Below are 57,671 nucleotides of genomic sequence, written 5' to 3'. Positions count from 1 at the left end.
TAGACCAAGGCCTTGGTCAAAACGACGTACCTGTGATCTTTGATTACTTCGCAGAATTAGAAGGTTAATACCTTAGTCAACCACACTTCCAAAGCCTTGCTAACCCCGTAGCAAGGCTTTTTATACCCTCTCTTAGCAGCCTAAACTCACAGTCTCCCCTCTTTGACATTCACATCACACATTTACACTGTATTTATATACATGGTTTTGTGTTTGTATATTATTCCGCGGTTATTTTCGTTATAGAGTTAAAGAATGACCGATTATCTTGAGGCTGGTATCAAATCATTAGTAGAAGAATTCCAAATTAACGGGAAGCCTTGCCCTTCACTACAAACCATCGCTGAACGACGTGCCGGCTATATTGGCAGTACTGTCTTAGCAGGTGAGAGCCCAACATTAGAGCGCGAGTTCTTAGATGTCATCAATGGCATTCAAATCAAAGTTTATAAGCCAGCGAGCGAGGTGAACTTACCTGTCACCATCTACTTCCACGGCGGTTGTTTCATCAGCGGAGGCTTTGAAACCCACGAAGTCCAGCTAAGACAAATCGCTGTCTTATCTCACACAATTGTGATCTGCATTAAATACAGACTTGCACCAGAACATACCTATCCAGCAGCACATGATGATGTGTATCAAGCTGTATTAGGAATTAAAGAACACGGGCACAAATATGGTGGCGATACCAATCATGTGGTTTTTGTTGGGGATAGTGCCGGGGCGCAATTGGCATTATCGACATCACTCAGGCTAAAAGAATCACAGCCTTGGCTACCAAATCAGCAAATCCTCATCTACCCAATGTTAGACCCTCAAGGCAGTTCACAAAGCTACATAGAAAATGGAACCGACTACATTATTACAGCGCGAATGCTTCTATCGGGTTTTGAACTTTATACTAACCACGACGCAGAAATCGCAGCTGAACCAGAACTTAATCTTTTGACTAATGACCTCAGTGGTCTACCTATGACAACCATTATTACCGCGGAATATGACCCGTTGCGTGATGAGGGAGAAGAACTTTATCGATCACTGTTGTCTCAAGGTGTAGACGCATACTGTGAGCGTTATCTAGGTGTTATTCATGGATTCTTCCAATTATCTGGAGTGAGTGGTTCGGCAATGCGCTGTATCGCCACAGTTTCAAAGCAGATCAAACATCAGTCCTGCCCCTCCTGAATAACTCATTGCAAGCCACTTGGAATGATGAAAAACCACTTATAACTCCTTTGATGGCAGCATAAAAAAATCCCACGGTATTGACCGTGGGATTTTTCATAGAGAGTTTGTTAATTGTGGTTAGCTTTTCGCATTAGCTAACTTTGGGCTTTTAGGCCCTCGTGCTGCGTTCACCAATAGAACACCCACAGAGAGAACCATCGCACCACACAAGATAAACAGTAGTCGACCTGTTGGCTCGTTTGGAATCAGGGCCATCGCTAGGATACCGAAGCCCGCTACGCTGATAAGCTTACCAAGCATGCCACGCTGTTTTGTATCTAGGTTCTGCTGCTCTTCACTGTCAGCCACAAGTGGCGTGTTCCAGTTCTCGAACAGTTGGTCTACTTCTTTCTCACGCTCAGGCGATAGACCTTTGTAGAAGCGCGTTGTCAGTAGGAAGAAACCACCGGTGAAGATAACGTGTGCCGCTAAGCTCAAACCAACTTTCAGGTCCGCCCACTCGCGTGCAGTAAACGCTTGCTCTAGACCGAATAGGCGCTCTACGTCTTCAGCTTGTAGTGAGATACCGAAGATGTAAGAAACAAAGCCACCAACAACCAGTGTTGCCCAACCAGCCCAATCCGGCGTCTTACGAATCCACATACCAAGCAGTACAGGAATCAACATTGGGAAACCTATCAATGCACCCACGTTCAGTACGATATCGAACAGGCTCAAATGACGTAGCGAGTTAATGAATAAACCAATACCAATGATGATGAAGCCCATCATAATAGTCGTTAATTTACTTACAATAACCAGCTCTTTTTGTGACGCTTGTGGACGTACAATCGGGCTGTAGAAGTTCATCACGAAGATACCCGCGTTACGGTTTAGTCCAGAGTCCATTGAAGACATGGTCGCCGCAAACATTGCTGACATCAGAAGACCCACCATACCCGCTGGCATTACGTTTTGTACGAATGCTAGGTAAGCTGCATCACCACCTACTGAGCCGTATTGCTCTGCGAAATCAGGCATAAATGCCGCAACGTACCAAGGTGGTAGGAACCAAATGATAGGACCGACAATCATCAGCACACATGCAAGACCTGCTGCTTTACGTGCATTTTCACTGTCTTTTGCACATAGGTAGCGGTAAGCGTTGATGCTGTTGTTCATTACACCGAACTGTTTAACAAAGATGAACACTACCCAAAGGATAAAGATACTGACGTAGTTCAGGTTGTTACCCAGCATGAAGTCGCCGTGGAAGTTCGACACGATGTTGCCAATACCGCCACCGTGGAAGTATGCCGCCACCGCACAAGTGATCGTCACTGCCATGATAACTAACATCTGCATAAAGTCAGATGCAACAACTGCCCAAGAGCCGCCCGTTACCGCCATTAGCATTAGCACTAAGCCTGTAACGATGATGGTCGCTTCCATAGGAATGTTGAAGACCGCAGCCACGAAAATCGCAAGACCATTCAACCAAATACCGGCCGAGATCAAGCTGTCTGGCATACCAGCCCAAGTGAAGAACTGCTCTGAAGTCTTACCAAAACGTTGACGAATTGCTTCAATCGCCGTCACTACACGTAGTTGGCGGAACTTTGGAGCAAAGTAGAGGTAGTTCATGAAGTAGCCAAATGCGTTGGCTAAGAATAGGATTACAACAACGAAACCGTCATTGAACGCGCGTCCTGCGGCACCTGTAAACGTCCATGCTGAAAATTGCGTCATGAAGGCGGTAGCACCTACCATCCACCATAACATCTTACCGCCCCCTCGGAAGTAGTCACTGGTTGAGGTAGTGAACTTACGGAACATCCAACCAATTGCAACTAAGAAGAAGAAGTAGGCAAGAACAACAAGAGTATCAATAGTCATTTTTTCAGCCTTTCAAGTTTGATCATTTTCTAACGCCTAGACTACTCTGTTCATTATTTTATTTGTACTACAATAAGCTTTAACTGTGATCTGGAACATAAGTTATTTCATTGAGAAACTGGCGAGAAATCCTTTGTTTTATTGGGCCATTGGCATTCTAAGTCAGAATATCCGCCACTCAACAAGCAATTATATTGTAATACAAATAATCTATTGCAAATTCATTAAAGTATGGAATATTTTTCTTCTTCACGCTTTGTCTGAAGATCAAAAATGCGTGGTATTTCTTTGAGGGAAACGTAATGAGATGTTTCGAAGGAATTGGATAGAAAGTGGGATTTAGATGAATGTAACAAGCAAGATCCCCGACTCGCGCCTTCGTCGCTCTCGAAAATGATGCAGGGAAAGTTCAGCGCTTTCCACTTCCAACTCTCAAACCTCATGCTTCACCTCTCAGCTTTTCCCCTACTCCTTCCCGTCATTTCCTAGAAGGAGGAACGACTGAGTAGGAAATCTCTTTTCACCAACAAGTACCGAATACCAAATACCAAGTCGTTACTTTGATGGGTCAAATCACTATTGAAGTTTCTTCTTTGGCTCTCTGAGATCCCCGACTCGCTCCTTCGTCGCTCTCGAGGATGACGCGAGGAAAATTCAGCGCTTTCCATTTCTACCTCTCCAATCTCGCTTCTTTCAAACTTTCAAACACAAAAAAAGCGAACCCAGAGGCTCGCTTTTCATTCTTTTCGCTAGTTTTATCGGGGTGTTACGACACTTATGCTACGTGAGCTACTGCGTCGCGAACCAGTGTACCCAGTTCATCCCACTTACCTTCATCGATAAGTTTTGTTGGAACCATCCAAGTACCGCCACATGCCAATACTGAAGGGATAGACAAGTACTCGTCTACGTTACCTAGGCTCACGCCACCTGTTGGCATGAATTTCACTGGGTAAACCGCCGTTAGTGCTTTAAGCATACCAACGCCGCCAGATGGCTCAGCAGGGAAGAACTTAAGTGTACGCAGACCCATTTCCATCGCTTGCTCAACAAGGCTTGGGTTGTTTACGCCAGGTACGATAGCCACACCTTTGTCTAGGCAGTATTGAACCGTGCGAGGGTTAAAGCCAGGGCTTACGATAAAGTCCACACCAGCTTCGATCGCTTGGTCAACTTGTTCGTTAGTTAGGATCGTACCTGCACCGATCAGCATTTCTGGGAACTCAGCGCGCATAGCACGAATCGCTTCTGCAGCACACTCTGTGCGGAACGTGATTTCTGCGCAAGGCATACCGTTTTCAACCAAAGTGCGGCCTAGAGGGATCGCATCTTCTGCTTTGTTGATGGCAATAACAGGAATTACTTTTAGGTTTGCTAATTGTTCGTTTAATGTCGTCATAAGAGTGTACTCGTCGTCGTTAACTTGAGTTCAATAAATCACTGCGGAGCGCCTATTACTCAACGCTCCGCAAAAGAATTACAAAGGAAGATCTGGCATCACTTCACGTGGAATGATGGCACCTTTATGTTGAATTACCGCGCCAGCCATACAGTGGCCAGAGTAAGCCGATTCCGCTGCATTGCCGCCAGTCAAACGCTTCGCCAAGAAGCCCGCACTGAAAGAATCACCAGCCGCTGTTGTATCAATCACGTTGTCGACTTTGTTTGGCGCCACGTATTGCGCTTCGCCATTCGCCACAACCAAGCAATCTTTGCTACCACGTTTGATGATGATTTCATCCACGCCCAGTGCAGAGGTTCTCTCGATGCACTGTTCTAGATGCTCGTCACCGTAAAGCATTTGCTCATCTTCAAATGTGAGCAGTGCGATATCTGTGTGCTTAAGGATCTTAAGGTACCAAGACATGGCATTCTCGCGGCTTTCCCACAATTTAGGACGGTAGTTGTTATCGAAAATAACCTTACCACCTTGTTCCTTGAAGCGCTCAAGGAAGCCAAACAGTTGCGTCTTACCTTCTTCAGTAAGGATCGCTAATGTAATACCGCTCAAGTAAACCGCATCGTACGAGTAAAGTTTGTCGACTAATTGCGGAGACTCATTTTGCTCGAATAGGAACTTAGCGGCCGCTTCGTTACGCCAGTAGTGGAAGTAACGTTCGCCAGTTTCATCGGTTTCGATGTAGTAGATACCTGGTTGCTTTTCTTTAACGGAAAGAACCAGACTAGTATCGATGCCCTCTTCTTGCCATGCTGATAGCATTTCTTGGCTAAAAGGATCGTTACCCAGAGCCGTTACATAGCTGGTTTTGATATCGTGAGCTTTGGTCAAACGAGATAAATACAGTGCGGTATTCAACGTATCACCACCGAATGACTGCTTTAGCTGACCTTCCTTTTTCTGTAGCTCAACCATACATTCGCCAATGACCGCGATGTTTAATGATTTCATGTTGTCACCTTAGCAACTGAGGTTGCGCTATAGATTATTTTAAGAAGTCTTCACGTGCTGGGTTGAAGATGTCTAGAAGAATGCTGTCTTGCTCTAGTGCAACCGCACCGTGCATCATGTGCTTACGAGCAAAGTATGCGTCGCCTTCTTTTAGTACTTTCTTCTCGCCTTCGATTTCCGCTTCAAAGCTGCCACGTACTACGTAACCAATTTGATCATGGATTTCGTGAGTATGTGGAGCACCAATCGCGCCTTTGTCGAAACATAGGTGAACCGCCATTAGGTCATCTGTGTAAGCAACAATTTTACGTTTGATACCGCCGCCTAGCTCTTCCCACGGGTTCTCATCTAATACAAAGAAAGAATTCATCGTCATACTCCTAAAAAGTCTCTATTAAAGCGAACCCTACGGCACTTCATTCTTAACCATGCTTTTATTAAAAGGTTCTTTAAAAAAGCGTCGTATTGATAAAAGTGAAACGCGAAGCGAAAGGGTCTGCTGTCGAATTGGTAACGAGCATATCCGATCTATTTTAATTGTCATACAATATATCTAAAAATATGTGATATTCATCAAACGGTGCTCGCTAAAGCATTCCACTTAACGATTGATAACGTCGAAACATCAGCCACAACAAGGATTACCACAACAATACAAATCAATAGGTTAGCTAAATTCACGTGATTTCACTCTCCCTTTTTGCCACAAAAACTACACTCAAACTTAATATTGTATTACTTTATAGAAAGTTTAAGAAAACAACACACTTCATCTGAGGGTGGTAAAGAAATGACTACACAACCGATTTTGTTGACTGAAGCAGAAGTCGAACTACTAAGAAAGGAAGTCGGAAAGCTGAGCTTAATGGGCAAATCCATTGAAGCGAATCGCAAGGAACTTGAAGCCTTTATGCGTCTGCCTCTAGACGTACCAGGTCACGGCGAAGCGGGTGGCTACGAGCACAACCGCCACAAACAAAACTATACCTACATGAACTTAGCGGGTCGTTTGTTCTTGATCACTCAAGAAGAAAAGTACGCGCAGTTCGTTAAAGATCTTCTCGCTATTTACGCAGAGAAGTACCTAACTTTTGATTTCCACGTACAGAAAAACACTAACCCTACAGGTCGTCTTTTCCACCAGATCCTTAATGAACACTGTTGGTTAATGTTTACTAGTCTTGCTTACTCTTGCGTGGCATCAGTGATGACAGAAGAAGAGCGCACAGCGGTTGTTGAGCGCATTTTCGAACCAATGCTAGACATGTTCACAGTGAAATACGCGCACGATTTCGACCGTATTCACAACCACGGTATCTGGGCAGTTGCGGCTGTTGGTATTTGTGGCCTAGCCATTGGCAAACCTGAATATCTAGAGATGTCGGTATACGGTCAAGACCGTGATGATACTGGCGGCTTCCTAGCGCAAATCTCGCAACTGTTCGCCCCTTCTGGTTACTACATGGAAGGCCCTTACTACCATCGTTATGCAATTCGTCCAACTTGTGTATTTGCAGAAGTAGTACACCGCCACATGCCTGAAGTAGACATCTACAACTACAAAGACAAAGTGATTGGCAACACAGTACAAGCGATGCTGGCAACGGCTTACCCGAATGGTGAATTCCCTGCCCTAAACGACGCATCTCGTACCATGAGCATTACCGACATGGGTGTTCAAGTTGCAGTAAGCGTTTACAGCAAACACTACGGTATGGATGACAACATCCTAGGCATGGCGAAGATTCAAAACGCCGTTTGGATGCACCCATGTGGTCTTGAGCTTTCTCAAGCTTACGATAAAGCCATCGCTGACCGTGAAATCGGCATGCCTTTCTGGCCAAGTGTGGAACTAAACGAAGGCCCAACTGGTAACAACGGTGCACAAGGCTTTATCCGTATGCAGGATAAAACCGGTGATGTGTCACAGCTTGTGATGAACTACGGTCAACACGGCATGGGACATGGTAACTTCGATACGCTTGGCATTACCTTCTTCAATCGTGGTCAAGAAGTGCTGCGTGAATACGGCTTCTGTCGCTGGGTAAACGTTGAGCCTAAATTCGGCGGTCGTTACCTAGACGAGAACAAATCGTACGCACGTCAAACCATCGCGCATAACGCGGTAACGATTGATGAGCAATGTCAGAATGGTTTCGATGTAGACCGCGCTGATTCAGTACACGGTTTGCCTCACTTCTTCAAAGTAGAAGGCACTGAAATCAACGGTATGAGCGCGTTTGCGAACGACCATTACCCGAACACAGACATGCAGCGCAGTGTGTTCATGCTTAACCTCGATGAGCTTGAAGCACCGCTATTGCTAGACCTTTACCGCATCGAAGGTGAAGGCGAACATCAGTACGACTACTCTCATCAATACGATGGTCAAATCGTACGTACTAACTTCGATTACCAAAGCTTTGGTGAACTGAACACGCTTGGCGATGACTTCGGTTACCAACACCTTTGGAAAGTAGCAAGCGGCAAAGTGCAAGATACGGCGCTGGTTAGCTGGCTACAAAACAACACCTACTACACTTGGTTAGGCACAAGCAGCAGCGCGAAACAGAACGGCGATAATGAAGTGATCTTCACTCGCACTGGCGCCAATGACCCAAGCTTTAACCTACGTAGCGAACCAGCATTCATTCTGCGCAGCAAGGGCGAATCGACACTATTTGCTTCTGTGCTAGAAACACACGGCTACTTCAACGAAGAGTTTGAGCAGTCTGTGAATGCACGTGGTCAGGTGAAAGATATCCGCGTCGTGGGTTACAACGCCGTTGGCAGCATCATAGAAATCACGACTGAAAAATCACTGGTTACTGTGATGATCAGCAATGTGCTAGGCGCTGACGACCAAACCCCACACCAAGTAGAATTAAACGGTAAAACCTACAGCTGGAATGGCTTCTACTCTCTAGAAGTAAACGCATTCGGGCAGGAGAAATAATAATGAGCTACCAAACCCAGTCTTACCAACCGCTATTAATGAACTTTGAAGAAGCGGCAGAACTAAGCAAAGCACTTGGCACGGATAGCCTATTAGGAAATGCACTAGCACGTGACATCAAACAAACTGACGCTTACATGGCTGAGGTCGGCATTGAAGTTCCAGGTCACGGCGAAGGCGGCGGTTACGAGCACAACCGCCACAAGCAAAACTACATCCACATTGATCTAGCGGGTCGCCTATTCCTTATCACTGGCGAACAAAAATACCGCGATTACATCGTGGACATGCTAACAGCTTACGCGAAGGTATACCCGACGCTAGAGAGCAACACCAGCCGTGACTCTAACCCTCCGGGTAAGATCTTCCACCAAACTCTGAATGAGAACATGTGGATGCTATACGCGTCTTGTGCGTACAGCTGCATTTACCACACATTGGAAGAAGAGCAAAAAACACTGATTGAAAACGACCTGTTCAAACAAATGATTGAGCTGTTCGTAGTTACTTACGGTCACGACTTCGACATCGTACACAACCACGGTCTGTGGGCAGTAGCAGCTGTAGGTATCTGTGGTTACGCAATTAACGATCAAGATGCAGTAGACAAAGCGCTTTACGGCTTGAAACTGGACAAAGTGAGCGGCGGCTTCCTAGCTCAGTTAGACCAACTGTTCTCGCCAGACGGCTACTACATGGAAGGTCCTTACTACCACCGTTTCTCGCTGCGTCCAATCTACCTATTTGCAGAAGCGATTGAGCGTCGTCAGCCTGAGCTTGGTATTTACGAGTTCAACGACTCGGTAATCAAGACCACGTCTTACGCAGTATTTAAGACGGCATTCCCAGATGGTACTTTGCCTGCACTGAACGATTCATCGAAGACGATTTCGATCAACGATGAAGGCGTAATCATGGCTACGTCAGTATGTTTCCATCGTTACGAGCAATCTGAAACGCTACTTGGCATGGCAGACCACCAGCAAGACGTTTGGGTTCATATCTCAGGTAAAACATTGTCTGACGCGGTTGCAGCAACAGACAACATCAAGCCATTCAACTGGGGTAGCCTATTCGTAACTGACGGTCCAGAGGGCGAAAAAGGCGGCGTAAGCATTCTTCGTCACCGTGACGAGCAAGACGACGACACAATGGCGCTTATCTGGTTTGGTCAGCACGGCAGCGATCACCAGTATCACTCTGCGCTAGACCACGGTCACTACGATGGTCTGCACCTGAGCGTATTTAACCGCGGTCATGAAGTGCTGCACGATTACGGCTTTGGTCGCTGGGTAAACGTTGAGCCTAAGTTTGGCGGTCGTTACATTCCAGAGAACAAGTCTTACTGTAAGCAGACTGTCGCGCACAACACAGTAACGGTTGACCAAAAGACACAAAACAACTTCGACACAGCGCTAGCAGAAACCAAGTTCGGTTCTAAGCACTTCTTCAAAGCTGATGACGAAAAACTGCAAGGCATGAGCGGTCGTATCTCTGGTTACTACAACGGTGTAGACATGCAGCGCAGCATCATTCTTGCTGAGTTGCCAGAATTCGAAAAACCACTTGTGATTGATGTTTACCGCATCGAAGCAGACCAAGAGCACCAATACGACCTGCCAGTGCACTACTCTGGTCAAATCATTCGTACGGATTTTGAATACGATGTAGAAAGCACGCTGCGCCCAATGGGCGAAGACAACGGCTACCAACACCTATGGAATGTAGGCTCAGGCCAAGTTCAAGGCAGCTCGCTTGTAAGCTGGTTGCACGACAACAGCTACTACTCACTAATCACAAGCGCAACAAACGGCGGCAAAGTGTTCTTCACTCGCACTGGTGCAAATGATCCAGACTTCAACTTGAAGAGCGAACCAGCACTGATCTTACGTCAATCTGGTCAGAACCACGTGTTTGCCTCTGTGCTAGAGACACACGGTTACTTCAACGAGTCTATCGAAGCATCAGTTGGCGCTCGTGGCCTAGTAGAGTCAGTAACCGTCGTTGGCAACAACGAAGTGGGTACCGTGATTCGTCTGCAAACTACCACAGGCAACGCTTACCACTTCGCTATCTGCAACCTAGAAGAAGACAAGCAAAACGCGGCACATCGCGTTGAGTTCGACGGTGTGACTTACACTTGGGAAGGCGCATTCGCACAAATTTAATCTTTAGCTAGTCACTAAAAATTAATGTAAAAATCGGGAACTAATTCAAAGCCGGACATCATGTTCGGCTTTTTTTATAAACGATATGGGAGAATGAAAGGAGTACTCCTTATTCAAGAACGAGCGCTTAACTCCACACGTTCCAAATTCGCATCAATGCTCTGGTCGCCTTTCAACCTTTCCCAAAGTTGGCCTAACAAATCCAAGCTACGCTCACTTGGGTAGCGTTGTGTTGATTCCAACAACTGCCAATCGCCATCTTTGCCCTTCTCCGCAAAGATAAATTCAAAGGAAAGGTTGTTCGACATTCCCAAACGCAAGTCAGACACAATCAGTGCATCATCTTCTACTCGATAGTTCAGATAGTCATGAGAGAAAGCCTTAAGCCCTTTCAAAGTCTCCGGCTTATCTGCCAAAGGCCAACTGCCTAGCGGGTGCGAGACAAAATCAATACGCTCATCGCTATCGAGTACCGATGCCAAGCCTTCGTAATATTGACCATCATCCATCACCACCACTCGCCACAGGAAGGTATTAAACGGTGTTGGCGTGATCAGAACTTGTTGATTCGGTAAGTTCTGCGCCGCTAAGTTTTGCTCCACGCGAGATGCGATCATTTTCTGCGATGCGTAACCCCAACCGAGATAAAGCGTAGAGATGAGCACTACACTCTGACACCAACGTCCGCCGCGGGTTTTAGAAAACAGTGCAACGCCAATAGCGAGCAACAAAGGCAGAGTGTAAAGCGGATCGATAATGAACACGTTCCGCAGCTCAAAATAGCCCTCAAATGGCCAAATCAACTGCGTGCCATACGTTGTCATCGCATCCAGCAAAGTGTGAGTAACGAACACACTCACGGTTAAAAAGAACACACGAGAAAGCGTCCAAAACGTATCTGGTCGCCAACGGCAGTAAAGCCAAGAAATTAGCAAAGCAAAAGGAGGTAACACCAAGAGAGAATGCGTAAAGCCGCGATGCTTGATTGTGTTTTGTACTGCGTCGCCATAATCCAGAATCACATCCAGATCCGGCAAAGTGCCGAGCGCAGCACCCATCAGTAATACCTTCGCATTACAGCGCTTCCCAGCAATCGCACCGGCGACGGTCGCGCCTAATGCAGCTTGTGTGATTGAATCCATATCCTGCTATCTATACCCATTCATGACAAAGATTGATTGAATCGAAAACTAAAACGCATTTCCATAAGTGTCAAACCACTCACTAACTTTGACTCTCTTATTTACTTACTTTTACACATTGAGTGTCGATCAAATGTCTTGGATACTTTGAGGACAAGTTACTTAAAAACGGCAGTCTCTGGGCGGGATATTTTCTTGATCAATGCTTCACGTCTGAGCTCTAAAATCTCATCAATCAGTTTCTCTTTTGCATTGATACCAAAGTGCTGATCGTAGTTTTTCACTTTTTCGATTTCGTGTGGGTGTAAACGATACACTTCTTCTTTCAAGCGGGCTTCAGCTTCGCTTTTAATAAAGCCTTGGTTTTGGAGCAACTTAATGATCACTTCATCGGCTGCGTTTACTACTCTTGCCATGGTTCTCCAATCGACTGGTTACGTTGTTCGCCATTTAAGCCGTTCAACTTATGGTCCAAACATGACAAGAGGATTGCACGCATAGCAAAAAGCCGGACTCTAATGTCCGGCTTTGGTTTCATGAGGGTTTGATTTTGATACGGCGAGTTAGTAGAAGTAAACCAATATCTCTACCTCATCCCCTTGCTGATCAGCATTCAATGAGAAGTGCACATAGCCTTCTTCTCTCACTGGAATTTGCAGGTATTCATTGCTACCCCAATAGTTTGATGCGTATTCGTGCTGCCCTACTGTTGGCCAATAAGCTTTGCTCGCATACAGATCAACGTTGCCATTGTCTGCGTTACCGTTTTTGTCGGTTAGCCATACTCGCACCTCTTGTACGCCTTGCGGAACATAAACCGCTGCGTAACGCTGTTGGTGCACCGTTAAGGTTTGCGCTTGGCCAGATTCCAATACCACTGGGGTTAAGTCATCTTGCTCTTGTGCTGGCGGTGTTGGGGTTTCAGTCACTAATGACGACTGTAGCGTCACATCATTAAAGTCAGAACGGCCCGCAATGCTGATGTAGTAACGACCCGGCTTAATGTAACCCGATTGCTCCGGCTCAAACGTCACTAACTCGTTGCTGCCATCGCTATATTGGCTGAACTCGAAGTCATAGTAATGAGCTTCTTTCTCAAAGCTCATGTACAAATCGGCATCGCCTTGGCTATTGCCATGAATCGCCACGTCAAAGTGAGTAGTGTTCTCTGGCACATCCACATAGAACAGTTGCTCGCTGTATGCTGCGCCACTGAGCACCACACTTTGATTTGCTGCAAGCTGCGTTACTTGATCAGAAGGTTCTGTCGGTTCACCCGGATTTGGATCTGGATTTGGATCGGGCTGCTGAGGTTCACTAGAGACAGAATCTAACCAACGGTCAAACTCGCCATTGTATTGCTCACCCAATAATTGAACCTGTTTTGCCCACTCAGCAAACTGACCAGAACGAGAAAGCGCCAGTAAGCTATCTACCTCTTGCGGATGCTCTTCCAACATAAAGCGAACTGCTAAGTAGCCCCAACGATAAACTCGATTGGTATCGTGAGAGTAAGTGGTCGCCAACACGTCCGATAGGCTCATCTTACCGTCAGCAATCAGCCAAATCGCCGCATCGTAACCTTGCTTGTAATGCATGTACTCAGCAAAGCCCTCTAGCCACCAAACAATGTAACCATGTGCCAAGTTATCGCTGAATGAGCCATATTGGTTGAATCGCGCATCTAGGTAATGGGTGTATTCATGCTCTAGATTGAGAATAGAAAGCGCCTCACCATTGTCGTAACGGTAAGCGACAAAGCGCGCCACGTTGCCTGCTTGTGCTGGATTACCCTCAAGGTACTGACCGCCGTTATCCGTCGTGTTACCAAACAAGAAAGACGAGTAATCCACGTAGCTACCGTTGTTCGCAAACACAGCTACTTCTACTCGTTCGTTGTTGTCGTCCGCAACAGGTTGATGCCCTGTGTTCGCCACTTGGTGGAAATCGGCCTCTTTTGCGGCTAAAACTTCACAAGCTTCAATAGATTGGGCTTGGGTTAAATCTTGAGAACGGATGATGGCCGGACCATCACACTCATGACGATTCGGTAGCACGCGAGCCGCCAAATCACGCTTCGCTTGATCTAAATCCAGACCATTTAAACCCTCTGGCGCGAAGTAGCTCATCATCTCGACTGCGGCTAGCCAAAGTTTATCGTGTTCACTACCAAGCGGTTTTTGCTCCATCACTTGTTGCATCACACGCAGCGCTTTCTCTTTAGTCGCTTGGTTTGGGCTGGCGAGTAAACGTCCAGTTTCGCGAACAGCGTTGTAAACCAAGAAGCTCGCATCCGTATCCAATGCCCAAGCATTATCACGAGCAAACGCCGCCAACGTATCAATGTGTTGCGTATGGCTTGCCATGTATTGGTAAAAATCATCTCGCGAAGCATGGCCAGCCATCGCACGGAAAAGGTTATTCAACCCATCGACCCACTGTGTGTCTTGCGCCGTTTCGCGATTGAAGTGACGCAGTGCCGCAAGTTGTGCTTCCATCGTCAAAGGAAGTTGCTTCACATTGTCGACCATCAACGTCAGGCTTTTCATCGCCCCTACTTGCTCGCGTCCTTGGTCTAGCGCGTGTGGATTCGCTAAGAACGCATTAATCGACTGAGCAAAACGTTGCCCTAGTGCCTGAGAAAAGTCCGGCTGTTGCGCGTTGTAACGAACGTAATAAGCCGCACGGACAAACTCACCAAGGTTCTCGAGTTTGCGCGCTTGTTCTGCCTCACCTCGGTAACTTGCAATGGCCTGGTTTAACGCGATTTGAATACGGCTTAAGCTCGCTTCACTGTAGATATCGTTCAGCGAATCAGCAGGTGCAGAGAACCAAGCACCATAGCAATGATGAGTCGCTTCAGAAACGGCTAAAGCAAGATCTGGCGCCTGTTGAAGATCAGGAATATCACACTGTTCTTGAGCGAATGAGAAACTGGAAACACTGGCAAGCATACAAGCTAGAGCCAAGCGATGACGTGGGAATAGTTGGGTATGAGACATAACAACACTCATTAATTAGTTATATGTTTGGGGCTGCTGTTATATTCCTTACAATAAATAATGAGAATCAGGTTGCATAATATTTATGAAGCTAGTTCAGAAATTATCTATTTACACGCACTTTATAAATCAACACTCAATTTCGCAGGTCACCTCTTTCCTAAAATTACACAACTGATTGAAATATCAAAGATAAAGTCAGTTAAACAAAAAGAGAAAAGCCAGACATGTGTCTGGCTTTTTGGTTAGTAGCGCTTACCATCTATGAGTCTCAGCGGGATATCTTTCAAGACTTCCTCTTCTGCCATCCTCATATTGATGGCGACGATATCAGCGTCGCATTTCTCTGTCGTTACGTAGTGTGTCAAACACCCACACAGATTGCAGCGATGAAACTCGACTTCTTTATCACCCCAGATATAAAAGACAGAAGGCTCTTTAACGTAACGAACTGATACTTGCTCTGGCGAGTAGTAAGCCCAATAAGCTGCATAGCGACGGCAGATAGAGCAATTACATGATGCTATCTCTTTCGGTGCATCAGCTTGAACAACGATGTTCCCGCAATGGCATGTGATTTCCATATTCTAAGATTCCATTCCAAAATTTTGTATTGGTTACTTTAGCAAAAATTCTTCATCCATGGCTGGCATCTAAATCTTAAAGTAATGCTCACGGTGATACTGAAGAAACGCCTGTTCAATCTTGTGCTTTTTGCTCAACGTTAACTGTCCGTCTAGACCAATCAAACTGAAATCATCCGCGATTGAGAACACTCCGTTATCAAACATCACGTGATGGTTTGGACATAAGCACAGGATATTTTCGACCACATCAGGGCCGCGATGCGGTTCGCCCAGCGGTTGAATGTGTGCAGCTTCTGCGTAGTACCCTGCTCCAGTATCAATGGCCAAACCGCATACTTGGCATTGGTATTGATGCCAGTCTTTTACCAGCTTTGCCTTTTTGTAGTCTCGGACGATCTTGTTAACCGTAACGGCTTGGCGGGACGTCACCTCATATCTTACTTTGCTTGTATCTTGCACCTCTGCCGCAGGTTCCGAATCAATTTGGACAAGTTTATAGCGCCATACTTTGAAACCAGACAGTCCTCGCTCGCACCAATAGTCTTCAACGCGGTATAAACCCGCATATTGGTAACCTTTGGTTGGAGAATAATGGCTTTGGTGTTTATGACTTCGAGTAACGCGGACGGGTAAACCCTCCAACTTGTTCCTAGCCAGAGCGAGGTTGGTGCGTTCTAATTTTTGATCGGCAATTTGTTTGTTGGTGTTTTCGTCACGACCACCAGCACCTGTATAGATGATGACGTCGCCAAAATCTTCGTCGTCTTCATAACCACCGGAAAGTACGATTGAGTCAGCGCCTTCTTTCGCGCCGCCACTAATACCAGCCTGCGTTGGAGGATGGATGCCAGATTTGGCTAACGCGGCTCGATTTTCGAACATGTCACCGACTTCGGTATCGGGTATGTGTCCAAAAACTCTCATAGTAAACCCTTATATATGTACTACTCAGTTAGAAAATCAGTTGGCAATACTGACTACTCTCTAACTAAAACATACGCTCACGGTATCACACTCAACCAGACTTATATGCCCTAACTCCTCTCATTTTTCACAAGAAGTTTTTATGGTGACAATCGTTTATTTTCAGATAGATAGTGACCAGCATTGGGTAAACAAAGTCGCTCAAATTGCAATTCAATCCGAACAAAGATCACAACTCGCTAACTATTTCTGCTGAGTGCCTTTCTGTCATCCATATTTAACGTGCTAGTCATATTTATAAATAAGAATTATTGCTCTAACACAACTTATGGATAAACAAGATGAAATTTTCGCAGTGGAGTCTTTTGCTAAGCGGTTTAGTGGCATTACCGAGCTTGGCAGATACGGACGTATACCTCACCAATAACTCAGACCAACCGTTAACCATTCAAGTGAAACACGAAGGCAGTGATTTACTGAAATACGTAGAAGAATGGCAGCAGCATGTGCAAGTGCTTGGCCCTTGGGAAACCAAATCCGTACTGAGCTTTAATCGCTGGGAAGGCGTGAAATCTGGTCAGAACTACCGCTTTGAAACCGTGGTGTCTAACCCACAAGGTGAGAGCATCACGCTTAACCAAGTGATGGAAGGCCATTGGTATAACTCTACGATTGAATATGGCTTGTCTGCGACAGATGTGGGCTTAGCACTCAAAGACGATCGCAATATTCACCGCTCTAGTACCGATGCATTTGGCGACCGCACTTCAGAACTGGCGTTCAAATCTGCCAGCACGGCTCGTTATGATGATTTGTATTACACCATCACGCCAAACAAGGTGGATGAAGTCGTCGATACCGATGAGCAAAACCTGAAGCTGATGACTTATAACATCTGGGCACTGCCTGCGATTGCTTCTCACATTGGCGATCGTTACGAGCTGATTCCTGATTACGTCAGAGGTTACGATGTGCTGGCACTGCAAGAGGTGTTTGCCAGCGGCCGTGATGCTTTCTTGCGTGAGCTTGCAAAAGAATACCCTTACCAGACTAAGATGCTGGATAAAGATGGCTTCAATATTTACGACGGCGGCGTGATCATTGTGAGCCGCTACCCTATCGTCAATCAGGCTCAATACGTTTTCCCAGATTGCTCGGGCACGGATTGTTTTGCCGATAAGGGTGTGAATTATGCGGAGATCATCAAAGGTGGTCAGGCTTACCATGTGTTCGCGACTCATACTGCGTCTTTTGATACGGATACGGCGCGCGAATATCGTCAGCGCCAGTTCAAACAAATGCGCACAATGGCCCAATCTCTAAATATCCCTACCAACGAGACTGTGGTTTACAGCGGTGACTTTAACGTAAACAAGTTGAAGTTCCCTGGTGACTACCAGCAGATGATTGCGAATTTAAGTGCGATAGAACCGCAGTACTCAGGTTATACCGCTTCGACCTTCGATCCTCGCATCAACAACTTTGCCGGAGAGGCTTTATCTGGTGGCGAGAATGTGGAGTACCTCGACTACGTGATGGTGAGCAATGAATATGGCGTGAAGTCGTTTAACGATAACCGTGTCGACGTTCCGCGCTCTACCGCAGAGAGTTTGTGGAAGCATTACAATCTGTCGGATCACTTCCCTGTTAGCGCTGTGATCAAACCATGAAGCGTATTGCGTTAGTTACTGTGTCCGCCGTTGTGGCGGGCACGATTTGGTTCTCAATGGCGGGTGATAAGCGTGAAAGCTTGTTGCCGTTTTATTCTGTGATTGAAGGGCGTGCTGAGCAAGATACTAGTGGCTATTCTTCTTCACCAGCCAATCAAACTGCCAGCAAAAAAGTCGTACCGAAAGCCAAAGATACCCCTTCTCCAATTAAAGTCATTGCTGGACGTTTGAATGACGCCAAAGGTCGTGCATTAAAAGCCGAAATAGAGACGTTCTGGCATACGTGTATGTCTGACCATAACTGCGAATCTAAGCTGGCCGAGCTGGAAAGTTATATGTCGGGTGAGCGCTTTGCTTTACTGGCGAACTACCATCAGCTCAATAGTTTGTGGCAGCAAAGTGTGGGTGATTTGTTGTTTGATGAGCAGCAACCGCTCGCCTCTCGTGTTGCCCTGCTCAAAGCGGAAGCGAGAAAGATATGGGGTGAGCTGGCCGAAGTCATTTTTGCTGATGAGTTTGCCCTTTACGATTTTAGTTTGCAGGCAGAACAGTTGGATTCGACTCCCGCTCAAGACTACGTGCAAGCCTTTGAGGATTTAGTTCAAGAGTGGCAAGGCAATGAAGAAACGTTGGGATTAGCCAGCGAGCAAGCAAAGTATGAGCGTGCGGTGGCGTTAATTCCGGATAACGTAAGCCAAACAGAGCGTGAGGCTTTGATTGAAGAGCTTCAACAAACTTACCTTTCTGAACAAGAGAGTGAAGATATACACGCTCGCGAACAACAAGTCGCCGAGCAAAAGCAGCAAGTGCGCGATTATCAGAGTGAGTTGCAGCAGCTTGAATCCAAACTGGCCACACAAAGAGCGACCAGCCATGCTGGTTTGTCGGACTCGGAGTGGCAACAGTATTACCAACAAGAGGTGGCGGATTTTCGTCGCGAGTTCTTTGCGAGTTAACGGCTCGTTTGTCTGAGCAACTGTAAGTGAGAGATTCCCTACTCGCTCATTCTTCGCTCTAGGGAATGACGATGTTTGGGGTCGTGATCGTAGGCAACAAATACGGCTTCCACTAACTCAAAGCTTAAACGGGGTCATTCCAGCAAGCCTAGGCGCGACTAGGAATCTGGTTTCAACGAACTGTGAATTTGAGATAACACCAAGATTCAACAGCACTTGGTAAGTAGATTCTGAATTACACTCGTCCCTCGTTTTGCAGAATGACGGTATTTAGAGCATGAGTGTGAAATGGGCTTCCCTCTTATTCACCTTCGCTCTGGGAAATGGCGATGTTTGAGTTCATGGTCATCGATAGCAGATAAGTCCTCCGCTAACTCAAAACTTAAACTGGGTCATTCCAGCAAGCCTAGGCGCGACTAGGAATCTGGTTTCAACGAGCTGTGAATTTGAGATAACACCAAGATTCAACAGCACTTGGTAAGTAGATTCTGAATTACACTCGTCCCTCGTTTTTCAGAATGACGGTATTTAGAGCATGAGTATGAAATGAGCTTCCCTACTCGCTCATTCTTCGCTCTAGGGAATGACGATGTTTGAGTTCATGGTCATCGACAGCAAATAAGTCCTCCACTAACTCAAAGCTTAAACCGTGTCATTCCAGCAAGCTAAAGCGTGACTAGTAATCTAGTTCCCGCGAATGCTTGATACAAGAAGGTCGCTTACTTAAAGCGACCTTCTATAATTCGTTCCGTGAAGAACTCAAGAGTTACAACACTCGCAAGCACTCTTCCGGAGGCAAGCTCAAGAGCGTGTTAGCGAAGTTGATCTTCTCATCTCGCCATTTCAATGCCGCTTCTCGGCTGTCTTGTGAATGTCGGTCGGCTTCAAAGTAGCTTTTTCTTGGTAGTCCGTTTGCAGGTGTCATCACCATAGATTGTTCATTCAAACGAATCGTAAATAGAAACTGGCCACGTTGCCCGGTTTGCGCTGCTGGGTGGTGCAATGTGGTATCGCAACAATAACGTTTATCACGTAGTGCGCGGCATGTATATTCAAAAGCATCTTGAGCACCACGACCTGGGAACGCGGTATAAATACTGATGCCATCTCGTTGCAAAGACTGATCACCCGCCGCCAGTTGCACCGCGTATTGGATCATTCTAAAGCCCAGAACTACGCCACCAATGCTGTTCAATCCACTGTATTGAATTGCGCCTTCTAAGCTCAGACGAAGTTTGTCTTCCCCTTCATAAAGAAAAAGATCAGGCGATGCCCAATCACTCTTTGGAATAAGCAGTTGAGTAATATCCGAGTGTTCCATGTTGGTCTCCGCAACAATGAGTGTATTTAAGACCACAAACATAGCGTAATGAGAATTATTATCAATGAATTTAAATCAGAAACGTTACTGTCAGAAAGATTTAAGGTTCAGCTTGAAAAGACTTAAAGCAGCAGACGCCCGTTTGGTCTTGGGTCACTTTGCACTCGCTCACTAAAATGCTTTTGAGCTCTATTCGGGCTCGGCGTAAACGCGCCTTCACAGCTGGCAGGCTGAGCTGGTGTTTTTCTGCGTAAGCTTTTTGTGCCATGCCGTTGAGGTCACACTGCTCTATTACATCACGCTCTTGCTCGGTAAGTTTCACTAATACCTTTGGAAGACAACGTTGAAGTTGAACCATCGCGGGAGAAATTTCTGTTGGCGTGACAAACTCTTCGATTTCTACCGATTGGATTTTCCGTCTTAGTTGGTCGACGAAGTGGTTTCTGGTCATCTTAAACAACCATGATTTGCCGTCTTGCAATGTACAGAAACGCTCGCTGTTCTCCATGGCTTTGAGAAACACTTCTTGCATGATGTCTTCCGCTTCATGCGGATTTTGGGTTTGCTTTAGTAGCCAACCATAAAGGCTCGGTTCTGCATGGTTCCACGCATTCATCAAACATTTCATTCTTGAATCTCGATTGGTCGTCGCGCGTGCTCATTCAAACAATCCGCACGCGCGACGCACTTTCCTTGCCTTTACGCTACAACATCTTCTTTGAGCAAATCGCGAACCAGATCAACAGATGGCACCGAACCTGTGTGTTTCAACTCGCCATTAATCGCGACACCCGGTGTGCTCATAATACCCGCTTTCATGATGGCTTCTAAACTGGTGACTTTTTCAATGCTGACTTGTTGCCCTAGCTCTTGCGCAACCTCGGCAATACGTTCTGCGGTGACGATGCAGTTCTTACAACCTGAACCATAAACTTGAATGCTTTTCATATCTGACTCCTGTGAGCATTTGCTCTGTTGTGATTAATAGAAGAAGTTAAACAACCAACCCGTGATGGAAATCGCCACCAGCAAGTAACCCGCGATGGCGCAAAGTAATCGGTATTGCATTACTTGTTTGAGCATCATGAACTCTGGCAAGCTCACGGCGACCGCTCCCATGCAAAACGCAAGCGTGGTTCCCAGTGGCATGCCTTTGTCTATCAACGACGCCATGATTGGCACGATGCCCGTTGCGTTGGTGTAAATCGGAATGGCACTGAGTGTGGCAAGTGGTACGGTCCACCATTGTCCGTGTGCGAGGTTTTGCTCGAACCAATCAGCCGGAACAAAACCATGAATAAACGCACCGATACCCACCCCAACAAATACCCAAATCCAAATGCGTTTGAAGATGGTACTGGTTTCGTTCACGGCAAATTCATGGCGTTGTTGCAACGTCATTGGCGGAGACTCAATCGCCGTTTGAGGCAGCGCATCTAGCTCATTGGCTTTGTGATAAGCCTCGGCGAGGAAAGGTTGTAACCAACGGTGGGCCTTAAAAGCATCCAAGACAAAGCCTGCAAAAATGCCCAGTAGCATACCGATGACGACGTACAGGATGGTGAATTTCAGACCAAGGACACTGCCAAGCATGATGACCACCACCTCGTTGATCAGAGGCGAGGTAATAAGAAATGCGATGGTCACACCAATAGGAATGCGCGCGGAGACAAACCCCATGAACAGAGGAATAGAACTGCACGAGCAAAATGGGGTAATCGCACCAAATAGAGAACCAAGAAAGTAACCCACACCACGGTGCTTACCTTGTAGATATTGGCGAACTTTGTCCACACTCAGGCTGGCTCTCAGTGCGGAGATAACGTAAATCAACACAACCAGTAAGACTAGGATCTTACTTGTGTCTTCAATAAAGAAATGAACACCTTTTGCCATTGAAGTGCTGGCTTCCAATTTGAAAATGGAATACGTCAGCCAGTCGGCAAAATGGGTAAAAATGTCCAACATAGTGGCACCCTCTAAACGATTTACCTCTAACACGTTTGAGGTCGCAAAAGGATGCACACTTTTTTGAATTATTTTTTAGTCGTGATTTGCAGGCTCGATTTCAGAACAGATTCAAACCAAACACACCTTTCACAGTAACCTACCGCTCCCCACATGATTGGTAGAGATTCCTTTTAGCTTTACCTAAACAGTCAGTCATACATAAGCTTCTCAGCTTTCTTAAGATCAAACTCGTTGAGTGATTTACGCGCCAAGTGCCTAAATGGCAGTGCTTTCACTATTTCTTCAAATGGCATAACGGCGAATGCCCAAAAGAAAGAGAGATCCCAATGCAGAATAATCAACGCACACAATGGGATGGACACAATCCACTGGCCAGTGAAGTTGATCTTGAAGACTTCTGTGGTCTTGCCCAACGCACGTAACACGTGACCGTGTACCGTGTTATAGCCACGGACAATCGGCAGAAAGATGTATAACGGCGCGATAGAAGCAAGGGCAACGTAGGTACTTGGATCTAAATCTGGGTATAAATCCGGTAGAACAAAACTCAAGGCTAAGAAGAACGCCGCCGAGACAAATGAGATCATCACAGCCATGTCGATGCTGATATCAACATTTTTACGTAGTTCATCCATTTGTCGTGAACCAATCGCTTGGCTGATCGTGATCGCCGACGAATGCGCCCAAGCAGTGATGAACTGTGTCCCTGCTTTGATCCAAGGCATCACGATGGTCATCGCTACGTAGGCGTTCAATGTCAGCTGTGAGTACAACAACATGTAGATAGTCGCGCCGGTTTGCAACATGGTTACGTTTGCTGCAACGGGGAATATCTCTTTAAAGTGGTTCAGCGTGTTGGCCTTCAGTGACGCATCTAGGTTCTTAATCGACAAGACGATGGAATCATCCCATCGAATACAAAGCGTTAAGTACAGCAATCGAATGGTGATAGCGATTAAGCTACCTGCAGCCGCACCTTGCACACCAATACCCTCAAAACCAGCAAAGCCATGAATCAACACGTACGACATTGCCATGTTGACGGGTAGCTCAATCAAATACCCTTTGAACGGTACTTTGGTTCGGCCAAGTGCATTAAACAAGGCGATCATAACTTGAGTAATCGCGTTGAAGATGATGATGAACTTGGCGACAGCGAGGTAACGTTCGGTCTCTGCATAAAGAGCAACGTTGTCGGTTAACTTACTGATCAACGCTTTGTCGAAGGCGGTAATCAGAGTCCAAAACACAACCGCGACCAAAACGTTGATAATTAAGCCCGCCCAGAAACCTTTGTTCAGCGCCAGGTGTTGCCCAGATCCAACTCCACGACTGAGTACCAACTGTGAGCCGTTTGCCAGCGCCATTTGGATACCTAAAACAAAGGAGACGATGGTGGTAGCAATACCCATGGCAGCAAGGGAAACTTCACCGAGCGGTGAGACAAGGAAGGTGTCGATCATTAACATCGACTGCATTAGTAATGCGTTCAAGGCCAATGGCCAAGCAAGGGACAGATTTTTTCTTATATAGGGTTGGGAAGACATGGTAGACCTTTCGGAGTTGTCACAAGCGCAACTAGCAAGCAAGCCGTTGCCGCTAAACGTTGGCCTTGCCCTATCCTTTCACCGTTAGAGCAAAGCCAAATACACGTTGATTCATCAACCGTTGACGACCTGAGCCAGTTTTTGGTTTTCGTCGTTAAGCAATGTATGCGACGCGATGCGAGCTTGGTCTCCATTCCCTGCCATAATGGCATCGTAAATCGCGCGATGCTCTTCAATACAAAAACGACCGCCTTCAGCTGAATGATCGATAAACTGCTTGAAGATGGTCGACAAGATATTGCTAAACGGAATGTAGAATTGATTGCCTGTTGCAAGGAATATTGTCTGGTGGAACAGGTGGTCGTTGACCGTCCAATCGTCATAATCGAAACGATTGGCCGCCATGGTCATACGCTGAAAAATGACCGACAATTCTTTGCGTTGCTCTGCTGTTGCGTTATTCGCCGCTAAGGCACAAGCCTCTGGTTCAATCGCTTTACGCAGCCCCAAAAACTGAGCCAGAAACGGCTCGGTATCTTCTAAATCTTGAATCCATTCCAAGAGTTGAGGATCGAGAAAATGCCAGTGGTTGCGCGCGCGAATGGTCGTCCCCACCTTCGGCTTTGACTCGATTAGCCCTTTTGCTGAGAGCAGTTTGGTTGACTCGCGTAATGCTGTGCGACTCACGCCAAATGCATCACAGAGATCCATCTCATTGGGTAGTTTTTCATTTTGGTTTAGCTCACCTGACAGTATTTTGCGGGCGATTTGTCTGGCAACTTGCACATGGATCTTGCGGTGTGAATCCTCCACAAGAGAAAACTTTGCCATTTGACGCTCCTTATAATTATGCTTCCAGTGCCGTAGCACTTGATAAATGATCAAAAAAAGCCAGACGAAGCTGGCTTTTTGAGGTCAGTGTATTCGTCTGAAACGAAATAGGTCAGCGCTTATGGCGCCATTTGTCCGCCGTTTACATCCAGCACTTGACCAGTGATGTAACCAGAGCATGCATGTGAAGCAAAGAAAGCAAACGTTGGTGCTACTTCTTCGATTCGACCGAAGCGACCCATAGGGATACCGCTTGCGATTGCTGCTTTCAACTCGTCAGATTTACCATCGTGGAATGCTGTATCGATAGTGCCTGGTGAAACGATGTTGAAACGGATATTGTCTTTAGTGAACTCTTTCACCCAGTTACGGTGAATGTCGTGTAACCACGCTTTTGATGCTGCGTAGATACCAGCACCAACACCGCCGCCTTCACGAGCTGCAATAGAACCAGTGCTGATCACACATGCTGTCTCACCAGACTCCACTGCAGAGGCACGTAGGTGCGGGATTGAATATTTGGTTGTCATCAACGCAGAACGAGCGTTCAGATCCATCACGCGGTTGTAGAACTCATCATCGATGTTTTCTAGATTCTCACGACCGCCAAGACCACCAGCGTTGTTGATTAGCACGTCCATACCACCGAAATGATCGGTAAATTCCTTAACCAGTTTTTCGCAATCTGCGGTCACCATAAGGTTCGCTTGGAAAAACTTAACATCGCCACCAAGTGCAGTTAGCTCAGTCACTGCTGCATCTGCGTCAGGACCGGTTTGATGACTGTTAATGCCGATTTTAGCGCCGTATTTTGCGAACACGCGTGCCGCCGCTAGGCCCATACCTGACGTAGAACCAGTGATAAGTACGCGCTTACCTTTCAAATCGTTAAACATGACGGTTTACCTATGTTAGTTATTCGTGCTTTCGAAATAAATCATACAATAAGATCTTTCGGTCGCAAGCGTATTTGCGCCCAATTGAGCGAGATCCAGCAAAATTCGTCAGTTTTGCGTTGCATTTGTGGTTTGGGTCACAACAAGTAGGATTTTACAGCTATTATTTGTATGAATAATTTAACAACTTGATAGCGATAAAAACGATATTGAAGAAGCGGTCAAGTCAACGCAATCACTGATTGTGTCTAGTGAAAACGCGCGTTCTGTGAACCCTCTTATATTACGTTCACATCTGCTTGGTGGGTGGGGGCAAGAGTGCTATAGTACGGCTTAAATAATACATATTTAGCAATTAAGTGAAGATTATGTCTGGCGAATTTCATTCTATCTCAGGCTCTAAGCGAAGCCTTCATGTGCAAGTAGCGCGTGAAATCGCACGTGGTATTTTGTCTGGTAAGCTCCCTCAGGGCTCTATCCTACCTGGCGAAATGGTTCTTTGTGAGCAATTTGGCATAAGCCGTACTGCACTACGTGAAGCAGTGAAATTGCTAACGTCAAAAGGCCTACTTGAGTCGCGTCCTAAAGTTGGTACTCGCGTCATCAACCGCGCTTACTGGAACTTCTTAGATCCTCAACTGATTGAATGGATGGACGGTCTTGCAGATACTGACCAGTTCTGTGGTCAATTCCTTGGTTTACGCCGTGCGATCGAGCCAGAAGCATGTGCACTTGCTGCTATTCACGCGACTGCAGAACAACGTATTGAATTATCTGAAACTTTCCAACAGATGGTCGACGTTGCAGAAGCGGAAGAGTTTGATCACGAAAAATGGATGGAAGTGGATACACGCTTCCACAGCCTGATTTTCAATGCAACAGGTAACGACTTCTACCTACCATTCGGCAATATCCTAACGACGATGTTCGTTAACTTTATTGCGCACTCTTCGGAAGAAGGCAGTACTTGTATCAAAGAGCACCGTCAGATTTACGATGCAATCATGGCAGGCAACTCTGAAAAAGCACGCCAAGCATCAGCGAATCACTTATTAGACTCTAAGCACCGCTTAGCGCCAGTAAAATAAGTTCAGCGACAAACCATAGAAAGCACGCGTCCTTCGCGTGCTTTTTTGTCTCTGCCTCCCTCATGCTTCAGCCAGAATCCTCTCTATCCTCACAAAAAACTTCTTATTCAGTGATACTTTGATTTAATTTAGATATATAATAATACAAATTAATTTTATTAAAGTGCTGTGCTATGACTGAATCTTTGCTGCCAAACATCCTGCAATTTATTGGGCAAATCGACCCATTCGACAAGATCCCAAAACCTGCCTTGCGTGAACTCGCATCGCACGTGCAGATTACCTACCTTGGCAAAGGTGAAGTCATTGACCAATGCGCAACAGGCCAAGAAAAGTCACTCTACATCATACGTACAGGCTCTATGGAGCAAAGAAAGTCCGATGGTGTGCTACGTGCGAAACTGGGGCCAGAAGACATCTTCGGTTTTACCTTTCTCGGCAGACAAATCGACAGCACGAAAGGCTACCGTGCCATCGCGATTGAGAACTCACTGGTTTACGTGATTCCCAACTCGGCGCTTAAAAAACTGTTCAAAACCCACCCTGAATGTGCAGAGCACTTTGCTTCTCAGGCACAAGTTCGTTTGAAATCTGCGCTGGATGTGGTGTGGTCAAACAAAGAGAAAGGCTTGTTCATTCGCCGCGTTGGCGAGGTCGCCAGCGGTCGCGTTGCTGTGGTGACTGCCGACCAGTCGATTCAAACCGTTGCAAACGAGATGCTAACAAAATGCTCGCCTTGCGCCGTGGTTTACGAGAACGACAAAATCGTAGGCTTGATTACCGACCGCGATATGACCAAGCGCGTTATCGCACAAGGGGTAAGTACTGACCGCCCTATTTCTGAAGTGATGACGCACGATCCGCAAACCATCAAACCGGATGATCTCGTCCTGCATGCCGCATCGATGATGATGCAGCACAATATTCGCAACCTGCCATTAGTAGAAAACAACAAGGTCGTCGGCGTGCTTACTACGACACACCTTGTGCAAAACCACCGTGTGCAAGCCATCTTCTTGATCGAGAAAATCAAATACGCAGGCAGCGTGAAATCCCTGTCGAGCTTTACCCCAGAGCGCCAAGCGATCTTTGAAGCGCTAGTTGATGGGCACGTTTCACCGGAAGTCATCGGTAAAGTGATGACGATGATCATGGATGCCTACACGCGTCGCTTGATTCAAATCGCGATTGATAAACTTGGTCCACCGCCATGTAAGTTCTCATGGATCGTGGCAGGCTCTCACGCTCGTAACGAAGTCCACATGTTGTCGGATCAAGACAGCGCGATCGTCCTTGCTGACCACGCGACAGAGAACGACCGAATTTACTTCAAGCATCTTGCTATGATCGTCAGTAACGGCCTTGCAAGCTGTGATTACCCTTTGTGTCCAGGCAAATTTATGGCCGCAACGCCAAAGTGGTGCCAACCTCTGAGCGTCTGGAAGAAGTACTACAAAAAATGGGTTGCCAACCCAGAATACGAGCGCTTGCTAAACATCAGCGTGTTCTTGGAAATTCGTACCCTTTACGGCAATAAAGATTATGAGAGCATCTTGCGAGATGAACTGCATACCAACATTCGCAGCAATCGCGAGTTCCTCTCCATGCTTGTGAACGATGCGGTGAACACCAACCCACCCTTGGGCATCTTCAACAGTTTGGTTTTGGAGAAGTCGGGTGAGAACAAGAAGACGCTCGATGTGAAGAAGTACGCCATCAATCTGATCATCGATTTGGCGCGTATTTATGGTTTGGCGGTTGAGTGTGATTTAACGGCAACCGACGAGCGTTTCAAGGCCGCGAATGAAGCGGGCGTATTGAGTGAAGATGCTTACAAGAACATCCTTAACGCCTACCAGTTCATCTTGTCGTTCCGTTTTGGTCATCAGTTAGAAGCACTGAAACGCGGTGAAGAGCCAAATAACCACATCGATCCAAATACGTTCGGTAGCTTTGAACGCCAGCACCTGAAAGACGCCTTCCGTATTATTGCTGATTTGCAGGAAGCGGCGAAAGTGCGCTTTGGGAGCCGTTAATGAAGCGAATCCTAGAACACTTTCATCCTTGCTCGCGTCTGAATCGAAAGCGCGAGCAATACGTGAAACAGACAACCATGCCAGAGCACATCAAAGCGCTGGTTCAAACACCACGTCTGGAAGCGGCGCAATTCGCACAAGACGCCAATTACATTGTGCTGGATTTGGAAACGACCGGCTTAGACAGCGAAGAAGATCTGATTTTGTCGATCGGTTGGGTAGACATTGCGAATGGCAAAGTGGATCTGGCCACCAGCCAGCACATGTACATCAATAGCGATTCGCAAATCAAGCCAGAAACCGCGGTGATCAACCATATTACGCCGCAAATGCTGTCCGAAGGCGTTTCTATCCATGATGCCATGCGTGCGTTTTTCCACGCCGCCAAAGGCAAGATCTTGGTTGCTCACGCGTGTGTGGTCGAAACCCAGTTCATCAATCAATATCTACATCGTGTGTTTAAACTCAGCGAACCGCCTTTGGTTTGGCTCGACACTATGTGCATTGAAAAGCATCTACAGAAAGCGATTAATCCTCGTGACGAAATTGATGTCACTCTCTCTGGCACCCGCGCTCGCTATGGCTTGCCTGAGTACAATGGACACAATGCGTTAGCGGATGCAGTCGCGACGGCAGAGCTGTTGTTAGCACAAAAAACTCGCATTACTCCTCAAGGAAAAACCACCATCGGTACCCTTTATCGATTGAGTCTCTAACTCTCTAACCATTCCAATATGAAAAAATCTGATGTCTCTAGCGCCATCTTCCTTTTGGTGGCGGCGAACTTGGTTGCGTCTCTTTCCGACGTTTCCCTCAAAATGCTTAATGGCGAAGTGCCCACTTTTCAATACGTCTTTATTCGTCAATTAATCAGTCTGGTGTTGCTCTTACCTCTTTGGCTTCGTTTGGATAAACGAGAACGTCAAATGGGATGCGATTGGATCACCTTCTGGCGCGCGCAATTGATTCTGATAGGCAGTGCCAGCGCTATGGTAGCAATCACGCATCTGCCATTGGCGACAGCGAATGCGATTTTCTATGTCGGCCCATTATTGGTACTGCCACTCTCGGTTATCTTCCTTAAAGAAAAACCCTCCAAAGGCAAGATTTTCGGTACTTTGATTGGTTTTGGTGGCGTCTTAATTGTGCTTCGTCCCGAACATTTCCATTGGGCTGCAATCATTGCGCTCGGCAGTGCGCTTGCTATCGGTGTGGGCAACATCCTTATTCGTCGTATGCCACAAGAGCAGCCTTTGGTGTGCACCTTATTTTGGACAACGTTAATGACATTACCAGTAGCTTTATTGTTTGCCTACCCTCAATGGCAAGCCATTACTTGGCAACACCTGATGTGGATTGTGGCGATTAACTTGTTTGTACTTGCTTACCACGCCTTGGTGGTCAAAGCGTTTAAGCGTGCACCTGCGAGCCAGATTGCACTGGCTGAATATTCTGGACTGGCATTTGTGACATTGTTCGGCGTGATGTGGTTTGATGAAATACCTGACTTGTTTACCGCGCTCGGGATCATCCTGATTGTGCTGCCGATGATGCCCCTCAATTGGCAGCGTTTGTTGGGTAACAAACGACAACCCCAAACCGTTCAAGAAACGCAGTAAATAAGAAAAGTTACCAACCGAAGTGGACTAAACATCGATCATGCGGACGTTTTTAGGTTCATGTTGATATGCTCTTGTACTGAAATCTTGGAAAAACCATACAAAAATAGCCCGCTTCGGGGGCGGGCTATTGGAAAGAATCTTAATTTATTTGTGGCTTGGGTTAGAAGCTGTACGTCACACCAACACGGCTACGTAGCTGACGTGATGAGCTGTCATCGCAAGAGCTGTTACATTGAACGTTACCGAATTCTACGTATGGACGCCAATCCCAACCTTTCTCTTTGTAGCCTAGTTTAAAGTTGTAGTCCCATTCGTACTTGCCATCGCGGTTACCTAGCTTCCACTCATCGCTGAAGAAGTCTTCTTTGTAGTTTGCTTCAAAACCAAACTGCCAAGCGTTCCAGTTGTAATCGATGTTACCCGTGATTTTACTCGCGTTCAGTGAGTCGTGTTGTTTGCCGTCTAGACCTGTTGATGTTTTACCAGATGCGTAGTTGCGGAACTCGTGACGGTAGCGAAGCTTAGTTGTGATACCAGAATCGAATTTGTATTGAACACGAACCTGAGGTTTGTACGTTACGGCTTCGTCACCAAAGGTAATTGGCATCGATGTGGTTACACGCCAGTTGTTATCAAATTTGAAGTGGTAGCCGTATTCGAATTCGCTATCACCACGCTGAAGCTCGCTCAAGTTACCAGTGTGCTTCATCTCAACGCCGTAGTAATGGTTACCTGTGCTGCCACCAATTTTGATTCGACCTGCCCACTGCTCTGAATCGTGTTTGTATTCTTCACGGAAGTCTAGAGACGCGGCTGAAATGCTACCTGCAAAAAGGGTTGTCGCGATCGCTAAAGCAATTTGTTTTTTAGAAGTCATAGTAATGTTCCACTGTAAATAAATTGTATTTCAAAGTGGCGACGCGCATACACGCCGCCCTTTTTAGGGTTTTATTGTTTTGGGTAAAGCAATTCGATATCGCGCTGAGCCCAAACTTCTGCCAAGTTCTTCTTCACTGTGAAGCGGCTAAAGTCAGTTTCGGTTGCCAGTTTCACCCACTCAGGTTTCTCCATCGCCACACCTGCTTTTAGGTAAATCGGTGTCATGCGCTCTACGCGACGTGGATTGTCTTTCGCGGTGTATGGCCAGTCAGACGCAGGATCTTGATAAGTCGCCATTAGCTGAATACCTTGCGCTAATGAGCCACCTTTCTTGTTTTGGTAGTGCCATAGGTCGATGCCCACTTTGTCACCGATTTGAGCGATGCCGACCAATGGATCTAAGCTGAAGTAGTGGTAGTGGTATGCACGAGTACGTTCGATTTCATGGGGTTGAGAGCCGTCTTTTTCGAACTGAGTGTCTACACGCATCTTGCCTTTTTGAACCATCTGTTTTGCGAGAGGCTCATTACCTAAGAAATAAGCAATACTGGCGACTTGGAAGTCATACCAAGTGCCGTGGTTGTTTGCCGCAGCAGCTTCGCCTTTCGGGCCACCTGATAGGTCGTCAACAATCAACCAATCTAGGTATTCGCCGTACCATTGCGTGATTTGCTGTTCGTCTTTATCCGTCCAAGCAGGAGAAAGCGAGAGAATGGCGATTGAGTCCAGCATGCGATCGGCCAGAGTACGCGTATCAATAATGCCGCCACGACGACCTTCTGCACGACCAGGTACACCCTGACCGTAGTTCACGTTCGGGTTCATCTTAGTTTCATCATTCATGAACCAAGTACGAACGTATTCAATACCTTGTTTTGCGTATTTCTCGTCTTGGCTGAAGTAATAAGCCAATGCCAATGCGCGAACAGAACGAGTGAAGTGACCAATACGTTTAGAATCTGTTTCAGCTGTTTTCGATGCAGGGTTGGTTTTGCCATCGTGACGAACCCAAGGAAGGCCATCTTCTTTCGATTCATCTGGCCACCAGTACGGGCTGATGCTCATGTAATCGTTTTTACTACCGCTTGGTGGCGTCATACCTTTCGCCGTTACCGTAAACGGGCCATCTTTCATCGCCAGTTCTGCTTCTTCAATTAGACGGTCGTACGCGTCTTTCATTGAATCGCTCGCTTTATCTGACTGTAAAACAGCGCGGTTTTGTTCAAGCGTTGCTTCATCAAGGAACACAAAGTCTGCAGCAAGAGTGTTAGCACTGAAAAGAATGGCGCTGAGGCAGGTTGCTAGATGTAGAGGTCGTAGGGGTTTCATTATTATCGGCCTTATATCTTGAGTTAAAATACTACAAATATAGTACCCAGCCGATGTTGAGCGTTCTGTGAATTAGATCTAATTGTATGATTTATCCACGCTATCAAACTTTGTTACAACCACTAAAGTTGACATTAACTTATTGATATTAAATATATTACTGATATTTACAGCTCATTAATTGTCTTAATATTTAGGCTAAAAATGTGCTCTACCGCATATTTTTGCACCAAATGAGTTCATTTTTATTTGTCATACAATATAATCATTTCAAGTTTTTGAGACACAGAACATCAAATTGCTATTGACGCACACTTTTTCGCTCTGTCCTTTTCTATATAGAGTCCAATAACAGGTTAAGCATCGCTTGGTTATAGAGATGAAATGAGAAAGGCCGAGGCTATATAAGCAGAGGTCACTTATGTCAGGCTGAGACATAAGTGGGTAGAAGAATTAAGTAAGTAGAAGAAATAGCGAATAGAAGCAAAGTACAGCGAACAAGATGGATGCGACCAGTGAAACTTTCAACATTGAAGAATACTGTTTTGTCATCCCTACTCGCTGTTGCTCAAGTCTTGATGGTTCTAAGCAGCTTATTGTTACTTCCAACGGTTGTGGTTCTCATTGGGCTTAAATGGCTGTAGCGGTTTTTCTTTTGTAACAGACACTTATAGAGACAAATCAACAGCCTGGTTTCGCTATCAATAGGTAGCAAGCCAAGGAAAACGCTTAATTGGTTATGACTAATTGAGTCTTTAGGAGTAGTTACTTAAGTGGGAAATGTTTAATACCAATCGGCATAAGTAAAGCGCCGAGATCGATCAGACGAGGATGATGACTTGTGTCGATTGGTATAGTTGCTCCCATATCATAACAACACTTTACAGAGCCTAGCTTTGTTGAACTTTGCAATGATTGTCGAAGATCTTACAGCGTAACGTGCTTAGCAGCGATGAGAGATATACCCCTCGAGTATCTTTCAGCTACATCCAGAACCTCGTTTCACTGTTCTATTGCAATCCAACAGAGCCCTTGGCTCAGACGGTATCAATACCGTTTTTCGCCCACGCATTACAGGCATGTCGTGGGCGTTTTTTTATCTGAAATAGTCATACAAATCTGACAATACTTCACACCTTCTTACGCCGTTATAACCCTTATTAACTAAGGCTATAAACGCTATTGAACCAATCGAGTGCATGCCAAAGCCATTGATAAATTGTCGTGATGTTGACTTGGTGCACCCTTCCCTTTTTGAGTGCAATGTCAATATTCGATCACGATCACTTGTATGATTATTTAAATAACTCAATCCGGATCATTCGTCACGCTTTTGAGTTATTGTACTACAAATAAGCAAGCTGATAGTTAGTATTGCCTCAAGACATTAAATAACTATCAAAAGGTCTAAAGATGGAACTCAATACCCTTATTGTAGGCATCTACTTTCTATTCTTAATTGCAATAGGTTGGATGTTCAGAACATTTACCAGTACCACCAGTGACTACTTCCGAGGCGGCGGCAGCATGCTTTGGTGGATGGTAGGTGCAACCGCATTTATGACGCAGTTCAGTGCATGGACGTTTACTGGTGCAGCTGGTAAAGCCTATGCTGATGGCTTTGCGGTGGCCGTCATCTTCTTAGCTAACGCATTCGGTTACCTAATGAACTACCTCTACTTCGCGCCTAAGTTCCGTCAGCTACGCGTCGTGACGGTTATAGAGGCAATTCGTATGCGCTTCGGCAAGTTCAACGAGCAAGTGTTTACTTGGTCTGGCATGCCAAACAGCGTAATCTCAGCAGGTATCTGGTTGAATGGTCTGGCAATCATCGCATCGGGCATATTCGGCTTCGATATGACCACCACAATCATAGTGACAGGTCTTGTTGTACTTGTAATGTCGGTAACGGGCGGCTCTTGGGCGGTTATCGCTTCTGACTTCATGCAGATGGTCATCATTATGGCAGTAACGGTAACCTGTGCGGTTGTGGCTATCGTTCAAGGCGGTGGCGTTACAGAGATCATCAATAATTTCCCTGTAGAAGAAGGCGCATCATTTGTTTCAGGTAACAACCTGAATTACCTAAGCATCTTCGGTATTTGGGCATTCTTTATCTTCTTTAAGCAGTTCAGTATCACCAACAACATGCTGAACTCTTACCGCTACCTTGCAGCAAAAGACTCTAAGAACGCGAAAAAAGCAGCTCTATTGGCTTGTTTATTAATGACAATGGGTCCACTCATTTGGTTCATGCCTTCTTGGTTCATTGCAGGTCAAGGTATTGACCTAGCAGCACAATACCCAGATGCAGGTTCTAAAGCTGGTGACTTCGCGTACCTTTACTTCGTACAAGAGTACATGCCAGCAGGTATGGTGGGTCTACTGATTGCCGCCATGTTCGCAGCGACCATGTCTTCTATGGACTCTGGTCTAAACCGCAACTCCGGCATTTTCGTTAAGAACTTCTACGAGCCAATCCTTCGCCCTCAAGCAACAGAAAAAGAGCTTGTGGTGGTATCTAAGCTGACCTCGACGTTCTTTGGTGTTGCCATCATCTTGGTTGCTCTGTTCATCAACTCACTGAAGGGGCTAAGCCTGTTCGACACCATGATGTATGTGGGCGCGTTAATCGGCTTCCCAATGACCATCCCTGCGTTCTGCGGCTTCTTTATTAAGAAAACGCCAGACTGGGCTGGCTGGGGCACGCTAGTCATGGGTGGTATCGTTTCTTACTTTGTTGGCTTCGTCATCACAGCAGACATGGTTCAAAACTGGTTTAACCTAGAGCCGTTAACAGGTCGCGAATGGTCTGACTTGAAAGTTGCTATCGGTCTGATCGCTCACCTAGTCTTCACCGCTGGCTTCTTCATGATGTCGACATTGTTCTACAAGCCGCTTTCAGAAGAACGTCAAAAGAACGTAGACAAATTCTTCGAAAACCTAGCGACACCACTTGTATCTGAGTCTACAGAACAGAAGAAACTGGATAACAAACAACGCCGCATGCTTGGCTCACTGATTGCGGTCGCAGGTGTTGGCGTGATGACCATGTTCGTTCTGCCTAACCCAATGTGGGGACGCCTAATCTTCGTCTTCTGTGGTGTGATTGTTCTTGCTGTTGGTCTACTGCTTGTAAAAGCGGTTGACGACAAAGTAGAGCAAGCTTCAGAAACGGTTACAGAAAGCTAAATCTCCCCTATGAAGCGGTTGAGCTCAGCCGCTTCATTTTTCCCTTATCACTCAGGTCTATTTGTTTACTTTTTTGTTAAGTCCGTTGCGGTTGAGACATTAAATAACCAGCGAATTTAACAAAGAAATAATCATACAAAATAAGCGAAATGTATAACCAAAGTTTCTTGTTGAAACGATAAGCGAATGTAATTAACGGGATTTCATACTGACAAAACTCATCATAAGTTATTGAATAATCGATTTTAAGTTCACAACCATCAGTTCGTGTAGATAGAAGCAGAAGAATGTACTGGGTCAAGCAGATTTCCAGTATTAATCACCTCATCACACAATTGAATTATTGTAGTACAAATAAATGATCGAACGGATAATATATCTGGCAGAAATCAATGACTATGAGAAGGTCGAAAAATGGAACTCAATACCCTGATTGTTGGCATCTATTTCCTATTCCTCATTGCGATAGGCTGGATGTTTAGAACATTTACAAGCACCACCAGTGACTACTTCCGCGGGGGCGGCAACATGCTGTGGTGGATGGTAGGCGCAACGGCGTTTATGACCCAGTTCAGTGCTTGGACATTTACTGGTGCGGCCGGTAAAGCGTACACCGATGGCTTCGCTGTAGCGACTATCTTCTTAGCGAATGCGTTCGGTTACTTGATGAACTACCTGTACTTCGCACCGAAATTCCGCCAGCTGCGCGTTATCACGCCGATTGATGCGATTCGCATGCGCTTTGGTCGCTTTAACGAGCAAGTGTTCACTTGGTCTGGCATGCCAAGCAGCGTGATTTCTGCGGGTATCTGGTTGAATGGTTTGGCGATCATCGCATCGGGCATTTTCGGCTTCGATATGACAACCACCATTTGGATCACGGGTTTAGTGGTGCTGATGATGTCCGTAACGGGCGGCTCTTGGGCGGTTATCGCATCTGACTTTATGCAGATGGTCATCATCATGGCAGTAACAGTGACATGTGCTGTGGTTGCAGTAGTAAAAGGCGGCGGTATTACAGAAATCATTGCGAACTTCCCTGTTCAAGAAAACGGGTCTTTCGTAACAGGTAACAACCTGAACTACCTCAGTATTTTTGGTATCTGGGCAGTGTTCATTTTCTTAAAGCAGTTCTCTATCAACAACAACATGTTGAACTGTCACCGTTACCTAGCGGCAAAAGACTCTAAGAACGCGAAGAAAGCTGCACTGCTTGCGTGTGTACTAATGACAGTGGGCGTATTGATTTGGTTTACCCCTTCTTGGTTCATTGCAAGCCAAGGTGTTGATCTATCAGCGCACTACCCAGAGGCAGGCTCAAAAGCGGGTGATTTTGCTTACTTGTACTTTGTTGAGCAATACATGCCAGCGGGCATGGTTGGTCTGCTGATTTCAGCGATGTTTGCAGCGACGATGTCGTCAATGGACTCGGGTTTGAACCGTAACTCAGGCATCTTCGTGATGAACTTCTACTTGCCGATTCTGCGCCCGAACGCGACAGAAAAAGAGCTGATGATCGTATCGAAAATCACCTCTACCTTCTTCGGCATCGCGATCATCTTGATTGCTCTGTTCATCAACTCGCTAAAAGGTCTGAGCCTGTTCGACACCATGATGTACGTTGGCGCGTTGATTGGCTTCCCAATGACGATTCCTGCGTTCTGTGGCTTCTTCATCAAGAGAACACCGGACTGGGCTGGCTGGGGCACATTGGTGGTAGGTGGCATCGTGTCTTACACGGTTGGTTTTGTCATCACACCGGAAATGATTCAAAACTGGTTTGATCTTCAGCCTCTAACAGGTCGTGAATGGTCAGATCTAAAAGTTGCGGTTGGTTTGATTGGTCACTTGGTGTTTACCGCAGGCTTCTTTGCTCTGTCGACACTGTTCTACAAACCGCTTGAAGAGAAACGCCAACAAGACGTTGACCGCTTCTTCAATAACTTAGCAACACCGTTGGTTTCTGACTCAACGGAACAGAAAAAACTGGATAACAAACAACGCCAAATGTTGGGTTCGTTGATTGCCGTGTCTGGTGTGGGTGTGATGGCGATGTTCTTACTGCCTAACCCATTCTGGGGACGCATGATTTTCGTGTTCTGTGGTGTGATTGTTCTTGGCGTCGGCGTGGCGCTGATGAGAGCAGTCGATGGCAACGCAGAGCGCGCTTCTGAGGGGGCTCCGATAACGGAGAACTCATAACGAGAAACAAGCGGTTGAGTATTCAACCGCTTTTTGTGCTTCTACAAAGAGATACATTATGAAAAAAACAATGCTTGCTGGCGTGGTTGCCGCGTCCATTTCTGCCCTAACCCTGGTAGGTTGTAACACTTCACCTTCTCAAACGCCGGAAGCTGTGGCTCCAGCTGTTGTTGAAACCGCAGTGAATGACATCACTCGCGATTACTTGCTTGCTACGGATCGCTTAAACACAGTGGATGGCAGCGCACTTGAAGCGCAATCAGCAGACGCTGTGCAAGCATTGAAACAACAAATGGAGAATGCCGAAGACGGTACAACAATTACGATTCCTGCGGGTAAATACGCGGATCTTGATATCGTCACGGTGAAATCTAACGACATTACCATCAAGGCGGAGCAACCTGGCAGTGTTTGGCTAACGGGTTTGGCTCAGCTTCGCCTTGAAGGTAACAACATCACTGTCGACGGTTTGGTATTTACCGAAGGCGGCCCTGCTGAACGTTTCGGCGGCGTGCGTATGATGGGTAACAACAACACTTTGCAAAACTCTACGTTCTACTACTTCAACCACGCTTACGAATACCAACCGGACGAACGTCGCTCTGAATACCCGAAATACTTGTGGGTTTCACTTTGGGGTAAAGATGGCAAGGTGATCAATAACCGTTTTGAAGGTAAGCAAAAACGCGGCACGTTAATTGGCGTACAAAAAGACGACACACCAGATAACCACCTTATTGCTAACAACATTTTCTTGGACCAAAAACCAAACCAGTTCAATGAGTTCGACATCAAAGAAGCGATTCGCTACAACGGCAACAGCTGGGAAGCGATTCGAATTGGTGACTCTAAATCTTCTCAATGGGCATCAAACTCTAAGTTCACCAACAACCTGATGATCGATATGGATGGTGAGCGTGAGCTGATTTCGATTAAGTCAGGCGGCAATGAAATCTCTGGCAACACCATCTTTGAAAGTGCCTCTCTGATTTCTCTTCGTCACGGTAAAGCGAACGTGGTGAAAGACAACGTGATTCTAGGTAATGAAAAACTGCTGACTGGCGGTATGCGTATTTACGATGAAGACCACGTGATTGAGAACAACTACATCACTGGCACACGCGGTCGTGATGGCAAGATTGAAGGCAATGCGGATCTACGCGGCGGCATCGTGATCAATACCGGCATCATTGATGTAGAAAACGGTGAGAAGCTCGACCAAGCAGTGAAAGGCAAAGAGCTCAACAAGCAATGGACACCAAAGAACATCACCATTCGTAACAACACCCTTGTGGATACGGAATGGGGCATTGTCTACGGCAACCAAACGCACCGTGTGAGCCTGTTCAACAACAGTGAAGTGAAGAACATTTTCGCTGGCGTGGACGTTCACTTCGACAGCAACGTGGTTGATAACCACCAGCAAGAGCAATTCGTCAGCGTACGCGCGACAGAAGAGTTGCCGCTGGTGAATCCTACCTACAACAACGAAGTTTACATCGGCACAGTGACTAACGCAGAACAAATCGCTTCTTACTCAGTAGAGCTACCAAAAAGCGAACGAGTGAAAGGCTTTACTCAATACCAAGGCGTTGGTGCAGATACGAGCAAGCTGTCTGTAGTAACGGCGGAAACAGCAGGGCCTGATTACCTCCTTTCAAACGCTCAAAAGTAATTCTGCTTTAGAGTTTGCTTCCAGTCTGGTGATACAAGCCAGACTGGTTTTCCTCTCCTTTCACCAGTAACCCCACAATAACTGAAGAAAATTTCACCACCCTACTGTCTCCCAAGATTGAGTTGTGGTTTAATTGTATGACAATTATAAAACTCTTTTCTTTTGCTGCGGATACACTCATGGATGCTGTTTTACATCAGTTGCAATTCTCGTTGTCGATCACTGGCCCCATCTGCTTAATGTTGGTGCTGGGTGTTATCTTCAAACGCATTGGGCTTATCAACGACAACTTTATCGAAGTCGGTTCTAAACTGGTGTTTCAGGTCACGCTACCTGCGATGTTGTTCTTGAGTATCGTCGTCTCCGAGCATGATTTCTCTGCGGCTAGCGGCTTCGTCAATTACGGCATTGTTGCCAGCATCGCGTTTTTCATCTTCACTTTTATTTCCGTCAAACTGTTCTTCAAATCTTCACCCGACCAAGGCGTTTTAATCCAAGGTGGCTTTCGTGCCAATACGGGCATCATCGGCATTGCGTATGTGGCGAATGCTTATGGTTCACAAGGTGTCGCTCTGGCCGCCCTTTATGTTGCGGTGACCACCTTTATCTATAACGTGCAAGCGGTGATTTGTTTGTCTCCAAAAGGGGCAACGTCTGGATCTCAAGCCGCCAAAATGATGGTGAGAACCTTAACGCGCAACCCACTGATCATCGCAATTGTCTCTGGCATGGTGTTCTACCTTCTGTCGATTCCGGTTCCGGATGTGGCGATTGATGCTGGCAACTATCTATCGAAAATGACACTTCCCCTCGCCCTTTTGTGTACCGGAGGCTCACTCGATTTAAGTTTGATGAAGAAAGAGAAAGGACCATCTTGGTTTGCTAGCAGCTACAAACTGATCGTTGCCCCTATCGTGATTACCACAGGTGCGTATTTAGTTGGCTTTAGAGGGATTGAGCTTGGCATTCTGTTCTTTATGAACGCCTCTCCTGTGGCGGCAGCAAGCTATGTGATGGCCCGCTCGATGGGAGGAAACTCCGTGTTAGCAGCAAACATCATTGCTTTGACAACAGTGCTTTCAACAGTGACTTGTACCGTGGGGATTGTGATCCTGAAAGCGTATGGCTTAATCTAACAACAAAGCCTCACGAACACATATACTCGATAAATGTCTAGGGATGATTGGCTAAGGTCATTTTACGGACCAAACGGAAGAATTCGTCGGATTCCTCTTCCGTCAGACAAGAGAAAAAATCTTGCTTGAGGTTAGTCATGATACGGTGCACTTTGCGTACCGCTTCTACCCCTTCTTTGGTGAGCGTCAGAATCTTCAGTCTTTGATTGGTCTCGCACTTAGATACTTGAACAAAGCCGCGCTTCTCTAAGTTATCCACCATGCGTTTTGCGACGCTTCGCTCCGTTAGAACCGCATCCGCCAACTCTTGCTGACTCATTGGTTGAAACTCTTCTAACGCTGCCAAGGCACTCGCCATTTCCAACGTCATCAAGTCCTGACGCGATAGCTCTGCTTGGGCACGATTACGGAAGGTTCGGTTCATCACGCTGCACACAAACATCGGGCTTTGATCCAACACGGATATCGGAGAAATCTTCTGATCTTTCATTCTTGCCTATTCTACTTTCGGCTTTGTTTTCATTTGGATAGTACTGCGTTTACAAGAGATTCCCGACTACGCTCCTTCGTCGCTTTCGGGAATGACGAGAAGCATAACCGAGAGAGCGACACCCCGTCATTCCGACGAGCCTAGGCGAGATCAGGAATCTAATTGCCACACGCTCTCACTCAATATTTCACATCAAGTCATAGCACTCGGTGAGCAGATTCTGAATCACGCTCGTCCCTCGCTGTTCAGGATGACGTAAAAATTAAACCTCAAACGCAAACTGTCCAATTGAATCCAAAAATAAAGGACGCCGAAGCGCCCTTTTCATGTACTTATTAGCAATAGTATAACTTAGTCTTTGGCGCTAAGTCCTACTCTTGGCTTGCCGTTGGGCGTGAAGTAGATTCCACTTGCTCTTTTTGTGCTTCTTTTCTTGCACGGCGGTCGAACAAACGCTCAACCACAACGAAGAACACAGGCACGAAGAAGATACCAAGCAGGGTCGCACTGACCATACCGCCAAGTACACCTGTACCTACCGCGTTCTGACCCGCAGAGCCTACACCCGCACTGATCGCTAGCGGTACTACGCCAAGACCAAACGCAAGCGAGGTCATGATGATCGGACGAAGACGGACACGCACCGCGTGCAACGTTGCTTCAATCAAGCCCGCGCCTTTCTCATAGTATTCCTTGGCGAATTCCACGATAAGGATCGCGTTCTTCGTTGCCAGACCAACAGTGGTCAACAAACTAACTTGGAAGAATACGTCGTTGTCCATACCGCGAGTCATGACGGCAAGTACCGCACCTAGCACACCTAGAGGTACAACAAGCACAACCGCGAATGGTACTGACCAGCTCTCATAAAGTGCTGCTAGTACAAGGAAGACAACCAGAATCGACAGAGCGTAAAGCATTGGCGCTTGGTTACCTGATAGACGTTCCTCGTAAGAGATACCGTTCCAGTTCACCGTAAAGCCAGGAGGCAGTTTCTCTACCATGGCTTCGATTTCTGCCATCGCTTCACCAGTACTTACGCCCGGAGCCGCACCACCTTGGATGTTCATCGCAGGCAGACCGTTAAAACGTTGCAATAGCGGAGAACCGTAGGTCCACTCACCTGTTGCAAATGCCGAGAATGGCACCATTTCGCCCTGTGAGTTACGCACATACCATGAGTCGAAGTCTTTCGGCTGCATGCGGTGTTCAGCATCACTTTGCACCATTACCTTCTTCACACGTCCGCGGTCGATGTAATCGTTGATGTACGCACCACCCCATGCCGAAGCTAGGATTTGGTTTACATCGTTGATGCTCACATCAAGCGCACGTAATTTCACGTGGTCGATATGAACTTGGTACATCGGCGCATCTGCCTGACCGTTTGGACGCACACCCACCAGTTTCGGGTTTTGTGCTGCCATACCTAGGATTTGGTATTGAGCTGCCACAAGCGCTTCGTGACCGTTACCGGTTGAGTCTTGTAGGTAGAAGTCGAAACCAGTCGCGTTACCCAACTCTTGAATCGCTGGTGGCGCAAACGCAAACACCATTGCTTCTTTAATCGTTGAGAAGTAACCCATCGCACGACCTGTCAGCGAAGCCGCATCAGAACCCGGTGCTTCACGTTCTGACCAATCTTTCAGACCGATAAACGCCATACCCATGTTCTGACCTTGCCCCGCGAAGCTGAAGCCCGCTACCGAGAACACTGACGCAACGTTGTCTTTCTCTTCTTCTAGGAAGTAGTTACGGACTTTCTCTAGTGTCTTTTCAGTCTGCTCTTGAGTCGAGTTCGGTGGCAAAATTGCCATTGAGAACACCGTACCTTGGTCTTCATCCGGTAGGAACGATGTGGGTAGGTTCATGAACAACCAACCTGCACCCGCACTCATTGCCGCGAACACCAACAGCATACGACCAGTGCGTTTTAGCATTTTCGCTACGCCCGCTTCGTAACCCGCCGTTGCCGCATCAAACTTACGGTTGAACCAGCCGAAGAAGCCTTTCTTATCCGAAAACTCTGCATCGCCTTTTTTCAGCAAGCTCGCACAAAGTGCAGGAGTAAGAATGATCGCCACCAATACCGATAGCGTCATAGCCGCTACGATGGTGATAGAGAACTGACGGTAGATAACACCAGTTGAGCCAGACATGAACGCCATCGGTACGAATACCGCAGACAGCGTCAAACCAACACCCACTAGTGCGCCAGTGATCTGCCCCATTGACTTCTTCGTCGCTTCTTTAGGATCGAGACCGTCTTCGTGCATTACACGTTCCACGTTCTCTACTACTACGATCGCATCGTCCACCAGCAAGCCGATTGCCAGAACCATCGCAAACATGGTTAAGGTGTTAACACTAAAGCCGGTCGCGTAAAGGATCGCAAACGTACCCAGCAATACCACCGGAACCGCAATCGTCGGGATGATCGTTGCACGGAAGTTCTGTAAGAACAGGTACATGATCAAGAATACCAATACGATCGCTTCAAGCAGTGTCTTGATTACTTCTTTGATCGACGCATCAACGAATGGCGTTGTTTCAAACGGGTAAGCGATCTTCAAGCCATCAGGGAAAGTCGCACTTAGCTGACCAAGACGTTCTTTTACTGCTTCTGCCGTTTCTAGCGCGTTCGCACCAGTACCTAGCGAGATACCAAGACCTGCTGCCGGGAAGCCGTTGTACTGACCTTTGATGTCGTAGCTTTCTGCACCACGCTCAACACGCGCTACGTCTTTCAGATAAACGTTCGAGCCATTCGCTTCTGATTTCAGAATGATGTTTCTGAATTCAGCCACGCTGGTTAGACGGCTCGCTGAAGAGATCGTCGCGTTAAGCAACTGACCTTTCTGCGCAGGCGCTGCGCCTAACTGACCAGAAGAAACCTGTGCGTTCTGCTCACGAATAGCGTTCGCAACGTCGATTGCAGTAAGGTTGAACTGAGTCAGTTTGAATGGGTCTAGCCAAACACGCATTGCGTATTGAGAACCAAACGCTTGCACTTGACCTACGCCCGTTACACGGCTGATCGGATCTTGAATATTGGTAACAACAAAGTCACCGATGTCATTTTCCGTGAAGTCAGGGTCTTCAGAGTAAACCGCCACAACCATCAAGAATGAGGTGTTAGATTTGTTTACAACGATCCCTTGGCTTTGTACCTCCATCGGAAGTGATGTCATCGCCAATTGCAGCTTGTTCTGCACCTGAACTTGCGCGATATCTGGATCAGCTTCGCTATCAAACGTCAGCGTGATGGTTGCGTTACCAAACGCATCACTGCTTGAGTTTAGGTAGCGTAGATAGTCCAGACCCGTCATGTTTTGCTCGATAACCTGGGTCACAGAGTCTTCTACAGTTTTAGCAGAAGCACCAGGGTAACGAGCACTGATAGAGATCGTGGTCGGTGAAATCGTTGGGTATTGAGAAACCGGCAAGTTGAACAAGGACATTACGCCCGCCAACATAGTCAGAATCGCAAGAACCCAAGCAAATACCGGACGATCGATAAAGAATCGTGCCATGATTATGCCTGCTCACCTGATTGAATGGTTACTGGACTACCAGGTCGAACCATTTGAAGCCCTGTCGTAATAACTTTGTCACCCGCTTTTAAGCCTTCAGTGATACGCCACTGGTTATCGATAGATTCAGCTGTCGTTACCGGAGTAATCGTCACTTTATTGTCTGCACCTACAGTCATAACCGATGCTTTGCCCGTTGCGTCACGAGTTACTGTGTTTTGCGGGATAAGAATCGCCACAGGATCCACACCTACTGTTACCGTTGCGCGCACGAACATACCCGGTAGCAACAAACCATCTGGATTCGCGAATTCTGCACGTAGCGTTACGCTGCCAGTACTTTCATCTACGTTCACTTCGGTAAACTTCATCGTACCTTTGTGCGCGTAAGTCGAACCGTCTTCAAGTGTTAGTGTTACTTGAGCTGATTCGTCTTTTTGCAAGTGGCCTTGTGACATCGCTGCTTTCAAACGAAGTAGCTGAGCAGAAGATTGCACGATATCAACATTGATTGGGTCTAGTTGTTGGATGGTCGTCAGCGTCGCCGCTTGGTTTGCCGTTACCAGCGCACCCGCCGTCACGTTTGACTTGCTGATCACACCACTGATTGGCGCTTTCACTTGTGCGTAAGACAGATTGATCTTCGCTGTGTTGATCTTCGCTTTTGCTACCAACACTTGCGCTTTCGCTTCTTTGTAAGCCGCTTCTGCCTCGTCAAGATCTTGCTGACTGATAGACTTCTTAGTGATCAACGCTCGGTAACGACGAACGGTTGAGTATGTCGATTCTTCCGACGCTTGCGCGCGAATAAGCTCCGCTTCAGCACTCAACAGATCAGCTTGGAATGTAGAGTCATCGATCTGGTAAAGCGACTGACCTTTTTCGACCACACCACCCTCAACGAAATTGCGCTCTGAAATAATGCCTGTTACCTGCGGACGAACTTCTGCTTCTTTAAACGCTCGGCTACGACCTGGTAATTCTACCGTTAATGCCTGATAAGTCGGTGCTACCGTCATCACGGTGACTTCAGGAGTTGGCGCTGGACCACCTTGTGCTTGTCCCTCTTGGCTTTGCTCACATCCCGCCAATAAAAGGCTCGACGCAATCAAAAGCGATAGCGTGGTTCTACGTGTCATGAAAATTCTCTCTTCCTAACTAAAAAATCTGGCTTTATTTGAAGCCAGCAAATATTAGTCGGGATGATAATTACTCAATGTTGTACATACAACAAAATTTACCGCTCTTTACGATAGACAAAAATGTTTGTTTGAAAGCTGTTATTGAACTCTCAATTTAGGTGATTTTTTATTGGAAAAATAAATTTTCTGTGAGCAATCAAAGTGAGTTTTTTCTCAATAAAAACAAGAAAAAAGAGTGGACAAAATAAGAGAATTCGTGACAAAGAAATGGGGATGACCAAAAATAAAGCCCGCACAAGGCGGGCTCAAAAATTAGAATACCGACAGCAATAAATTAAACTCGGAACTGACTCACTTGTTTATCTAGTTGTCGCGTTTGTTCAGATAGCATAGACAGTGATTGCTGTGCTTGATTCACAACATCTACAATCGAAGTGCTGCTGTCCGCTATACCTTGCACGTTTCTGTTTACGTCATCGCTCACGGTACTTTGTTGGCTAGCTGCAGTCGCGATGTGGGTATTCATCTCGTTCATTCGCGCAATCGCGTTTAGGATTTCAGCTAGTGAATCACTTGCATGTCCAGCAGAACTAATGGTTTCTTCGCTGCTTAGTTGACTGCCTTGCATAACTTCTACTGCCTGCTTGGCGCCAGACTGAAGCTTCTCAATCATAGATTGAATTTCTCCAGTACTTTGTTGAGTGCGGCTAGCCAGTGATCGAACCTCATCCGCTACTACCGCAAAACCACGTCCTTGCTCACCTGCACGAGCTGCCTCAATCGCCGCATTCAATGCTAGTAAGTTCGTCTGCTCTGCAATACCGCGGATCACATCCAACACTGAAGCAATGTTGCTTACGTCGTTATCCAGTGTATTGATAACCTCACTTGCACTTTCAATATCTGTTGCAAGTAAGCGAATCGATTGAACAGTCTTATCCAAAGTAATATTGGTATTTGTCAGCTCTTCGTTTGCAGTGTGACTTGCCATTGCAGCTTCCGTTGCACTGTCACTTACATTTTTGCTTGTCACTTGCATCTCATGGACAGCCGCCGCTACGGCTTCGCTGTCTTTTTGCTGATGAGAGGTAGAATTAGCAATGGTCGCAGTCAGCTCGTTCAGGTGCGACATTTCGTTACGTAGCGTGTTCGTACTCTCGATAACTTGAGACACAGTGACCTGGATTTTGGAAACAAACTCATTGAAAGCCCCAGCCAACTGCCCAATCTCATCTTTCGCATTCATGTTAATGCGCTGACTCAAATCACCGTTACCCGATGCAATTTCTGTCATTGCCTCTTTAATATTGTTGATTGGTTTCATTACAGTACGAAGCAGCAAATACATCATGCCTAGTGCCGCTAAAATAACAACCACGATACCAGCTTCAAGAATAACTTCTGCACGGATCGTCGCATCCGATATTTGTTGCTTTAAGGTTTTCTGTTTTGCTTCTAAAGCATCTTTAACGACATTTAGCTGTTCTCGAACCGCGCCAAATTGCGACTCATATTTAACATTGTTCTCTGCATAAATCTCTGCCCATTGAGATTGCGGTTTGGTAATTAACTCTTCATAACTCTGTAGCCATTGCTCACCCAACTCAACAAGCTTCCGCACTTCAGAACCATGGCTAAGAGGCATAATTCCTGTTTCAGACAGCTCTTGAGCTTTCTTCATGCGAGGCAAAGCTTTATAAGCGTTATCTTTGTATTCAAATAGGTGATGATCAACTTCCTCTTGAGTTTCTGCTAAGGCTAGACCTTGAATCGCAGAAGTCGCTTGGTATAAATCTCGGTAAGCATCTTCAATAGTGAATAAATTAGGGACGACTTGTTCATTTAACATTTCACTAAGTTCTGTCTGCTTCCACATAGTGATTACATTCAAAACAGAGCTGATAGTTAGTAATGCGATCATTAACGATAGAGGAAGCACTATCTTCTGCTTTATTGAGAGGTTGTTGAACATGATTAGAATACCTTCGGTTGTTGCTCAAATCTCGGGCGATTATATCAAACAAATCTCTCATAAATTCATTTATACAGATCAACGTTCTCTAATAATTTTTATCTTTACGACTCACATTATAAATTCAATAAATACATTGATTAACACGAGGTTTTTTCGTGAAGTAAAATCTCATTATGTGATCTTATAAATAGCAAAACTAAGCAAACCCTTGTTAACAAAATAAGCCATGTACATTACATGTATTCATAGAGTTGCGTTGAGACTCTCCCCTTTCTAAGTGTTAAAGCAAACCAACAGCGGCATTTCGACTTGGCAGACTGTTAGCCATGCGCCAACCATTTGTTTTGCGTTCGGACACAGACGGTACAGGCATACGCCATCCTTCAGCCAATCGGCTTTTGTGTTGGGTAAGCGTTCATGAGTAACGAATCGTTTTGCTTTGAGTTGCTCCAGAACCTGCCACTCAATGGTGTAGATACCGAGATCGTTATGCAGCTGTTGGTTCAAATCGAACTTGAGATCGGAAAGCCAAACACCAATTTGTTCATCGACAGCATACGCGGCTGTGCCTTCAGTTTTCTCAAGCGTATATAAGGCGACGAGCGCTGACATTTCATCTTCATTAAGATCAAACAAAGGATACACATCGTCAACGACGTCATTTGTAGAGGTAACGGTATTCATAGTGATATTGGAAAGTAGAGAGCGGCAACACTTCTTTCGGGGTGTCCAATGAGCAATCAAGCGATCAGTGATCAGCGATCAATGTTCGAGGAATCATTAGGGTGAAGCGCTGCCTTTAATCTTATAAACGAATTAGTGAATAATGTAGTAAAGCAATGCGCCCACACCACCGAGTTCATTCAGTGTCTCCGCCGCTTTACCATGCACCAACTCAACCTCAACATTAGCCATCAAAGCTTCAACAAGGATGAGATCGAACGCATCCGATTGAATTGGGTAAGGCAAAAAGACTTTTCTTACCTGTCCGTTTTCCAGTGCTTCTAATACATTTACCAAGCCCGCTACGCCACGACCACAAGTATCTCGACGAATCAGTAGTTCCAATACCAATGTATTGTCATGCAACTCTTCGTATTCATCCGCCAGCAGTTTAACTGTGCGTTCTAGCTGCTCGGTGGTGGCATCAAAAGGAATTGGTTCGATAGAAACCAACTTTTCAGAAACCGTATGATGCAGCGCACCCTTTACGCGATGAGCGATTTTTAGGTTGCCGCCGAACACGATGCGATCAAACGTTGGGTCCCCCATAAAGTAGCGATTGATTTCGTTCGCCGCTTCGCGAATAACACGGCGCTCAGAATCCAAGTCTCGACGTTCCGAGGCTTGAGTTCGGGACTTTCTTCCGCCAGGGCGAAGGAATACACCCGATTCAATACTCGATTCCATCGTGCCCTCTCCCAAACTCGTCGGAACGTCTATGGAAACCACTCGGTGCTCCGTTTCAGAGAAAAGGATAACGAGATATTTGCCGTATCGATGGAGCTGAGAGAGTAAGTGCTTTACCTGAGGTTGACCAAAATACGCTTTTGTTTCGACAGGCATTGGCAATTCGATCAGGATGTCGTCGAGCAAATCAGTAAAGATCACCAAAGAACGTCCTGTCGGGCGCATTTCCAGAACTTTGTTGACCAATCGTTGTTCCACTTCTTTCCAAGTAAGTGTGGAATCAATGTGTCGAATACCTTCCTCACCGTGCTCTTCACGCAATGCGGCCAGTTGATTGCTCACTTCGATCTGCCAAGCCGGGCGTTCACGATGGTTGGCTGGATTTTTACTGTCAGTATTAATGTATAAGCTAAGAATTTTTGAACGATTGTCTTCATGCAATAATAAGTAGCATCGCAACACTTCAAAAATATCGTTAATCGTATTTTTCATAACTAACCTTTAATTATTAATCGAATCTCGAATGAACTATTTCCATTCAATCAGTGACGATTAAATGAACACTGTTCACAAGTTAATTATTAAGCTAACAAAAATACCAATCAGCCTAATGCACTCAGAGTGCATTTGAGGAAAAATAATCGGTTTGCAAAGCCTGTTTTGTCTGGCTAAGATCTAAGTGGTTGATTAATAGCGCTTGGTTAAATAACGATGACACCCAAACAATCACTCATGGATTTGTTCGGTCTTTCTGAAAAGTTCGCAGCACAGCTACTTGAAGTTGGAGAAGTTCAAACCATCGAAGCAGGAGAAATTCTTGAGGTACAAGGTCAGGAGTTAGAAAACTTTCTGTTTGTGTTTAGTGGGCTCATCAGCGTTTACCGACAGAACTTTGATGGTGCAGAACGCTTTGCGGGTTTTATTCCTCCAGGCTTTATGTACAGTGAATCGGCAATTTTGAATCAAACCAAATTGTATGGGCGCTACCACATCCAAGAGACCATGACCGCCCTTGTGCTGCCGATCAGTACAGTGTTGGAACTGTACGAAAAAAGCCTAGAGTTTAATAAGTTAACGGCACAACACCTTTCACAGAAGCTCTTATTTACCTCCCGCATCCTCTTCATTAGCCACGAGAGAAATTCCAATCGCAAAGTCGGCTTAGCACTAGACAGCCTCTACCGTGTAACGAATAAACGTTCCATCCCAATCTCGGTAGAAGACCTCGCAGGCATGCTGGGTATGTCTCGTAACACCGTCAGTAAGACGCTCGATTACTGGGAGGAGCAAGGTGCGATCACCAATAGTAAAGCCAGAGTGACGTTTAATTCAACAGAGCCTTTCTCCTCCATCACGGATGGCATGGTGTTTTAACCTTTCTCAACCTATTCTTTCTCAAACTACTTATAAAAAGACGGCTTCTCTCAGCCGTCTTTTTTGTTTTCTATCATCTTCTCTTCTTGGTTTCATTTCTATTTTCTGCCATGTCACTTTACGTCTAATTCCTACACAGAAATAAACACTTACATTCTCCACAACATATTTATCACGCCCAATGCACTCTCAGTGCATCAGGTTTTAAATTGTCTATGCCACCATAAATACCGTTCGAGACAATAAATATTGCTTCGAATATTTCTTCACAGTGACGTGGCAATAAACATGGACTTGTTTAACGACTCTTTATTTTCAGGTTTTTAAATCATGTTATTAGCACGACTATTTTTATTACTCGCTATCATCGCTGAAGTTGCGGGCACTAGCCTCATGAATGTCGCAGGCAGCAATGAAGGCTACGCCGGTTATCTCGGCATGTACGTTCTTATTTCGCTCTCTTATTACTTCCTTTCTCTCGCAGCGAAAAAGATTTCCATTGGCGTGGCTTACGCCTGCTGGGAAGGACTGGGCATTGCCTTAATCACCATCGTATCCATGTTCTATTTCGATTCACAGCTCAACGCACAAGAGCTGTTTGGTCTCGCGCTTGTGGTTGTCGGAGTGGTGCTAGTCACACTCGGTGAAGAGCACCACCAGCCAAGTAAGAAAGACGAACACGCAATGCTAATTCAACCTCACTAATTGCCTTGGAGTATAACCATGAACGCTTTTCTCACCGTCTCTTTCGGTTACGTCGTTTTGGCGGCACTGCTCGATATCGCTGCGAACATGTCTCTGACTAAATCACGCGGATTTGAACACAAGGGTTGGGGTATTTCTGCCATCGTTCTCGTGCTCGCTGCATTTACTTTACTGGCACAAGCCGTGAAAGAAATCGACCTCGCCATTGCCTACGCCAGTTGGGGAGCCATCGGTATTTTAGGAACCGCACTCGGTGGTTGGTTCTTGTTTAAACAAAAACTCAAACCAATTGGCTGGATCGGCATTTTTACGGTGATTGCTTCGGTGATCATCATGAAAACCGCTTAGTGACGCCACCATGATCACCGTTAGTGAGTCCGGTAAGCCAATCAACCTTGGCGAGCATCAGCAACCGCATTTGGCTAAGTTTTACGCGCTAAGCGAAGCAGAAAAAATTCATTGGCTTGCTCATACCAATACCGATGAAGTCGTCGATTTGCTCTCCTACTGCCCTTTAGGTTACGTGCAATATTGGATAGTAAAGATGGAAAAATATGGCTTTGACAAAGCCGCTAGCCATCTCTCATTTCAGTTGGGCTTTGTTCATTCGGAAGCAGAACCCGCTGACGACTACCTCTCAACCAGTGTGTTGGAACACGTTAAGCAACGCGTGGGATGGATTGTGTTACTCGCCATCTTCGGCATTTTTTCGGGCTTTATCATCGCCAGCTACGAAGACTTACTCAGCCAGCTGGTTTTGCTTGCGATCTACATGCCAGTGATCGCAGCTGCTGGCGGTAACACCGGCTCTCAAGCTGCGACTTTGGTGGTGAGAGCATTAGCCACCGGAGAGATTAAAAACCGCCAATGGCGAGCCGTAATGTGGAAAGAAAGCCGTGTTGCACTCTTACTCGCAGGGATTCTGGCGCTGGTGATTGTCGGTCGAATAGCCCTGTTTACGCCCTCCGCTTCGTCGGAAGGGTTTGGGCTGTCACTGATCGCTACCGCCGTTGCCATTGCACTGTTTATTCAAGTCACGATATCGACGGTATTAGGCGGCTTACTGCCCATTGTTGCGCGTGCGCTTAAGCTCGACCCAGCCATCTTGGTGAGTCCGGTTTTGGCGTCTCTCGTCGATATTTCGGGCATCTGGATTTATTTCAACATCGTTAATTTCATCTTGTTCTGATCACATCAGAAGACAACACAAACTCACTCATTCACCACTCCACCGGAAGGAAATTTGGAGTAATTTTTATGACTATAAAACCTTGGTTTAAGCAATCAACGTCAGAGATAGTGCAGCATTTGGCTACTGATATCAATGCAGGGCTTTCTCATACAGAACATCAACAACGCCTCAATAAGTATGGTGACAACGCACTGGCGACGCACAAGTCGAAATCGGCTTGGCAACTCTATTTTGAGCAATACAAAAACCCTTTGATCTACATCCTATTGGTGGGAGCTTTGGTGTCTTGGTTTACCGGACACCTCATTGACGCCATTGCGATTGGCACCATCATCGTAATTAATACCGGCATCTCTTTTTGGCAGGAATACAAAGCCCAGAAAGGCATGGAAGCACTGCGCGATATGGCGGCACCAGAAGCGGATGTTCTGCGTGACAACAAATGGATACATGTTCCAGCGCGAACCTTAGTGCCTGGCGATGTGATTAAAATCAGCACAGGTGACATTCTTCCTGCCGATGTGCGCATTGTCGAAGCAAACCGCCTGTCGATCGATGAAGCGGCACTCACTGGTGAATCAGAACCTGTGACAAAGCAAGTCAGTGCGATCCATAGCAAACAAGTCAGTTTAGGTGACCAAATTAATATGGGCTTTATGACGACCATCGTCACGACTGGCTCCGGCTTAGGGATCGTCACCAACACGGGCATGCAGACGGAAGTCGGTCGTATTGCACACATGATGACGCAAACTGAAACCACAAAAACACCGATGCAAGTGCGTATGGATACCTTAGCCAAAGCCTTGTTGTTTATTGGTTTGGGTGTGGTCGCAGTCATCTGTGCGATTGGTTTTGCTTACGGCATGGATTGGCTGGATATCCTAACGACGGGTATTTCCCTCTCTGTTGCAGCCATTCCAGAAGGCTTGCCTACCGTGCTCACCATTGTGCTGACCATGGGCTCAACCAAAATGGCAAAGAACAACGCCTTGGTAAAGCAACTCTCGGCAATCGAAACCTTAGGCTCAACAACTGTCATTTGCTCCGATAAGACAGGGACATTAACCCAAAATCAAATGCAGGTGATGCAAGCGTATGACAGTTTTGGGCGTTACTGGGAAGTGACCGGAAACGGCTTCCAACCGAAAGGTAAGTTTGTCCCTCAGAGTCACGGAGTACATGCTCTAGAAAGCTCTGCAATGAAGATGGGGTTGATCGTTGCAGCGATGTCGAATGAGTCTGAGCTCGCCTTTGTCGAAGACGCATGGAGTGTACGAGGCAGCCCAACGGAGGGAGCGTTATTAGTGGCAGCCGCAAAGCTTGGAATTACGCCAAAGAATCTAGAGAAACAAGGCTATCAGATTCTAAAACGCTTCCCGTTTGATTCTGAGCGCAAGATGTCTTCGGTGATAATCCAAGATCCAAGCGGACAGCACTTTTTAGCCGTGGCTGGAGCGCCCGACTTTATGCTGAAGAAATCGAGCAACTATATGGTTGAAGGTGGATTGGTGCCGATGGAAGAGCAGCAAAACCGATTCAATGAACTCTCCCAGTGTATCGGCAAAGATCTCAGTAAGCGTTTTGATGGCGCGATTGAAAGCTTTGCCAAGCAAGCCTTACGTACTATGGCGGTCGGTTGCCGTCGATTGGACGAAGCTGAACTTAACGCAGATGTGAGCGAACTGGAAAACGACCTTAGTATGCTGGCGGTATTTGGCATCATGGATCCACCTCGTCCAGAAGTCCGCTCTGCGGTAAAAGAGTGTTACAACGCTGGCATTCGCACCGTAATGATTACCGGAGATCATGCAGCAACGGCGGCGGCGATTGCCAAAGACATCGGCATCATCAATGGACAATACAAACGTGTTGTCACGGGTACTGAGCTCGATAATATGAGCGAGCAAACCTTAGAATATGCCTGTGAAGAAACCGCAGTGTTCGCCCGAGTGACGCCAGAGCACAAACTGCGCATCGTCCAAGCGCTGCAAAGAAACAACGAAATTGCCGCCATGACCGGAGACGGTGTCAATGACGCACCAGCACTTAGAAGCGCCGATATCGGCGTCGCTATGGGTATTACGGGAACCTCTGTCGCCAAAGATTCCGGCGATCTGATTTTGCTGGATGACAACTTCAGCACCATCGTCCGAGCGGTACGCCAGGGTCGTCAGATATTCGATAACCTGCGTAAGTTTATCCGCCAAGCGCTAACTGCAAACGTAGCAGAAGTCTCGGTGATTCTGTTTGCATTCTTAGTGATGGGACCAGAGGCTATCCTTCCGCTAACGCCGCTGATGATTCTTTGGGTGAACTTAGTCTCGGATGGTTTGCCTGCGCTAGCGTTAGGCGTTGAACCAAAAGAAAAAGACTTGATGGAGCGAAAGCCACGTAAGCGTGACCAAGGATTCTTCTCCGATGGTTTAGGAGCCCGAATCGTGATTCGTGGTTTAGCATTAGGCGGTGTGAGTTTTGGCGCTTTCTTAATGGCTTTGAGTCATGGTTTCAGTGCCCAGTATGCACAAAGCGTAGCGTTTCTTACTCTGATTTTTGGTCAGTTGTGGCACTTGTTTGATAGCCGAACGTTCACGTCTCTGTATCGAGTAAATCCTCTTACTAACAAGTACCTGCTGGGAGCTATCGCCGCATCAGCAATTCTGTCATTGGGGGTGATATACACCAACTTAGGTCAGCTGATTTTTAGCACAGAGGCAATTGAGCTTAGGCATCTTGCCATAATTCTAGGCGTTGCAGCATTGCCAACCGCGGTACTGTCTGCCATCAAAGAGCTCACCAAAACTAAGGTTCTTTAATAATGAACAAAAGACGTTGACCTTAAACCATCCACATAAATTATCTTAGAGGGGCTTGTCCCCTCTTTTTCCGTTTTGGCAGGTTACATTCACATCTTCACCATTAAGCATCTCCATCATGGGTTCGATTTGACTATTACCCCACACGACAAAACCAAAGCACAATAAGGGGAACAACAGATGAATAAGGGATTTAAGCGTGCCAAGTTTGCCGCGTTGAATCGCTGTAGGTCTGAATACTTTAACGCCTTTTGGTGGGAACTGACCTTCGATCAAACCACGTACGCCAAGTGGCAACATCAATACCGCAGCAAGTAAAAACACGGACAGTGGCATCCAAAAGAACAGTATGTGAACCAGAAGTTCTAAGCCTGACATACCGAACACTTCATAACATTCCGGCGCTTCGACGACTGCTTGCAGCAGAGGCTCTCCCTTAAGCTTAAACAGCACGCCAACTAGAAGGCCAAATACGCCAGCGATCGCGACTCTGATGATCTTTTCTTTTTTGCTGTACTGCGGCGCGTATTCCTTCATGCCCTTTCCTATCAAGATAAAAACCGAGAAAGTCAGCTTAAGAATGGCACGTCAGAGCGCAAATGTATGGGTGGCTTTTGGGACGCACAATGGCGAATAATGAAACAGAAAGAAAACAGCCTCAATATCGCTATTAAGGCTGCTGGAAAATTGGGTTTCGACTGGTTTTAAATTACGCTTTTTTCACAAACTGCGCAGTTACCATCATTTCACCAGCACCATCGACTTTACAATCTAGTTGATGATCTTTGCCGTCTTTAATACGACGAATCACTGCTTTGGTGCCGATCTTAAGTACCAGCGAACTGCCTTTTACTTTTAAGTCTTTCGCTAACGTGACCTTATCACCTTCCTGCAGCAAAGTGCCGTTGGCATCTTTCACGTTTACGACGTCTTCTTCTGCTGCCTGAGTCGGGTTCCATTCGTGAGCGCACTCTGGGCAAACAAGGTGGTCTTGGTCTGGATAAACGTATTCTGAGTTACAGTTTGGGCAAGGAGGTAAAGACATAAATAATTACTAGCTAATGAATTTAGCACTATGGTAATGGGTATTGTTTGTCTAATCGAGTAAATTTGAACGCTCACTCTTTTCTTCAAGAACTTCTTTAAAAGCGAACATACCATTTAATGCTGCAGGAAATCCGGCATAAACAGACATTTGTAATATAACCTCTTTCACTTCTTCCTCATTGCAGCCCACATTAAGAGCTGCGTGAAGGTGAACCTTTAATTGAGGTCGACACGTCCCCAAAGCAGTTAAAGCAGCCACCGTCGCAATTTCTCGGGATTTGATGTCTAACCCAGAACGGGAATAGATATCACCAAATGGATATTCAATCGTGAACTGAGCTAGGTCAGGACAAATATCTTGTAAGCTATCAATGACATTTCTGCCAGCTTCGCCATCTATCTCTGAAAGTAATTTAAGCCCTTTATCAAAACGAGAGGTTTGCATTGTCCGTACTCCTAACTAGTTGATTCAGGAGTACCTTACTAGTTAGAGTTCACTCTAAGTCAACGAACTTTTCCTTTCTTATATAAATCTATTTTTGCTTCGAGCGCTATGAGGTTTTGCTTTTGTTGCCCTAAATACTCGACCAAGCTTTTGTGATGCTTTTCAAGCAAAGTTTGCCTCTCTACTAAAGAACTCGCTCCCGCTTCTCGTAACTCAGCATACTTTAATATTTCCTCAAGTGGCATCGCGGTCTCCTTCAAGCGCTTGACGAACTCAATCCAAGCCAGATCTTTACTACTATAGACTCGATGCCCACTGCTCGACCTTTGAATGTTCTTCAACAAACCTATTTTCTCGTAATACCGAAGCGTATGCGCTGACAACCCAACTTGCTTTGAAAACTCACTCATGCTCATCATTATTTTTTACGCTCAACTATCTTTTTAAGAATCGTAACCACAAAGCGCAACAAAACGACATATATTGCGTCTCATCCCACTTCAAGGCTCTATGCCTTTAAATTCCGATTAATTTTCAATACCTTAAAACATATACGGATAACCGATGTATTGCTCGTAAAACAAATATTATCAAAATCATGACAAGTAGCATTAGTAAATGGTGCCTTCAATAGAACAACCAAAGGTGGATTCCCCATGTTTAAACTTTATTACTACCCTAATAACGCCAGTTTAGCGCCCCACTTTTTGCTTCACCATGTCAAAGCGGACTATGAGTTGGTTCTCGTGGATAGAAAACTGAACGCACAAAAATCAGAAGCGTATTTGCGTTTAAACCACAGTGGAAAGATCCCAACATTAGTGGACGGTGAGCAGGTTATCTGTGAGTCTGCCGCTATTTGTATTCATATTGCAGAAACGTTTCCTGAATACGAGCTCATTCCCAAAATCGGTGAGGCAACCCGACCTCTGTTCTTTC

At 46.2% G+C, this 57,671-nt stretch carries 48 protein-coding genes (2 of these 48 running past the window's edge); 20 read left to right on the top strand and 28 right to left on the bottom strand.

Going from position 1 to position 57,671, the window contains the following annotated elements; translation table 11 throughout:
* Both J4N37_RS05530 and J4N37_RS05525 read left to right on the top strand, forming a co-directional pair.
* Positions 1-68, top strand: the final stretch of a protein-coding gene (locus J4N37_RS05530; RefSeq protein ID WP_045387984.1) for an NAD(P)-dependent oxidoreductase. It extends 811 nt beyond the left edge of the window; only the last 68 of its 879 coding nucleotides appear in the window; its start codon lies off the left edge, out of view; it ends in the stop codon at positions 66-68.
* Between the two features lie 187 nt (positions 69-255).
* Positions 256-1,185, top strand: a complete 930-nt coding sequence (locus J4N37_RS05525; RefSeq protein ID WP_045387987.1) for an alpha/beta hydrolase — start codon at positions 256-258, stop codon at positions 1,183-1,185.
* Between the two features lie 120 nt (positions 1,186-1,305).
* Here J4N37_RS05525 and J4N37_RS05520 read toward each other — a convergent pair whose 3' ends face one another.
* The 4 genes from J4N37_RS05520 to J4N37_RS05505 form a co-directional block, all read right to left on the bottom strand.
* Positions 1,306-3,063: a sodium:solute symporter family transporter gene (locus J4N37_RS05520; RefSeq protein ID WP_045387990.1), complete on the bottom strand. Its 1,758-nt coding sequence runs from the start codon at positions 3,061-3,063 to the stop codon at positions 1,306-1,308.
* A 775-nt stretch (positions 3,064-3,838) separates the two neighbouring features.
* Positions 3,839-4,462, bottom strand: coding sequence for a bifunctional 4-hydroxy-2-oxoglutarate aldolase/2-dehydro-3-deoxy-phosphogluconate aldolase (locus tag J4N37_RS05515; protein WP_005388506.1), 624 nt, complete (start codon positions 4,460-4,462; stop codon positions 3,839-3,841).
* A 78-nt stretch (positions 4,463-4,540) separates the two neighbouring features.
* Entirely contained in the window at positions 4,541-5,473 is a 933-nt protein-coding gene (gene kdgK, locus J4N37_RS05510) for a 2-dehydro-3-deoxygluconokinase (RefSeq protein WP_252041855.1), read from the bottom strand.
* A 34-nt stretch (positions 5,474-5,507) separates the two neighbouring features.
* Positions 5,508-5,843, bottom strand: coding sequence for a cupin domain-containing protein (locus tag J4N37_RS05505; RefSeq protein ID WP_005450851.1), 336 nt, complete (start codon positions 5,841-5,843; stop codon positions 5,508-5,510).
* 420 nt (positions 5,844-6,263) lie between these two features.
* On the opposite strand from J4N37_RS05505, the gene J4N37_RS05500 reads away from it, so the two are divergent.
* Both J4N37_RS05500 and J4N37_RS05495 read left to right on the top strand, forming a co-directional pair.
* The gene (locus J4N37_RS05500) at positions 6,264-8,429 is read left to right on the top strand and encodes a heparinase II/III domain-containing protein (RefSeq protein ID WP_252041854.1); all 2,166 of its coding nucleotides are present in this window, start codon (positions 6,264-6,266) and stop codon (positions 8,427-8,429) included.
* Between the two features lie 2 nt (positions 8,430-8,431).
* Positions 8,432-10,597, top strand: coding sequence for a heparinase II/III domain-containing protein (locus tag J4N37_RS05495; protein WP_252041853.1), 2,166 nt, complete (start codon positions 8,432-8,434; stop codon positions 10,595-10,597).
* Between the two features lie 113 nt (positions 10,598-10,710).
* Here the strand turns inward: J4N37_RS05495 and J4N37_RS05490 are convergent, their stop codons facing one another.
* The 5 genes from J4N37_RS05490 to J4N37_RS05470 all read right to left on the bottom strand — a co-directional run bounded on the left by J4N37_RS05490 (position 10,711) and on the right by J4N37_RS05470 (position 16,252).
* The gene (locus tag J4N37_RS05490; RefSeq protein ID WP_252041852.1) at positions 10,711-11,739 is read right to left on the bottom strand and encodes a metal-dependent hydrolase; all 1,029 of its coding nucleotides are present in this window, start codon (positions 11,737-11,739) and stop codon (positions 10,711-10,713) included.
* A gap of 158 nt (positions 11,740-11,897) precedes the next feature.
* A complete protein-coding gene (locus J4N37_RS05485) occupies positions 11,898-12,155 on the bottom strand; it encodes a hypothetical protein (protein ID WP_005437145.1) in 258 nt (85 codons plus the stop codon).
* Between the two features lie 147 nt (positions 12,156-12,302).
* On the bottom strand, positions 12,303-14,741 hold the full coding sequence (locus J4N37_RS05480) for a M9 family metallopeptidase (RefSeq protein ID WP_252041851.1): 2,439 nt from the start codon (positions 14,739-14,741) through the stop codon (positions 12,303-12,305).
* Between the two features lie 245 nt (positions 14,742-14,986).
* Positions 14,987-15,325: a GFA family protein gene (locus J4N37_RS05475; protein WP_252041849.1), complete on the bottom strand. Its 339-nt coding sequence runs from the start codon at positions 15,323-15,325 to the stop codon at positions 14,987-14,989.
* Positions 15,326-15,394: 69 nt separating this feature from the next.
* A complete protein-coding gene (locus J4N37_RS05470; RefSeq protein WP_252041848.1) occupies positions 15,395-16,252 on the bottom strand; it encodes a YDG/SRA domain-containing protein in 858 nt (285 codons plus the stop codon).
* Positions 16,253-16,593: 341 nt separating this feature from the next.
* Between J4N37_RS05470 and J4N37_RS05465 the strand changes: the two genes are divergently transcribed.
* Positions 16,594-17,922 (top strand): sphingomyelin phosphodiesterase, encoded by a 1,329-nt coding sequence (locus J4N37_RS05465; RefSeq protein ID WP_252041847.1) that lies wholly within the window; start codon positions 16,594-16,596, stop codon positions 17,920-17,922.
* A complete protein-coding gene (locus tag J4N37_RS05460; protein WP_252041845.1) occupies positions 17,919-18,878 on the top strand; it encodes a chromosome partitioning protein ParA in 960 nt (319 codons plus the stop codon). Before J4N37_RS05465 ends, J4N37_RS05460 begins: the two co-directional genes overlap by 4 nt.
* A 766-nt stretch (positions 18,879-19,644) precedes the next feature.
* On the opposite strand, the gene J4N37_RS05455 is transcribed toward J4N37_RS05460, so the two are convergent.
* The 7 genes from J4N37_RS05455 to J4N37_RS05425 form a co-directional block, all read right to left on the bottom strand.
* On the bottom strand, positions 19,645-20,199 hold the full coding sequence (locus tag J4N37_RS05455) for a hypothetical protein (protein WP_009705715.1): 555 nt from the start codon (positions 20,197-20,199) through the stop codon (positions 19,645-19,647).
* 100 nt (positions 20,200-20,299) lie between these two features.
* Positions 20,300-20,815, bottom strand: a complete 516-nt coding sequence (locus J4N37_RS05450) for a sigma-70 family RNA polymerase sigma factor (protein WP_039987300.1) — start codon at positions 20,813-20,815, stop codon at positions 20,300-20,302.
* A gap of 83 nt (positions 20,816-20,898) precedes the next feature.
* Positions 20,899-21,147 (bottom strand): thioredoxin family protein, encoded by a 249-nt coding sequence (locus tag J4N37_RS05445; RefSeq protein WP_005437129.1) that lies wholly within the window; start codon positions 21,145-21,147, stop codon positions 20,899-20,901.
* 33 nt (positions 21,148-21,180) lie between these two features.
* Positions 21,181-22,167, bottom strand: a complete 987-nt coding sequence (locus J4N37_RS05440; RefSeq protein WP_252041844.1) for a permease — start codon at positions 22,165-22,167, stop codon at positions 21,181-21,183.
* Positions 22,168-22,358: 191 nt separating this feature from the next.
* A complete protein-coding gene (locus tag J4N37_RS05435) occupies positions 22,359-23,648 on the bottom strand; it encodes an MATE family efflux transporter (protein WP_252041842.1) in 1,290 nt (429 codons plus the stop codon).
* Positions 23,649-23,831: 183 nt separating this feature from the next.
* Positions 23,832-24,548, bottom strand: coding sequence for a FadR/GntR family transcriptional regulator (locus J4N37_RS05430; protein ID WP_005437108.1), 717 nt, complete (start codon positions 24,546-24,548; stop codon positions 23,832-23,834).
* A gap of 119 nt (positions 24,549-24,667) precedes the next feature.
* Positions 24,668-25,444: an SDR family NAD(P)-dependent oxidoreductase gene (locus tag J4N37_RS05425; protein ID WP_252041841.1), complete on the bottom strand. Its 777-nt coding sequence runs from the start codon at positions 25,442-25,444 to the stop codon at positions 24,668-24,670.
* A gap of 368 nt (positions 25,445-25,812) precedes the next feature.
* On the opposite strand from J4N37_RS05425, the gene J4N37_RS05420 reads away from it, so the two are divergent.
* From J4N37_RS05420 to J4N37_RS05405, 4 genes are all read left to right on the top strand, one after another.
* Complete coding sequence (locus J4N37_RS05420) at positions 25,813-26,532, top strand: FadR/GntR family transcriptional regulator (RefSeq protein WP_009705698.1); 720 nt, start codon at positions 25,813-25,815, stop codon at positions 26,530-26,532.
* A 173-nt stretch (positions 26,533-26,705) separates the two neighbouring features.
* Positions 26,706-28,568 carry a putative nucleotidyltransferase substrate binding domain-containing protein gene (locus J4N37_RS05415; RefSeq protein ID WP_252041840.1) on the top strand — a complete coding sequence of 621 codons (1,863 nt, stop codon included), beginning with the start codon at positions 26,706-26,708 and terminating at the stop codon, positions 28,566-28,568.
* Complete coding sequence (locus tag J4N37_RS05410) at positions 28,568-29,284, top strand: 3'-5' exonuclease (RefSeq protein ID WP_009705696.1); 717 nt, start codon at positions 28,568-28,570, stop codon at positions 29,282-29,284. The genes J4N37_RS05415 and J4N37_RS05410 overlap by 1 nt, the downstream gene beginning before the upstream one ends.
* Positions 29,285-29,302: 18 nt before the next feature.
* Positions 29,303-30,187 (top strand): DMT family transporter, encoded by an 885-nt coding sequence (locus J4N37_RS05405; protein WP_252041839.1) that lies wholly within the window; start codon positions 29,303-29,305, stop codon positions 30,185-30,187.
* 163 nt (positions 30,188-30,350) lie between these two features.
* Here the strand turns inward: J4N37_RS05405 and J4N37_RS05400 are convergent, their stop codons facing one another.
* Together J4N37_RS05400 and J4N37_RS05395 are read right to left on the bottom strand one after the other, a co-directional pair.
* Positions 30,351-31,067, bottom strand: coding sequence for an oligogalacturonate-specific porin KdgM family protein (locus J4N37_RS05400; RefSeq protein WP_020195684.1), 717 nt, complete (start codon positions 31,065-31,067; stop codon positions 30,351-30,353).
* 71 nt (positions 31,068-31,138) lie between these two features.
* Positions 31,139-32,398, bottom strand: coding sequence for an alginate lyase family protein (locus tag J4N37_RS05395; RefSeq protein WP_032802640.1), 1,260 nt, complete (start codon positions 32,396-32,398; stop codon positions 31,139-31,141).
* A gap of 1,413 nt (positions 32,399-33,811) precedes the next feature.
* Here J4N37_RS05395 and J4N37_RS05390 point away from each other — a divergent pair.
* From J4N37_RS05390 to J4N37_RS05375, 4 genes are all read left to right on the top strand, one after another.
* The gene (locus J4N37_RS05390) at positions 33,812-35,590 is read left to right on the top strand and encodes a sodium:solute symporter family protein (protein ID WP_005450862.1); all 1,779 of its coding nucleotides are present in this window, start codon (positions 33,812-33,814) and stop codon (positions 35,588-35,590) included.
* Between the two features lie 414 nt (positions 35,591-36,004).
* Entirely contained in the window at positions 36,005-37,792 is a 1,788-nt protein-coding gene (locus J4N37_RS05385) for a sodium:solute symporter family transporter (protein ID WP_038896378.1), read from the top strand.
* Positions 37,793-37,850: 58 nt separating this feature from the next.
* Complete coding sequence (locus J4N37_RS05380; protein ID WP_252041838.1) at positions 37,851-39,467, top strand: polysaccharide lyase 6 family protein; 1,617 nt, start codon at positions 37,851-37,853, stop codon at positions 39,465-39,467.
* A gap of 179 nt (positions 39,468-39,646) precedes the next feature.
* A complete protein-coding gene (locus tag J4N37_RS05375; RefSeq protein WP_020195677.1) occupies positions 39,647-40,603 on the top strand; it encodes an AEC family transporter in 957 nt (318 codons plus the stop codon).
* A gap of 37 nt (positions 40,604-40,640) precedes the next feature.
* On the opposite strand, the gene J4N37_RS05370 is transcribed toward J4N37_RS05375, so the two are convergent.
* The 6 genes from J4N37_RS05370 to J4N37_RS05345 all read right to left on the bottom strand — a co-directional run bounded on the left by J4N37_RS05370 (position 40,641) and on the right by J4N37_RS05345 (position 49,645).
* Positions 40,641-41,093, bottom strand: a complete 453-nt coding sequence (locus J4N37_RS05370) for a MarR family winged helix-turn-helix transcriptional regulator (protein ID WP_005426166.1) — start codon at positions 41,091-41,093, stop codon at positions 40,641-40,643.
* A gap of 371 nt (positions 41,094-41,464) precedes the next feature.
* Positions 41,465-44,626, bottom strand: a complete 3,162-nt coding sequence (locus tag J4N37_RS05365) for an efflux RND transporter permease subunit (RefSeq protein WP_252041836.1) — start codon at positions 44,624-44,626, stop codon at positions 41,465-41,467.
* 2 nt (positions 44,627-44,628) lie between these two features.
* Positions 44,629-45,765, bottom strand: a complete 1,137-nt coding sequence (locus J4N37_RS05360; RefSeq protein ID WP_038885104.1) for an efflux RND transporter periplasmic adaptor subunit — start codon at positions 45,763-45,765, stop codon at positions 44,629-44,631.
* Positions 45,766-46,102: 337 nt separating this feature from the next.
* Positions 46,103-47,740 carry a methyl-accepting chemotaxis protein gene (locus J4N37_RS05355; RefSeq protein WP_045388042.1) on the bottom strand — a complete coding sequence of 546 codons (1,638 nt, stop codon included), beginning with the start codon at positions 47,738-47,740 and terminating at the stop codon, positions 46,103-46,105.
* A 276-nt stretch (positions 47,741-48,016) separates the two neighbouring features.
* Positions 48,017-48,427, bottom strand: a complete 411-nt coding sequence (locus J4N37_RS05350) for a hypothetical protein (protein ID WP_252041834.1) — start codon at positions 48,425-48,427, stop codon at positions 48,017-48,019.
* Between the two features lie 132 nt (positions 48,428-48,559).
* Positions 48,560-49,645 carry a baeRF10 domain-containing protein gene (locus J4N37_RS05345; RefSeq protein ID WP_252041833.1) on the bottom strand — a complete coding sequence of 362 codons (1,086 nt, stop codon included), beginning with the start codon at positions 49,643-49,645 and terminating at the stop codon, positions 48,560-48,562.
* 219 nt (positions 49,646-49,864) lie between these two features.
* Here J4N37_RS05345 and J4N37_RS05340 point away from each other — a divergent pair, with 219 nt between their 5' ends.
* The 5 genes from J4N37_RS05340 (at position 49,865) to J4N37_RS05320 (ending at position 55,240) form a co-directional block, all read left to right on the top strand.
* Positions 49,865-50,527 (top strand): Crp/Fnr family transcriptional regulator, encoded by a 663-nt coding sequence (locus J4N37_RS05340; protein WP_252041832.1) that lies wholly within the window; start codon positions 49,865-49,867, stop codon positions 50,525-50,527.
* A gap of 330 nt (positions 50,528-50,857) precedes the next feature.
* Positions 50,858-51,232 carry an SMR family transporter gene (locus J4N37_RS05335; protein WP_029789077.1) on the top strand — a complete coding sequence of 125 codons (375 nt, stop codon included), beginning with the start codon at positions 50,858-50,860 and terminating at the stop codon, positions 51,230-51,232.
* Positions 51,233-51,250: 18 nt separating this feature from the next.
* Complete coding sequence (locus J4N37_RS05330; protein WP_029789076.1) at positions 51,251-51,580, top strand: SMR family transporter; 330 nt, start codon at positions 51,251-51,253, stop codon at positions 51,578-51,580.
* Positions 51,581-51,590: 10 nt separating this feature from the next.
* Entirely contained in the window at positions 51,591-52,421 is an 831-nt protein-coding gene (locus tag J4N37_RS05325; protein WP_252041831.1) for a magnesium transporter, read from the top strand.
* 68 nt (positions 52,422-52,489) lie between these two features.
* Positions 52,490-55,240, top strand: a complete 2,751-nt coding sequence (locus tag J4N37_RS05320) for a cation-translocating P-type ATPase (RefSeq protein ID WP_252041830.1) — start codon at positions 52,490-52,492, stop codon at positions 55,238-55,240.
* 45 nt (positions 55,241-55,285) lie between these two features.
* On the opposite strand, the gene J4N37_RS05315 is transcribed toward J4N37_RS05320, so the two are convergent.
* The 4 genes from J4N37_RS05315 to J4N37_RS05300 all read right to left on the bottom strand — a co-directional run bounded on the left by J4N37_RS05315 (position 55,286) and on the right by J4N37_RS05300 (position 57,148).
* Entirely contained in the window at positions 55,286-55,777 is a 492-nt protein-coding gene (locus J4N37_RS05315) for a hypothetical protein (protein ID WP_045388054.1), read from the bottom strand.
* A gap of 172 nt (positions 55,778-55,949) precedes the next feature.
* Positions 55,950-56,285 carry a zinc ribbon domain-containing protein YjdM gene (locus tag J4N37_RS05310; protein WP_009698244.1) on the bottom strand — a complete coding sequence of 112 codons (336 nt, stop codon included), beginning with the start codon at positions 56,283-56,285 and terminating at the stop codon, positions 55,950-55,952.
* A 51-nt stretch (positions 56,286-56,336) separates the two neighbouring features.
* Positions 56,337-56,732: a carboxymuconolactone decarboxylase family protein gene (locus J4N37_RS05305; RefSeq protein ID WP_045388057.1), complete on the bottom strand. Its 396-nt coding sequence runs from the start codon at positions 56,730-56,732 to the stop codon at positions 56,337-56,339.
* A 59-nt stretch (positions 56,733-56,791) separates the two neighbouring features.
* Complete coding sequence (locus J4N37_RS05300) at positions 56,792-57,148, bottom strand: MerR family transcriptional regulator (RefSeq protein ID WP_045388286.1); 357 nt, start codon at positions 57,146-57,148, stop codon at positions 56,792-56,794.
* A gap of 240 nt (positions 57,149-57,388) precedes the next feature.
* Here J4N37_RS05300 and J4N37_RS05295 point away from each other — a divergent pair, with 240 nt between their 5' ends.
* Positions 57,389-57,671, top strand: partial view of a glutathione S-transferase family protein gene (locus tag J4N37_RS05295; protein WP_045388060.1) — the 5' end (the start) only. It continues 371 nt past the right edge of the window; only the first 283 of its 654 coding nucleotides appear in the window; it begins with the start codon at positions 57,389-57,391; its stop codon lies off the right edge, out of view.

The organism is Vibrio sp. SCSIO 43153 (genome assembly GCF_023716625.1).
Classification (GTDB): domain Bacteria; phylum Pseudomonadota; class Gammaproteobacteria; order Enterobacterales; family Vibrionaceae; genus Vibrio; species Vibrio rotiferianus.
Note: the sequence above shows the minus strand (reverse complement) of the source record. Positions and strands in the feature narration are given on the sequence as shown.

Excerpts from the sequence above, each read along its gene's own strand:
- J4N37_RS05415 (WP_252041840.1), top strand. The coding sequence starts at position 26,706 with ATGACTGAATCTTTGCTGCCAAACATCCTGCAATTTATTGGGCAAATC.
- J4N37_RS05505 (WP_005450851.1), bottom strand. The coding sequence starts at position 5,843 with ATGAATTCTTTCTTTGTATTAGATGAGAACCCGTGGGAAGAGCTAGGC.
- J4N37_RS05320 (WP_252041830.1), top strand. The coding sequence starts at position 52,490 with ATGACTATAAAACCTTGGTTTAAGCAATCAACGTCAGAGATAGTGCAG.
- J4N37_RS05515 (WP_005388506.1), bottom strand. The coding sequence starts at position 4,462 with ATGACGACATTAAACGAACAATTAGCAAACCTAAAAGTAATTCCTGTT.
- J4N37_RS05355 (WP_045388042.1), bottom strand. The coding sequence starts at position 47,740 with ATGTTCAACAACCTCTCAATAAAGCAGAAGATAGTGCTTCCTCTATCG.
- J4N37_RS05440 (WP_252041844.1), bottom strand. The coding sequence starts at position 22,167 with ATGTTGGACATTTTTACCCATTTTGCCGACTGGCTGACGTATTCCATT.
- J4N37_RS05365 (WP_252041836.1), bottom strand. The coding sequence starts at position 44,626 with ATGGCACGATTCTTTATCGATCGTCCGGTATTTGCTTGGGTTCTTGCG.
- J4N37_RS05475 (WP_252041849.1), bottom strand. The coding sequence starts at position 15,325 with ATGGAAATCACATGCCATTGCGGGAACATCGTTGTTCAAGCTGATGCA.
- J4N37_RS05495 (WP_252041853.1), top strand. The coding sequence starts at position 8,432 with ATGAGCTACCAAACCCAGTCTTACCAACCGCTATTAATGAACTTTGAA.
- J4N37_RS05485 (WP_005437145.1), bottom strand. The coding sequence starts at position 12,155 with ATGGCAAGAGTAGTAAACGCAGCCGATGAAGTGATCATTAAGTTGCTC.
- J4N37_RS05370 (WP_005426166.1), bottom strand. The coding sequence starts at position 41,093 with ATGAAAGATCAGAAGATTTCTCCGATATCCGTGTTGGATCAAAGCCCG.
- J4N37_RS05470 (WP_252041848.1), bottom strand. The coding sequence starts at position 16,252 with ATGAGAGTTTTTGGACACATACCCGATACCGAAGTCGGTGACATGTTC.
- J4N37_RS05335 (WP_029789077.1), top strand. The coding sequence starts at position 50,858 with ATGTTATTAGCACGACTATTTTTATTACTCGCTATCATCGCTGAAGTT.
- J4N37_RS05525 (WP_045387987.1), top strand. The coding sequence starts at position 256 with ATGACCGATTATCTTGAGGCTGGTATCAAATCATTAGTAGAAGAATTC.
- J4N37_RS05430 (WP_005437108.1), bottom strand. The coding sequence starts at position 24,548 with ATGGCAAAGTTTTCTCTTGTGGAGGATTCACACCGCAAGATCCATGTG.
- J4N37_RS05380 (WP_252041838.1), top strand. The coding sequence starts at position 37,851 with ATGAAAAAAACAATGCTTGCTGGCGTGGTTGCCGCGTCCATTTCTGCC.
- J4N37_RS05375 (WP_020195677.1), top strand. The coding sequence starts at position 39,647 with ATGGATGCTGTTTTACATCAGTTGCAATTCTCGTTGTCGATCACTGGC.
- J4N37_RS05405 (WP_252041839.1), top strand. The coding sequence starts at position 29,303 with ATGAAAAAATCTGATGTCTCTAGCGCCATCTTCCTTTTGGTGGCGGCG.
- J4N37_RS05420 (WP_009705698.1), top strand. The coding sequence starts at position 25,813 with ATGTCTGGCGAATTTCATTCTATCTCAGGCTCTAAGCGAAGCCTTCAT.
- J4N37_RS05480 (WP_252041851.1), bottom strand. The coding sequence starts at position 14,741 with ATGTCTCATACCCAACTATTCCCACGTCATCGCTTGGCTCTAGCTTGT.
- J4N37_RS05310 (WP_009698244.1), bottom strand. The coding sequence starts at position 56,285 with ATGTCTTTACCTCCTTGCCCAAACTGTAACTCAGAATACGTTTATCCA.
- J4N37_RS05450 (WP_039987300.1), bottom strand. The coding sequence starts at position 20,815 with ATGAATGCGTGGAACCATGCAGAACCGAGCCTTTATGGTTGGCTACTA.
- J4N37_RS05445 (WP_005437129.1), bottom strand. The coding sequence starts at position 21,147 with ATGAAAAGCATTCAAGTTTATGGTTCAGGTTGTAAGAACTGCATCGTC.
- J4N37_RS05400 (WP_020195684.1), bottom strand. The coding sequence starts at position 31,067 with ATGACTTCTAAAAAACAAATTGCTTTAGCGATCGCGACAACCCTTTTT.
- kdgK (WP_252041855.1), bottom strand. The coding sequence starts at position 5,473 with ATGAAATCATTAAACATCGCGGTCATTGGCGAATGTATGGTTGAGCTA.
- J4N37_RS05455 (WP_009705715.1), bottom strand. The coding sequence starts at position 20,199 with ATGGAACACTCGGATATTACTCAACTGCTTATTCCAAAGAGTGATTGG.
- J4N37_RS05500 (WP_252041854.1), top strand. The coding sequence starts at position 6,264 with ATGACTACACAACCGATTTTGTTGACTGAAGCAGAAGTCGAACTACTA.
- J4N37_RS05315 (WP_045388054.1), bottom strand. The coding sequence starts at position 55,777 with ATGAAGGAATACGCGCCGCAGTACAGCAAAAAAGAAAAGATCATCAGA.
- J4N37_RS05385 (WP_038896378.1), top strand. The coding sequence starts at position 36,005 with ATGGAACTCAATACCCTGATTGTTGGCATCTATTTCCTATTCCTCATT.
- J4N37_RS05340 (WP_252041832.1), top strand. The coding sequence starts at position 49,865 with ATGACACCCAAACAATCACTCATGGATTTGTTCGGTCTTTCTGAAAAG.
- J4N37_RS05300 (WP_045388286.1), bottom strand. The coding sequence starts at position 57,148 with ATGAGCATGAGTGAGTTTTCAAAGCAAGTTGGGTTGTCAGCGCATACG.
- J4N37_RS05435 (WP_252041842.1), bottom strand. The coding sequence starts at position 23,648 with ATGCAGTCGATGTTAATGATCGACACCTTCCTTGTCTCACCGCTCGGT.
- J4N37_RS05460 (WP_252041845.1), top strand. The coding sequence starts at position 17,919 with ATGAAGCGTATTGCGTTAGTTACTGTGTCCGCCGTTGTGGCGGGCACG.
- J4N37_RS05395 (WP_032802640.1), bottom strand. The coding sequence starts at position 32,398 with ATGAAACCCCTACGACCTCTACATCTAGCAACCTGCCTCAGCGCCATT.
- J4N37_RS05520 (WP_045387990.1), bottom strand. The coding sequence starts at position 3,063 with ATGACTATTGATACTCTTGTTGTTCTTGCCTACTTCTTCTTCTTAGTT.
- J4N37_RS05350 (WP_252041834.1), bottom strand. The coding sequence starts at position 48,427 with ATGAATACCGTTACCTCTACAAATGACGTCGTTGACGATGTGTATCCT.
- J4N37_RS05410 (WP_009705696.1), top strand. The coding sequence starts at position 28,568 with ATGAAGCGAATCCTAGAACACTTTCATCCTTGCTCGCGTCTGAATCGA.
- J4N37_RS05330 (WP_029789076.1), top strand. The coding sequence starts at position 51,251 with ATGAACGCTTTTCTCACCGTCTCTTTCGGTTACGTCGTTTTGGCGGCA.
- J4N37_RS05345 (WP_252041833.1), bottom strand. The coding sequence starts at position 49,645 with ATGAAAAATACGATTAACGATATTTTTGAAGTGTTGCGATGCTACTTA.
- J4N37_RS05490 (WP_252041852.1), bottom strand. The coding sequence starts at position 11,739 with ATGGATTCAATCACACAAGCTGCATTAGGCGCGACCGTCGCCGGTGCG.
- J4N37_RS05305 (WP_045388057.1), bottom strand. The coding sequence starts at position 56,732 with ATGCAAACCTCTCGTTTTGATAAAGGGCTTAAATTACTTTCAGAGATA.
- J4N37_RS05465 (WP_252041847.1), top strand. The coding sequence starts at position 16,594 with ATGAAATTTTCGCAGTGGAGTCTTTTGCTAAGCGGTTTAGTGGCATTA.
- J4N37_RS05425 (WP_252041841.1), bottom strand. The coding sequence starts at position 25,444 with ATGTTTAACGATTTGAAAGGTAAGCGCGTACTTATCACTGGTTCTACG.
- J4N37_RS05325 (WP_252041831.1), top strand. The coding sequence starts at position 51,591 with ATGATCACCGTTAGTGAGTCCGGTAAGCCAATCAACCTTGGCGAGCAT.
- J4N37_RS05360 (WP_038885104.1), bottom strand. The coding sequence starts at position 45,765 with ATGACACGTAGAACCACGCTATCGCTTTTGATTGCGTCGAGCCTTTTA.
- J4N37_RS05390 (WP_005450862.1), top strand. The coding sequence starts at position 33,812 with ATGGAACTCAATACCCTTATTGTAGGCATCTACTTTCTATTCTTAATT.